Origin of the sequence: Acidisoma sp. L85, assembly GCF_009765865.1 — a bacterium.
Taxonomy (GTDB): domain Bacteria; phylum Pseudomonadota; class Alphaproteobacteria; order Acetobacterales; family Acetobacteraceae; genus Acidisoma.
In genome coordinates this window covers 396,942-443,973 of the sequence record NZ_LMUQ01000026.1, presented here as the reverse complement: position 1 = coordinate 443,973, position 47,032 = coordinate 396,942, and the positions used below count along the sequence as shown (strand labels likewise).

The 47,032-nt window shown below is 64.0% G+C and carries 37 protein-coding genes, 2 tRNA genes and 1 pseudogene; 24 read left to right on the top strand and 16 right to left on the bottom strand.

Translation table 11 applies throughout. The features are described from left to right. From GSQ83_RS31610 to GSQ83_RS07940, 6 genes and pseudogenes are all read left to right on the top strand, one after another. Positions 1-82: pseudogene (locus tag GSQ83_RS31610) on the top strand (F0F1 ATP synthase subunit delta); the annotation flags it as partial. Beyond that, a complete protein-coding gene (atpA, locus tag GSQ83_RS07960) occupies positions 83-1,618 on the top strand; it encodes a F0F1 ATP synthase subunit alpha (protein ID WP_158802328.1) in 1,536 nt (511 codons plus the stop codon). Positions 1,619-1,644: 26 nt separating this feature from the next. Beyond that, a complete protein-coding gene (locus GSQ83_RS07955) occupies positions 1,645-2,526 on the top strand; it encodes a F0F1 ATP synthase subunit gamma (RefSeq protein WP_158802327.1) in 882 nt (293 codons plus the stop codon). Between the two features lie 25 nt (positions 2,527-2,551). Further along, entirely contained in the window at positions 2,552-3,973 is a 1,422-nt protein-coding gene (gene atpD, locus GSQ83_RS07950; protein WP_158802326.1) for a F0F1 ATP synthase subunit beta, read from the top strand. Between the two features lie 14 nt (positions 3,974-3,987). After that, positions 3,988-4,398, top strand: coding sequence for an ATP synthase F1 subunit epsilon (gene atpC / locus GSQ83_RS07945; protein ID WP_158802325.1), 411 nt, complete (start codon positions 3,988-3,990; stop codon positions 4,396-4,398). 268 nt (positions 4,399-4,666) lie between these two features. Then, positions 4,667-8,938, top strand: a complete 4,272-nt coding sequence (locus tag GSQ83_RS07940; protein ID WP_158802324.1) for a glycosyltransferase — start codon at positions 4,667-4,669, stop codon at positions 8,936-8,938. Here GSQ83_RS07940 and GSQ83_RS07935 read toward each other — a convergent pair. Further along, complete coding sequence (locus GSQ83_RS07935) at positions 8,881-9,624, bottom strand: FadR/GntR family transcriptional regulator (protein WP_158802323.1); 744 nt, start codon at positions 9,622-9,624, stop codon at positions 8,881-8,883. The two genes, GSQ83_RS07940 and GSQ83_RS07935, sit on opposite strands and share 58 nt — an antisense overlap. Before the next feature lie 207 nt (positions 9,625-9,831). Between GSQ83_RS07935 and GSQ83_RS07930 the strand changes: the two genes are divergently transcribed. The 4 genes from GSQ83_RS07930 (at position 9,832) to GSQ83_RS07915 (ending at position 14,372) form a co-directional block, all read left to right on the top strand. Beyond that, a complete protein-coding gene (locus tag GSQ83_RS07930) occupies positions 9,832-10,608 on the top strand; it encodes an SDR family oxidoreductase (RefSeq protein WP_158802322.1) in 777 nt (258 codons plus the stop codon). Positions 10,609-10,728: 120 nt separating this feature from the next. Continuing rightward, a complete protein-coding gene (locus GSQ83_RS07925; RefSeq protein WP_158802321.1) occupies positions 10,729-11,724 on the top strand; it encodes a substrate-binding domain-containing protein in 996 nt (331 codons plus the stop codon). A gap of 141 nt (positions 11,725-11,865) precedes the next feature. Next, positions 11,866-13,365, top strand: a complete 1,500-nt coding sequence (locus tag GSQ83_RS07920) for a sugar ABC transporter ATP-binding protein (protein ID WP_158802320.1) — start codon at positions 11,866-11,868, stop codon at positions 13,363-13,365. Next, on the top strand, positions 13,362-14,372 hold the full coding sequence (locus tag GSQ83_RS07915) for an ABC transporter permease (protein WP_158802319.1): 1,011 nt from the start codon (positions 13,362-13,364) through the stop codon (positions 14,370-14,372). Before GSQ83_RS07920 ends, GSQ83_RS07915 begins: the two co-directional genes overlap by 4 nt. 11 nt (positions 14,373-14,383) lie before the next feature. Here GSQ83_RS07915 and GSQ83_RS07910 read toward each other — a convergent pair whose 3' ends face one another. The 3 genes from GSQ83_RS07910 to GSQ83_RS07900 are packed head-to-tail and all read right to left on the bottom strand — an operon-like array spanning position 14,384 to position 17,590. Further along, entirely contained in the window at positions 14,384-15,481 is a 1,098-nt protein-coding gene (locus GSQ83_RS07910) for a glycosyltransferase (protein WP_158802318.1), read from the bottom strand. Beyond that, the gene (locus GSQ83_RS07905; RefSeq protein WP_254065557.1) at positions 15,478-16,854 is read right to left on the bottom strand and encodes an ATP-binding protein; all 1,377 of its coding nucleotides are present in this window, start codon (positions 16,852-16,854) and stop codon (positions 15,478-15,480) included. The genes GSQ83_RS07910 and GSQ83_RS07905 overlap by 4 nt, the downstream gene beginning before the upstream one ends. Positions 16,855-16,864: 10 nt before the next feature. Further along, complete coding sequence (locus GSQ83_RS07900; RefSeq protein WP_158802316.1) at positions 16,865-17,590, bottom strand: response regulator; 726 nt, start codon at positions 17,588-17,590, stop codon at positions 16,865-16,867. Between the two features lie 135 nt (positions 17,591-17,725). Here GSQ83_RS07900 and GSQ83_RS07895 point away from each other — a divergent pair, with 135 nt between their 5' ends. Both GSQ83_RS07895 and GSQ83_RS07890 read left to right on the top strand, forming a co-directional pair. Continuing rightward, the gene (locus GSQ83_RS07895; protein WP_158802315.1) at positions 17,726-18,295 is read left to right on the top strand and encodes a hypothetical protein; all 570 of its coding nucleotides are present in this window, start codon (positions 17,726-17,728) and stop codon (positions 18,293-18,295) included. A 286-nt stretch (positions 18,296-18,581) separates the two neighbouring features. Continuing rightward, a complete protein-coding gene (locus GSQ83_RS07890; RefSeq protein ID WP_158802314.1) occupies positions 18,582-21,551 on the top strand; it encodes a glycosyltransferase family 2 protein in 2,970 nt (989 codons plus the stop codon). Between the two features lie 136 nt (positions 21,552-21,687). Here GSQ83_RS07890 and GSQ83_RS07885 read toward each other — a convergent pair whose 3' ends face one another. After that, positions 21,688-22,677 (bottom strand): YihY/virulence factor BrkB family protein, encoded by a 990-nt coding sequence (locus GSQ83_RS07885; RefSeq protein ID WP_158802313.1) that lies wholly within the window; start codon positions 22,675-22,677, stop codon positions 21,688-21,690. A 245-nt stretch (positions 22,678-22,922) separates the two neighbouring features. On the opposite strand from GSQ83_RS07885, the gene GSQ83_RS07880 reads away from it, so the two are divergent. The 3 genes from GSQ83_RS07880 (at position 22,923) to GSQ83_RS07870 (ending at position 26,217) form a co-directional block, all read left to right on the top strand. Continuing rightward, a complete protein-coding gene (locus GSQ83_RS07880; RefSeq protein ID WP_158802425.1) occupies positions 22,923-24,056 on the top strand; it encodes a type III PLP-dependent enzyme in 1,134 nt (377 codons plus the stop codon). 300 nt (positions 24,057-24,356) lie between these two features. After that, on the top strand, positions 24,357-25,529 hold the full coding sequence (locus GSQ83_RS07875; RefSeq protein ID WP_158802312.1) for a tetratricopeptide repeat protein: 1,173 nt from the start codon (positions 24,357-24,359) through the stop codon (positions 25,527-25,529). A 55-nt stretch (positions 25,530-25,584) separates the two neighbouring features. Beyond that, positions 25,585-26,217: a class I SAM-dependent methyltransferase gene (locus GSQ83_RS07870; protein ID WP_216849970.1), complete on the top strand. Its 633-nt coding sequence runs from the start codon at positions 25,585-25,587 to the stop codon at positions 26,215-26,217. A gap of 217 nt (positions 26,218-26,434) precedes the next feature. On the opposite strand, the gene GSQ83_RS07865 is transcribed toward GSQ83_RS07870, so the two are convergent. After that, entirely contained in the window at positions 26,435-27,565 is a 1,131-nt protein-coding gene (locus tag GSQ83_RS07865) for a hypothetical protein (RefSeq protein WP_158802311.1), read from the bottom strand. Positions 27,566-27,663: 98 nt separating this feature from the next. Here GSQ83_RS07865 and GSQ83_RS07860 point away from each other — a divergent pair, with 98 nt between their 5' ends. Beyond that, positions 27,664-28,254 (top strand): hypothetical protein, encoded by a 591-nt coding sequence (locus GSQ83_RS07860; protein ID WP_158802310.1) that lies wholly within the window; start codon positions 27,664-27,666, stop codon positions 28,252-28,254. A gap of 39 nt (positions 28,255-28,293) precedes the next feature. Here GSQ83_RS07860 and GSQ83_RS07855 read toward each other — a convergent pair. Next, positions 28,294-28,368: transfer RNA gene (locus GSQ83_RS07855), tRNA-Thr, on the bottom strand. Positions 28,369-28,504: 136 nt separating this feature from the next. Then, positions 28,505-29,452, bottom strand: coding sequence for an alpha/beta fold hydrolase (locus GSQ83_RS07850; protein WP_158802309.1), 948 nt, complete (start codon positions 29,450-29,452; stop codon positions 28,505-28,507). Between the two features lie 222 nt (positions 29,453-29,674). On the opposite strand from GSQ83_RS07850, the gene GSQ83_RS07845 reads away from it, so the two are divergent. After that, positions 29,675-30,100, top strand: coding sequence for a cupin domain-containing protein (locus tag GSQ83_RS07845; protein ID WP_158802308.1), 426 nt, complete (start codon positions 29,675-29,677; stop codon positions 30,098-30,100). A 640-nt stretch (positions 30,101-30,740) separates the two neighbouring features. On the opposite strand, the gene glnA is transcribed toward GSQ83_RS07845, so the two are convergent. Together glnA and GSQ83_RS07835 are read right to left on the bottom strand one after the other, a co-directional pair. Then, entirely contained in the window at positions 30,741-32,165 is a 1,425-nt protein-coding gene (glnA, locus tag GSQ83_RS07840) for a type I glutamate--ammonia ligase (RefSeq protein ID WP_158802307.1), read from the bottom strand. 85 nt (positions 32,166-32,250) lie between these two features. Further along, positions 32,251-32,589 carry a P-II family nitrogen regulator gene (locus GSQ83_RS07835; protein ID WP_158802423.1) on the bottom strand — a complete coding sequence of 113 codons (339 nt, stop codon included), beginning with the start codon at positions 32,587-32,589 and terminating at the stop codon, positions 32,251-32,253. Positions 32,590-32,867: 278 nt separating this feature from the next. On the opposite strand from GSQ83_RS07835, the gene GSQ83_RS07830 reads away from it, so the two are divergent. Both GSQ83_RS07830 and GSQ83_RS07825 read left to right on the top strand, forming a co-directional pair. Continuing rightward, positions 32,868-34,082 (top strand): aminotransferase, encoded by a 1,215-nt coding sequence (locus GSQ83_RS07830; RefSeq protein WP_158802306.1) that lies wholly within the window; start codon positions 32,868-32,870, stop codon positions 34,080-34,082. 37 nt (positions 34,083-34,119) lie between these two features. Beyond that, positions 34,120-34,195, top strand: a tRNA-His gene (locus GSQ83_RS07825). Positions 34,196-34,259: 64 nt separating this feature from the next. Here GSQ83_RS07825 and GSQ83_RS07820 read toward each other — a convergent pair. After that, positions 34,260-34,847, bottom strand: a complete 588-nt coding sequence (locus GSQ83_RS07820) for a biotin transporter BioY (RefSeq protein WP_216849969.1) — start codon at positions 34,845-34,847, stop codon at positions 34,260-34,262. Positions 34,848-35,011: 164 nt separating this feature from the next. On the opposite strand from GSQ83_RS07820, the gene GSQ83_RS07815 reads away from it, so the two are divergent. From GSQ83_RS07815 to GSQ83_RS07805, 3 genes are all read left to right on the top strand, one after another. Then, positions 35,012-35,890, top strand: a complete 879-nt coding sequence (locus GSQ83_RS07815) for a cytochrome c oxidase assembly protein (protein WP_158802305.1) — start codon at positions 35,012-35,014, stop codon at positions 35,888-35,890. Next, positions 35,890-37,128, top strand: a complete 1,239-nt coding sequence (gene hemA / locus GSQ83_RS07810; protein WP_371417979.1) for a 5-aminolevulinate synthase — start codon at positions 35,890-35,892, stop codon at positions 37,126-37,128. The genes GSQ83_RS07815 and hemA overlap by 1 nt, the downstream gene beginning before the upstream one ends. Before the next feature lie 92 nt (positions 37,129-37,220). After that, entirely contained in the window at positions 37,221-37,670 is a 450-nt protein-coding gene (locus tag GSQ83_RS07805; RefSeq protein WP_158802304.1) for a CHRD domain-containing protein, read from the top strand. On the opposite strand, the gene GSQ83_RS07800 is transcribed toward GSQ83_RS07805, so the two are convergent. Genes GSQ83_RS07800 through GSQ83_RS07785 form a run of 4 tightly spaced genes read right to left on the bottom strand, consistent with a single transcriptional unit; the run spans position 37,654 to position 44,777 of the window. Then, a complete protein-coding gene (locus GSQ83_RS07800; RefSeq protein WP_158802303.1) occupies positions 37,654-41,535 on the bottom strand; it encodes a glycoside hydrolase family 99-like domain-containing protein in 3,882 nt (1,293 codons plus the stop codon). The two genes, GSQ83_RS07805 and GSQ83_RS07800, sit on opposite strands and share 17 nt — an antisense overlap. 48 nt (positions 41,536-41,583) lie before the next feature. Continuing rightward, a complete protein-coding gene (locus GSQ83_RS07795; RefSeq protein ID WP_158802302.1) occupies positions 41,584-43,131 on the bottom strand; it encodes a DHA2 family efflux MFS transporter permease subunit in 1,548 nt (515 codons plus the stop codon). A gap of 5 nt (positions 43,132-43,136) precedes the next feature. Then, complete coding sequence (locus GSQ83_RS07790) at positions 43,137-44,270, bottom strand: HlyD family secretion protein (protein ID WP_158802301.1); 1,134 nt, start codon at positions 44,268-44,270, stop codon at positions 43,137-43,139. Then, entirely contained in the window at positions 44,271-44,777 is a 507-nt protein-coding gene (locus GSQ83_RS07785; protein WP_158802300.1) for a MarR family winged helix-turn-helix transcriptional regulator, read from the bottom strand. A 137-nt stretch (positions 44,778-44,914) separates the two neighbouring features. Between GSQ83_RS07785 and GSQ83_RS07780 the strand changes: the two genes are divergently transcribed. Next, a complete protein-coding gene (locus tag GSQ83_RS07780) occupies positions 44,915-45,577 on the top strand; it encodes a glutathione S-transferase family protein (protein WP_158802299.1) in 663 nt (220 codons plus the stop codon). Positions 45,578-45,765: 188 nt separating this feature from the next. Here the strand turns inward: GSQ83_RS07780 and GSQ83_RS07775 are convergent, their stop codons facing one another. Next, a complete protein-coding gene (locus tag GSQ83_RS07775) occupies positions 45,766-46,626 on the bottom strand; it encodes a DMT family transporter (protein WP_158802298.1) in 861 nt (286 codons plus the stop codon). 130 nt (positions 46,627-46,756) lie between these two features. On the opposite strand from GSQ83_RS07775, the gene GSQ83_RS07770 reads away from it, so the two are divergent. Then, the coding region (locus tag GSQ83_RS07770) for an MFS transporter (RefSeq protein ID WP_371417978.1) at positions 46,757-47,032 on the top strand (276 nt) is incomplete at its 3' end.

Here is a 47,032-nt window from a genome sequence, read left to right as displayed (position 1 = left end):
CAAGCCCGGCGCCCGCCTCTACGACACCAGCCTCAAGTCGCGCCTACAGCGACTGCAATACGCGATGAAGGGAGCCGCCTAAATGGAGATCCGCCCGGCAGAGATCTCGGAGATCCTGAAGAAGCAGATCGCCAGCTTTGATACCGAGGCCAATGTCGCTGAGACAGGCCAGGTGCTGAGCGTGGGCGACGGCATCGCCCAGGTCTTCGGATTGCAGAACGTAATGGCCGGAGAGCTGGTGGAATTCCCCGGCGCCGGTCTCAAGGGCATGGCCCTCAACCTCGGCACCGACAGCGTCGGCACCGTGATTTTCGGCGATGACAGCCGCATCCGCGAAGGCGATACCGTCGTTCGCACCGGCGACATCGTCGATGTGCCCGTCGGCAAGGCCCTGCTTGGCCGCGTGGTCGATGGCCTCGGCAATCCGATCGACGGGCGTGGCCCCATCGAGACCACCGAGCGCCGCCGTGCCGAGGTCAAGGCGCCAGGCATCATCCCGCGCAAATCCGTGCATGAGCCGATGCAGACCGGCATCAAGTCGATCGATGCGCTGATCCCCATCGGTCGCGGCCAGCGCGAGCTGATCATCGGTGATCGCCAGACCGGCAAAACAGCGGTCATCATCGATACCTTCATCAACCAGAAATCTGTCAACGCGACGGATGACGAGAGCCGCAGGCTCTATTGCATCTATGTCGCGATCGGTCAGAAGCGCTCGACGGTCGCGCAGCTTGTCCGCACGCTCGAAGAGAATGGCGCGATGGAATATTCCATCGTCGTCGCCGCCACCGCTTCGGAACCTGCGCCGCTACAGTTCCTGGCGCCCTACACCGCCTGCGCCATGGGCGAATATTTCCGTGACAACGGCATGCATGCGCTGATTGCCTATGATGATCTGTCCAAGCAGGCCGTCGCCTATCGCCAGATGTCCCTGTTGCTGCGCCGCCCGCCGGGTCGCGAGGCTTATCCGGGCGACGTCTTCTACCTGCATTCCCGCCTGCTGGAACGCGCCGCCAAAATGTCGGACGCCGAAGGCGCCGGCAGCCTGACCGCACTGCCGGTCATCGAGACGCAGGCCGGTGACGTCTCCGCCTATATCCCGACGAACGTGATCTCGATCACCGACGGGCAGATCTTCCTTGAGACGGAGCTGTTCTTCCGTGGCATCCGCCCCGCCGTGAATGTCGGCGTCAGCGTCTCCCGCGTGGGTTCCGCGGCGCAGATCAAGGCGATGAAGCAGGTTTCCGGCCGCATCAAGCTGGATCTCGCGCAGTATCGCGAGATGCAGGCCTTCAGCCAGTTCGCGTCCGATCTCGATCCGGCGACGCAGAAACTGCTGGCCCGTGGCGCACGTCTGACCGAATTGCTCAAGCAGCCGCAATACCATCCGCTGCCCGTCGAGGAAGAAGCCGTCGTGCTGTTCGCCGGCGTGCGCGGCCTGGTCGATCGCATCGCGGTCGGCCGGATCGTGGAATTCGAGCGTCACTACGTCTCGGAACTCAAGGCGCGCGAGCCGGGTATTCTGGAATCGATCCGCAACGATCGTGAGATCAAGCCGGATGTTGATAAGAAGCTGACGGATTTCATCACCAAGCTTGTTGACGGCTTCATCGCTTGATGGCGGAGCGGGGCGAGATCTGACCGATGCCGAGCCTGAAACCCCTCCGCAACCGGATCAACAGCGTCAAATCGACGCAGAAGATCACGAGCGCGATGAAGATGGTCGCAGCCTCTAAGCTGCGCCGCGCCCAGGCGCATGCCGAGGCGGCGCAGCCTTACGCGGACCGGATGAGCCGGATGCTGCGCGCACTCGCGGCCAGCATGGCGGCGCAGAGCGGCAACGAGGCGCCTTTGCTGATGGCCGGCAATCCGCGCAACCGCACGCATCTCGTCGTGGTGATCACCGCCGATCGCGGCCTGGCGGGCGGCTTCAACAGCAACGCCTCCCGCACCGCTCGCGCCCTCGTTCGCAGGCTGGAAGGCGAGGGCAAGACGGTCAAACTACTGACGGTGGGCCGCAAGGGCCGCGATTACTTCCGCCGCGAATATGCCGACCGCATGGTCGATACGCCTGAGGCCGGAGTCCGCAAGCGTCCTGAATTCGCGGATGCCGAAGCGGTGTCGCAGCGCATCCAACAACTGCTTGCCAGCGGCGAAGTGGATGCCGTGACGCTGGTCTATAATCACTTCGCGGGCGTGATGAGCCAGGTGCCGACCGAGTTGCAACTGGTGCCGCTGGCAATGGAAGACGCGAAAGTCGATCCGAACGAGGCGCCCTATGAGTTCGAGCCGGACGAGGACGAGATCCTCGCCCGTCTGTTGCCGCGTGCGCTCGGCGTGCAGATCTATCGCGCCATGCTGGATAGCGAGGCCGGTTTCTACGCGGCGCAGATGACGGCGATGGATGCCGCAACGCGCAATGCCGGCGACATGATCAAACGCCTGACGTTGACCTATAACCGCGCCCGTCAGGCGAATATCACTTCGGAGCTGATCGAGATCATCTCCGGCGCGGAAGCGGTCTAAAGCAGCTTCGGAACGGAATCGGGAAATGGCGAATAACTCTGTCGGCCGCATCACGCAGGTTCTGGGCGCCGTCGTGGACGTGCAGTTCGAAGGCGAGCTGCCCTATATCTTCAACGCGCTCACCACCAAGATCGGCGACCGCGAGCTGGTATTGGAAGTCGCTCAAGAACTCGGCGAGCACACGGTGCGCGCCATCGCGATGGACACGACCGATGGTCTGGTTCGCGGCAGCGAAGTGACGGACACCGGCGCACCGATCTCCATGCCCGTTGGCCCGGGCACGCTCGGCCGCATCCTCAACGTCATCGGCGACCCGATCGACGAACGCGGTCCGGTTGAGGCCGTGAAGCGCATGCCGATCCATCGCGAGGCGCCGTCCTTCGAGGATCAGGCCGCGACGGCTGAGATTCTTCCGACTGGCATCAAGGTGGTCGATCTGCTGGCGCCTTACCTGAAGGGCGGCAAGATCGGCCTGTTCGGCGGTGCAGGTGTAGGCAAGACCGTGCTCATCCAGGAGCTGATCAACAACATCGCCAAGGAGCATGGCGGCGTCTCGGTCTTCGCCGGCGTCGGCGAGCGGACGCGTGAAGGCAATGACCTCTATTACGAAATGATGGACGCCGGCGTCATCAAGATCGATGGTGAGGGCTCCAAGGTGGCGCTGGTCTATGGCCAGATGAATGAGCCGCCAGGCGCCCGCGCGCGCGTCGCGCTATCGGGCCTGACGCTCGCCGAATATTTCCGCGATGACGAAGGCCAGGACGTGTTGTTCTTCGTCGATAACATCTTCCGCTTCACCCAGGCGGGCGCGGAGGTCTCGGCGCTGCTCGGCCGTATTCCTTCCGCGGTGGGCTACCAGCCGACGCTGTCCACCGACATGGGCGGGCTGCAAGAGCGCATCACCTCCACCAAGAAGGGCTCCATCACCTCGGTTCAGGCCATCTACGTTCCTGCCGATGATTTGACCGATCCCGCGCCCGCGACATCCTTCGCGCATCTTGATGCGACGACCGTGCTGTCCCGCTCCATCGCCGAGCAGGGCATCTACCCGGCTGTGGATCCGCTGGATTCCACCTCGCGCTCGCTCGATCCGCGCATCGTCGGTGAGGAGCATTACAACATCGCCCGCGAGGTGCAGCGTATCCTGCAGACCTACAAGTCGCTGCAGGACATCATCGCCATTCTCGGCATGGACGAGCTTTCGGAAGACGACAAGCTGGTGGTGGCGCGCGCCCGCAAGATCCAGCGCTTTCTCAGCCAACCCTTCCACGTCGCCGAGGTCTTCACCGGCAGCCCCGGCGTCTTCGTGCAGGTCGCAGACACCATCAAGGCCTTCAAAGGCATCTGCGCCGGCGAATATGACCATCTGCCCGAGAGCGCCTTCTACATGGTCGGCACCATCGAGGAGGCCGTGAAGAAGGCCGAATCGCTGCGCCAGACCGCCTGAGCCGAGGATCGCCGGTGCCCGTCGCCCTTGAGATCGTAAGCCCCGAGAAGCTGCTTGTGGCGCGGGATGTCGATATGGTCGTCATCCCCGCCTCGGAAGGCGATATCGGCGTCTTGCCCGAGCACAGTCCGATGATCGTGCTGCTGCGCGGCGGCGAGGTCATCCTCTACGAAGGCGAGCAGATCGCCGCGCGCTACTTCGTGACCGGCGGTTTCGCCGAAATCACCGGCGAGCGCTGCACTGTTCTCGCCGACATCGCGGAACCCAGCAGCAGCCTCAACCGAGCCGATGGCGAGCGGGACCTTCAGTCCGCCATGGCGGATCTGCGCGAGGCTGAGCGCGCCGGCGACGTAGCCGCCGCATCGGCCGCGACGGATCGCGTGCAGGTGGCTCAGGCGATTGTGGACATCGCCGGGCAAGGCTGAGGCTCCGTCGCCCGCCAGGTGAGGCCAGAGCCAAAGGCGATCCGCTGAAGCTTGATGAGCACACAGAGCGTGATGATCTAATATTCGACCGCGACCCAAGGGTCCGTCATGGCATGCGAAGGCATGCCATCCACGCTTGCCTTCGTGGAGCAAAGGCGTGGATGCCCGGCCTTCGCCGGGTATGACGTGGTGGGAGGAGCATCGCTCAACCCACGACATACTGCTCTAGCGTTTCCAAGCCAGCGCTAAGTTCGTATGAACTTCGGCCATGCATGCGCTTCCAGACGAAGAACGGAATCTTTCGGCCGACAGGAAGATCCTGAGCTTCCCGCGATCCTATAGCGAGCGCGCCGGGCTCTTCACCCCGATCAACGGGCGACCTGAGCGTCAAAGCCACAACGACGACGGTGCCCTGGACAACCGCATCGCTGGCATCGTCAACGGGCTGACCGATCGGAGCAGCCTCTCGCCCGAACGGCGCGCGGCGATCACGGACTGGCCCACGCAGTACCACCTCTCCTCCAAGCGAGCGAACCTGCTGCGGCCCTTCGCCGAGGATCTGCGCGGCAAGCGGGTGCTGGAAGTCGGCGCCGGTTGCGGCGCCATCACGCGTTATCTCGGCGAAACGGCGCGCGAAGTCGTTGCAGTCGAAAGCAACCCGCGTCGGGCTGAGATAATCCGCGCGCGCACCCGAGACCTCGCGAATGTCACCGTCATCAACGACAACCTCTTCGGTTTTACGCTTGAGGAACCAGCCGACGTCATCTTGCTCATCGGCATGCTGGAATATGCCGGGGTCTTTTTCGCCGGCCAGGAAGAGCCCGAGCGAGCGCTGCTCATCCATCTCGCGGGCCTGTTAAAGCCAGACGGATTATTGCTGGTCGCGGCGGAGAACCGGCTCGGCCTGAAACATCTCGCCGGCGCCGCGCGCGATCCTGTCGGTGCCCCCGATCTTGGCGATAGCGACAACACGGCAAGCGTCGCGGCTTTCGGAAAGAACGACCTGCAGCGGATGCTGCGAAGCGCGGGATTTGCGCGGCAGGACATCTATCTTCCTTTCCCTGACTACAAATTACCGAGCGTGGTCATCTCGCCGCTTGGCGCCGCGACACACGGCTTTGATCCCGGCGCCCTGGCGGCGGAGACCGTGCATAGCGATCAGCAGTCTCCCTTGGATCCTGCCTTCTCGCTGCAAAGGGCGTGGCCGGTGGTCGCGGGCAACGGCTTGCTTGCGGAATTGTCCAACGCCTTTCTCGTCGCGGCGCGTCCCACATCGCCAACCGCCGGGGAGCCAAGCAACGGCGTCCTGGCTTGGCATTATGCGCTCGACCGGCAGCCCGCCTTCATGAAAGAGACGGTCTTCGCGAAGCACGACGCCGCCATCCGCGTGAGCCGCCGCCCCCTGACGCTGACCGCCGCCGGCGACTCACCGATCATCCACGCCAATCCGGAAGAGGCTTACCTTCCAACGCGATCCTGGTGGTTCCGCCTGGTCGAGCTGTTCGGGCAGCCGGAATGGACCCTGGACCAGGTCACAGACTGGGCGAGAGTTTGGGTCGAGGCGCTGCTCGCCCGCATCGGCCAAGTCCCGCTTTCGGCGGAATCACTGGTCGAGGGCACGCATTTCGACGCGACACCTTTCAACCTTGCTGTGCTTCCCGAAGGTGCGCCGGTCTTCTTCGACCAGGAATGGCAAACTCGCGCGACGCTCCCGCTTGGCTTCGTGCTGGCCCGCAGTCTGCGGGAGTCGGTGCGGCGGGTGGAAGCCATCGCGCCACCTGCCGATCCGACGCTCGACACGGCCGATCGCATTGTGAGCGCGGTACTGACACAGCTCGGCTTTCTCATCACACCGTCTGATCTCGCACGTTATTCCGAGCTCGAATTGATGGTGCAGACCTGGGTCGGCGGGAAACTTCTACCCGAACACAACGCGACAATTGGCCATGTTTTCCAAAGACCTCTCCGATGGCATTTGCCCGCCGGTAGTCCCTGGCGACTTGCTCGCGTCGAGGAACTTGAAACCCAGCTTCGAGCCTCGGCCGCCGCGCTGTCGGAGATGGCCGCGCATTCCGGCGAACTCCGCCGGCTCTCCGAGGATGTCGGACGTCTCGCGGAGGATATCGCCCGGCGCGAGGCAGCCGCCCGCAGTCAGCGCGGGGAGATGCTGTTGCTCGCGGGTAATGTGAACCGCTTGCGTCTGACCGAGCGACGCGCGCAGCGCCAATGGCGCGAGGCCGCCGATCGGCTGGATACCGCCAACGAGCGTCTCGCAGCACAGGACATCCGGATCGCCGCGCTCGCGGGCTACGAGCAGACGGTCAAGACGATCTACGCCAGCACCACCTGGCGCGTGGTCGCTCCGCTCAACCGCATCGCGGAACGTCATCCGAGTTTCTTCCGGCAAGCGCGAGGAGCTGCCAAGATCCTCGTATGGACCGCGCGCGGCCAAGTTTTCTCCCGTCTCCGACAACGCCGCGCCGTAGCGGCGGGGGCCTGCCTGCCGTCACCATCTCCCACGCTGCCCGCGCTAGCACTGGTACCCGATCCCAAGGAGGCGATGGCCGCGCGACTGCAGAGCGGACTGCAGGATTTCCTCGACAGCGGCGAGCGGCTGGTTCTGCCGGCCGTGGAAAAGCCGCGACTCTCAATTCTCATTGTCTTGTTCAACAAGGCCTTCTTCACCTTGGGCTGCCTGCGGGCCTTGGCTCGGGACCTTGAGCCGGGAATGGAAATCATTCTGCAGGACAACGGCTCGACGGATGAGACCGCCGCATTGCTCGATCGCATCGATAATGCTCGTGTCCTGCGCAACGGCGGCAACCTGGGCTTTCTGCGTGGTGCCAACGCGGCGGCGGCGGCGGCGGGCGGCGAGTTCCTCCTATTCCTCAACAACGACGCCTTCGTGCATGCGGGCTCGATCGCGGCGGCGATCTCCATACTGGATCGGGAACCGGCAGCGGGCGCCGTAGTCGGCCGTCTCATCCATCCGGACCGGCGGCTACAGGAGGCAGGTGCCATCGTCTGGCGAGACGGCATCACCGAAGGCTATGCGCGCGGCCGGCCCGCCGACGCGGCCGAGGCGATGTTCCGACGCGTCGTGGACTACGGTTCCGGAGCCTTCCTGATGACCCGGCGCGACGCCTTCACGCGTCTCGGCGGTTTCGATGAACGATACGCTCCCGCCTATTACGAGGATTCTGACTACTGCCTGCGCCTGCGGGAAATCGGCCTCGCGACCGTCTACGAACCCATGGCGAGCGCCGATCACTTCGAGTTTGGCAGCCAGGCGGCCAGCGGCGAGGCGGAAGCGCTCATGCACCGCAACCGCCGCCGTTTCCGTGCCCGCCATGGCGCGGCTCTGGCCGGTCACTTGCCCGCACTTCCTGGCAACCGCCTCGCAGCACGGGTGCCGCCGGGCGCCAGCGGGCGGCGCGTGCTGGTGCTCGAGGAAAAAGTGCCGCATCGCCCGTACGGCGCTGGCTTCCCCAGGCTGCTGAGCGTGCTCAACGGCATGATCGCGCTTGGCTGGTCGGTGACCTTGCTCCCGCTCGACGAGCCGGAGATTGATTGGGAAGGCGCCTATACCGAACTCGACCCGCGCGTGGAGGTCCTGTCAGGCGGACTCGATGTGCTTGCCAGTCTTCGAGAGGAGCGCTGCGGCTTCTACGAAGTCCTCTTCATCAGCCGCCCCAACAACATGCAGCGTTTCCGCGATTTTGCCGAAACCTCGGGCCTCGACCTTTCCGGCATTCGCATCGTTTATGATGCCGAGGCTTTCGCTGCCCTGCGCGAAATGGCGCGACGTAAGCTTCACGGTGAGGCAGCAAGCGTCGAGGAGGCTGCAGCGCTGATCGAAACCGAGGCGGCGCTGGCCGCAGGCGTGGAATCCGTCACCGCAGTGAGCGAGGCGGAGGCAGCGCTGTTCCGCACTCATGCCCAAGCACCCGCCTATGTTCTCGGCGACACCGTCAGCCTCTCAATCGGTGCTCCGGACTTCGCTCAGCGGCGAGGCTTTCTTTTCGTCGGCCGCCTGCTCGAAACGGACTCGCCCAATTACGACAGCCTGCGATGGTTCGTGCAGGAGATATGGCCCGCGGTGCGGGCGATGCTTGGCCATGTCACGCTGACAGTCGCGGGCGCGCTATTCCCCGGAGCACCCGATCTCGCGGCGCCCGGTGTGGAACTGCTCGGCCAGGTCGAAGATCTCGAGCCGCTCTATGCCAGTGCTCGCATCTTCCTCGCGCCTACGCGCTTCGCCGCCGGCCTGCCGCATAAGGTGGTGGAAGCGGCGGCCGCCGGGCTGCCGACCGTCGCGACAAACCTCATCGCCGGCCAGATGGGCTGGCGCCACGGCGAGGAAATCATGAGCGCCGACCGGCCCGAGGATTTCGCCCAATCCTGCGCCAGCCTGTATGAAGACGAAACGCTATGGTGCCGTGTGCGGGATGGCGGCCAGACGCGCATCGCGGCCGAGCACAGTCAGGCGCGCTTCATCGCGACACTCGCCGCCGTATTGGACGGCACCGGCCAGAGCTGAAGATCCGCCGCCGCTACCCGCAACACCTCCCGCATCCCGCGATCCGCGCGCGCCGGATCGCGCAGCCGGATCGCCTCGACAATCTCGCGATGCGCCGAGGACGCGGCCTCCAGAGACAGTGCGGCGCCGCTCGACCGGCGAAAGGCCGCGAGCAGGACTGAGGAGACCGTCCCGGCCCATTGCAACAGGAAAAGATTGCCGCTCGCCCGCAGCACCGCGAGGTGGAAGTCGAGATCGGCCGCGACGCGCTCCTCCAGCGTTGGCGCCGATGCCATCCGGGTGAAGGCTTGATCGATGGCGGCAAGATCGGCGGCGCTCGCGCGGTCCGCGGCCAGCGCCGCCGCGCCTGGCTCGATGAGCCAGCGGCATTCCAGCAGGGCGCCCAGCATATCGGCATCCATGGTAGGACCGCACCAGGCGAGCAGCTCCGGATCCATGAGGTTCCAGCTCTCGCGCGGCAATACACGGGTGCCGGTGCGGGGGCGCACGCCGAGCATGCCCTTCGCCGTCAGCACCTTGATCGCCTCGCGCAAAGCCGATCGGCTGACCCCGAGTTCGGCGCTCAGGTCCTGTGTATTAGGCAGCCCCTCGCCAGGCGCGATGTCGCCCGACAGGATACGGCGCGCGAGCGTATCCACCACACTGCGATGCACACGGGGGCGTGGGCTAAGTCTGACTTGACTCAACGAATGATCCGAATATTGATCCGCTGCGGTAGCATACCGTTCCCGCCGTATAGGGAAAGGGCGGGATGCGGAGGAAGTCGATGAACTCCATCAGCGGGAACGTCCGCGCAGCATGACGGCCATCAAACTCCCCCCGGCAATGCTATTGGGCCCCTGCGTTGGTATCGAGGTCGGCCTAGCGGCGCCCTCAGAGACGGTGGGCTATTGATGGCGGGACGGCTGCAAGACAAGGTCGCCTTGGTGACCGGCGCTGGCCGGGGCATAGGCGCAGCGATCGCCTGGTGCTTCGCGCGCGAAGGCGCCGCCGTCGTTATCGCCGAGAAAGACCCCGAGACCGGCGCCGCTATGGCGGAACGGCTTCAGGAGCAAGGCGCACGCGCGCTCTTCGTCGAGATGGATGTAACCGCCCGGCGTGATGCCGAAACGGCGGTTGCTCAGGCGCTCGGCGCTTTCGGGCGGCTCGACACTCTCGTCAACAATGCCGGCATTAACGTCTTCCACGAGCCGCTCGAAACCAGCGAGGCCGAGTGGCGCCGCTGCTTCGCGGTGGACCTCGATGGCGTCTGGCACATGTGCCGCGCGGCACTGCCCGGAATGCTCGAGCAAGGCAGCGGTTCGATCGTGAACATCGCCTCCAGCCATTCGAGCACGATCATCCCCGGCACCTTTCCCTATCCGGTCGCGAAGCACGGTCTGCTTGGGCTTACCCGCTCGCTCGGCATCGAATATGCGGCGCGGGGCGTGCGGGTGAATGCCATCGCGCCCGGCTATATCGATACCTCAATCGCCCGCGACTATTGGGCGACCTTCCCGGACCCCGCCGCTGAAAGGGCGCGGGCTGAGGCGCTGCATCCGCCGAAGCGCATCGGGCGGCCCGAGGAAGTCGCCATGACCGCTGTTTTTCTCGCCTCCGACGAGGCACCTTTCATCAACGCCGCCTGCATCGCGATCGATGGCGGCCGGTCGGTCGTCTATCATGACTGAGCCAGCTTGGATCGCGTGCGCATTGGCGGCGCGCCATGAGACCCGCCGATCCCCGGCGGGAAGTCTGCGGAGCTGCCGCCCGGGCGCCGCACCGATCAACAAAGGGCGAAGGGACGGACAATGAAATCACGCACGACACTTCTCGCCACCGCCTGCGCCGCCGTCGTTTTTGCCGGCGGCATGACGGCGTTTTCGGCCGCCCGCGCGGCCGATGATGCGCCGCTGACGATCGCTTACATTCAGAAACAGGGCGACCAGCAGTATTTCGTCGATGAGGCCCAGGGCGCCAAAGACGAGGCCAAAGCGCTGGGCAATGTGAAGGTCGATGTCGTCAACGTGCAGATGGATGCCAATGCCGCCATCAGCGCGATGAACGTGATGGTCGGCCAGAAAGTGAACGGCATCGCCATCGTGGTGCCGGATCAGCAGATCGGGCCGCAGGTCATCGACATGGCGACGACCGCCAATATTCCGATTGTCTCGACCGATGATCCGATCAAGAGCGGCACTGGGCAATTCGCGGCTTTCGTCGGCTTCGATGGCTACCAGATGGGCTATAAGGTCGGCGAGGCGGCGGGCGATATCTACAAGCAGCTTGGCTGGACCGCAGACACCACCCGCGTCGCCGCGCCCTATGAGCAGCAGCTTTCCGTCTGCGCGGATCGGGAGAAGGGCGAGGAAGCCGGCTTCCTCGCGGCGGCAGGAACTGTGCCGACGATTATCAAGATCGGCACCGACAATTCGGTGGTGGACGCGCAGAACCGCACGGCGGCCGTCGTCACCGCCAATCCGCAGATCAAGCATTGGGTCGTCTGGGGCTGCAACGATGAGAGCGAGACCGGTGCCGTGACAGCCCTCGCCAATGCCGGCATTCCGGCCGATGGCATCGTCGGTGTTGGCCTGGGCGGCTATCTCACCTGCAAGGATTGGCAGGCGGGTCAGCCGACCGGCAACAAGGCGGCGCTGTTCATTAGCGGCCATGATGTCGGCAGCGCGGCGCTGAAGGTTCTGGTGGATTCGATCCGCAACAAGACGCCGCTGCCCCCGAAGACCATCGCGACGACGACGATCGTGACGCCCGGCAACTGGAAGAGCGTCATGGGTAGCTGCAGCTAGGGCGGGCGAGCGCGGGGTGGGTCGTAAACCCACCCCCCAACCCCTCCCTTGCAGGGAGGGGGGCCACGCGGCCTGACTTCACCCCTCCCTGGAAGGGAGGGGCCGGGGGTGGGTCAGCGGGCCGCGAGAGAAAGGCGTCCCATGACTGATCCGGTCGTCCTCAAAATGGAAAACGTCGCCAAGCGTTTTGGCGCCGTGCAGGCGTTGCGCGGCGTCTCGCTCTCGGCGCGGCGCGGCGAGGTGCTCGCACTGATGGGCGAGAACGGTGCCGGCAAATCGACGCTGCTGCGGTTGATGAGCGGTGTGCATCAGCCCGACGAAGGCAGCATCACCGTCGATGGCCAGACCGTCATTTTCGCAACGCCCCATGCGGCGCGCGAGTCCGGCGTTCGCGTGGTGGTGCAGGAACCCGAGATCATCCCGGATGTTTCCGTCGCCGAAAACGTCTATGCCGGCGCCCTGCCGCGTCGCGGTCGCCTGTTCGATCGCACCGGCCTCTATGCGCAGGTGGCGAAGGATCTCGCCCGGTACGGCTTCACCGGTGTCATCCGCCCCGAACAGCTTGGCCGCACATTGTCGCCAGCCCAGCGCCAGATCGTCGAGATTCTGCGGGCGCTGACGGGCGGTGCCCGCATCATCGCTTTCGACGAGCCGACTTCCTCCTTGTCGGATCACGAGGTGGAGTCACTCTTCCGCCTTATCACCCAGCTCACGGTGGAAGGAATCGCCGTGATCTACGTCTCGCATCGCATGAAGGAGATCTTCCGCGTCGCCACGCGTATCCTCGTGCTGCGCGACGGCGCCTCCGTCGGCGAGCGTATCGCCGCGGAGACCAATGATGGCGAGCTCGTCCGCATGATGGTCGGCCGCGACCTCTCGGCGCTTTTCCCGCGCAGCCCCCGCCAGATCGGCCGCACGGTGCTGCGCCTGCGTGACGTCACCACCGAGGACGTATCCGGCATAAGCTTCGAGGTGAGGGCAGGGGAGGTGGTGGCGCTTGCTGGTCTTGTCGGCGCCGGACGCACGGAACTCGCGCATGCCGTCATAGGCGACACGCCCATCCTATCCGGCAGTGTCGAGGTCGAGGAGAAGCCGCTTCATCTGCGTTCGCCGCGTGACGCGGTGCGCGCCGGCCTGGCCCTCGCGCCCGAGGAACGCAAGCAGCAAGCGCTGCTCATGAAGCGTTCGGTGCGCGACAATATTTGCCTTTCGGTGCTCAGCCGGTTGCAGAAATTCCACATCGTGAGTCGTGCCGAGGAATCCCGTATCGCCCGCCGCTACGTCGCCGAGCTGCGCGTACGCACGCCCACGATCGAGCAGGAGGTTTCAACACTCTCCGGGGGCAATCAGCAGAAGACGGTGCTGGCGCGCTGGCTGGCCCGGCAGGCCAAGCTTTTGATTCTCGACGAACCGACGCGCGGCGTCGATGTTGGCGCCAAGGCTGATATCTACGCCATCATCGACAAGCTGGCCGCCGAGGGCAGCGCCATCCTGGTGATCTCGTCCGAATTGCCGGAGGTGCTGGGCCTCGCCGACCGCATCATCGTGATGCAAGGCGGCCGCATGCGCGGCGAACTCACGCGCGACGAAGCGACCGAAGAGAAAATCCTGAGCCTCGCTATCCTGGAGGATGCTGCATGACCGCGACCGCAGCCGAGACGGCCGTGTCACATCCTTCCACGTTCCGCCGCGCCCTGGCGACGATCGGCGTGCAGAATGTCAGCCTGTTGCTGGCACTCGCGGCTCTTGTCGCCTTTATCGGCGTGCAGAACAGCAACTTCTTCTACGCCAGCAATATCGCGACGATCGGAACCACCGTTGCGATCGTCGGTGTGCTCGCGGTCGTGCAGACCGTGGTGATGCTGCTGGGCGGCCTCGACATTTCCGTGGGATCGCAAGCGGGGCTCACCTCCGTCGTCTCCGCGATGGTCTTCATGTCGACCGGCAGCGCGCTTGCCGGCATCGCGGCGGCGCTGGTGCTGGGTCTTTGCACCGGGCTGCTCAACGGCGTTGTCATCATCTATGGCCGTGTGAATGCGGTGATCGCGACGCTCGCGACCTTCGCCGCCTATCGCGGCGTGGCGAACCTGGTCTCCAATGGCCGGGCGCAGGGCTATACGGGCATGAACCACTTGTTCGTGTTCCTCGCGCGGGGCGACATCCTCGGCATTCCCGCGCTCATCTGGATTCTGCTGCTCGTGGCGCTGCTGGTGCAGCTCATGCTCCACTTCACGGATATTGGCCGCAACATCTACGCTGTCGGCGGCAATGCGACGGCGGCGCGGCTCGCCGGAATTCCGCTCAACCGCTACATCATCGGCATCTACATGCTTGTGGGCGTCGTCGCGGCACTGGCCGGCATTCTGCTGACCGCGCGCACCGGATCGGGGCAACCGACTTCCGGCAGCCAGGGACTTGAACTTCAGTCGATCACCGCGGCGGCGCTGGGCGGCGTCTCATTGCAGGGCGGGCGAGGAACCATCGTCGGCACGATCCTGGCGGTGATCCTGCTCGGGGTGCTTGAGAACGGCTTGATCATCCTGAACGTGAATTCCTTCTGGCAGGATATCGCGCAGGGCGCCTTGCTCGTGATCGCCGTCGTCATCCAGCAGCGCCGCGCGGGCGGCCGTGGCGTCGGCTTGCCGTAGGCTCTCGCCGCTCACGCGAGCGAAAGCAACGTCTCCTCTAAGGCCGCCGACTGCCGCCGCGCATCCAGATGTTGCACGACAAACCGCCGCGCCGCCGTGCCGAGCACCGCGAGGGTGTGCGGTTCGGCCAATAGGTGTGCGATTGCCTCCGCCAGCGCCGCCGGATCACGCGCCGGAACGATCTCGCCCGTCTCACCCGGCCGCACGACGCCCTCAACACCAGCCTCGTCGCTCGCGAGAACCGGCAGACCCAGCGCCATCGCCTCCACTGCGACGCTCGGTAAACCCTCAGCGTCGCCGCCGCTCGCGCGTAGGCTTGGCGCAACCAGAACCCTCGCCCGGCGCATCAAACGCGCGACCTCCTCGGAGGGCTGCCAGCCAACGAAGCTCAAGCGCGCCAACCCCTCGGCCTCGCGGCGTCGCACCGCCGCTTCCGGTCCGTCACCAACAATGACCGCCGCCGGCTCCTGCCCCTTCGCCCGCAGGAGGTGAAGTGCCGCGATCAAGGTCCCGAGCCCCTTTTTCTCCACGAACCGGCCAACGAACAGCACGCCGTCGCGCGGCTCCTCCGGTTGAGGCTCAGGGATCTCTGTGCCGACCGGCAGGAGTACCAGCTTCTCACGCGGGAAGCCTCGCTCGATCAGCCGGACTCGCACGCTTTCCGACACACAAACGAACAACCGCGTCTGCGCGATCAACCGCGGCAGCCGGCGAGCGAAAACTCCCGGCGGGAAGCGGCGGTAATGGGTGTTCTTATGTGCGTCCCCACCATGGAAAGTGACGACAAGTGGGATCCCAAGCGCCTGCACGATCGGCAAAGCCAGGGCGCCCCCGCGCCCAAACTGTGCATGCAGTGCCATCGGCTTCAACGCTTCGAGGGCCGCCAGGTCCGGCACTAACCCGGCCTCCTTGAAGGCAAGCCGCCGCAAGCCACCGAGCGGGCCTTCACCCCCCAGCCGCCGCGCATCCAAGCCGCTCGAAAATTCGGTCAGGCGGCGGCCGATCCAAATGGGATGGAGCCTCGTAAAGCCGCAATACTGGCGGCGCATGAAACCGGTTTCGGAGGCTGGCAGGATGACGTCGCGATAGACCAGAACCGAGCGGCTCATGCCGGCAGGGTGACTGTAACCCGTGCGCCGCCCTCCGCCCGGTTGGCCAGCACAAGGTCGCCACCATGGGCGCGGCTGATGTCTCTTGCGATCGTCAGCCCGAGGCCGACGCCGCCAGTCTCGCGATTGCGGCTCGTTTCCAGCCTTTGGAAAGGCTGCATCACCCGCTCCATGTCATCGAGCGGGATCCCAGGGCCCGTATCCAGAACCTCGACGCGCAGCATATCGCTGCCTTCCTTCGGCAGGAGCAGCCGGACCTTCGCGCTGTCGCCGTATTTCAGAGCATTGGAGACGAGATTGGTGAGGACCCGCTTGAAAGAACGCCCGCGCAACTGGGCGGTCAGATGGTCCGGCCCTTCGTAACTCAGCCGGTCGATCGTTTCGGGCGCCGCGTCACCCGCCTCGTCGAGCACGGTGCGGATAAGTTCGGGAAGATCGACCGGCGAGAGCGGTTCGGCGGAACTCGCATTGCGCCCGAAGGTGAGGGTGGCGGAGACCATGGCCTCCATCTCGTCCAGGTCATTCAGCATCTTCGCGCGCTGCTCGTCGTCTTCCATGAACTCGGCGCGCAACCGCATGCGGGTGATCGGTGTCCGCAGGTCGTGACCGATGGCCGTCAGCAGCAACGTCCGGTCCTCGATGAAGCGGCGGATGCGGCTCGCCATCGTGTTGAAGGCGGCAGCGGCGGCCGCGACCTCGAGCGGTCCATCCTCGGGCAAAGGCGGGGCATTGACATCGCGCCCCAGGCGCTCGGCGGCTTCGGCGAGGGTACGAACCGGAGCGGTCAGGCGGCGAACGGCCCAGATTGTCAACAGCGCCGCGAGCACGGTCATCACGAGGAAGGCGGCGAGGAAGGCCGGCCCTTGCAGCGCATCAGGGCGCGGCAATGGGCTCGAGACGATCAGCCAGTCTGTGCCATGCGGCATTTGCAGCGCGGTGATCTGCAACCGATGGTCCGGATCCGCCATGAGCTGGATCCGCCGTGGCCGGAACTCGGGGGGCAACGGGAAGCCGGCGATATTGACCAGCACGCTGCGGCGGAGCGACGGGGGCGCCGGGAAGGCACTCTTGGACTTCGTGTCCGGAGTGGGCGCCACGAGGGCTGCGAAGTTGCGCGGCAGCACCAGCTTCGCCAGCCGGGTCTGGCGGGCCTCAGCGGGCACATCCACCAGGTCCCGATAGATCGTCATGATCCGCAGGGTCTGGCCGCGCAGCTCGGCGGCACGGACGAACTCGTTCCGGTCGAGCGTATGGATGCCGAGGCCCAGGCACTGCACGACGACAAGGCCGAGGATCACGACAAGCGCTGTCCGCGCCGCGAGGCTGCGGGGCCAGAGACGTAGGGAGCGGCGGGCGTTGGTCTGCGCGGTCACCAGCAGATGGTTACAGCCGGTCCACCGTCGTCGCCAAGACATAGCCGCCCCCACGCACCGTCTTGATGATCTGCCCGCCACGTCCTTGGTCGTCGAGCTTGCGGCGCAACCGGCTGATGGCGACGTCGATGGCGCGATCGAAGGGCCCCGCCTGCCGCCCACGCAGCAGGTCGAGCAGCATGTCGCGGGTGAGCACGCGGTTGGCGCGATCCAGCATTGCGATGAGGAGATCGTATTCGCCGCCGGTCAGCGGCACCTCGACGCCATCCGGGTTCAGCAGCCGACGCCGCGATGGCTCCAAAGTCCATCCCGCGAATGTCACGGGGCGCGCGACGCGCTCCCCTGGCGCCGGCGATTCGCCGCTGTCGTGCGCGCGGCGCATCACGGCGCGGATCCGGGCCATGAGTTCGCGCGGGTTGAATGGCTTGGCGATATAGTCGTCAGCCCCCAGCTCCAGGCCGATGATGCGGTCGGTCTCCTCGCCCATCGCGCTGAGGACGACGATCGGCACGTCCTCCTGGTCACGCAGCCAGCGGGCCAGATCGAGGCCGTTCTCGCCGGGGAGCATGAGGTCGAGCACGACAAGGTGAAAGGCGCCGCGGGTCCAGGCCCGCCGGGCCTCCCGCGAGTCTCTGACCGCAGTGATCCTAAAGCCGCTCTTCTCAAGAAAGCGTGTCAACAGATCGCGAATTTCGCGATCGTCGTCCACGACTAATAGATGCGGGCGAGTCTCCATGACTTGCAGGTATAGGTCGGCGGCTTAAGGATTGGCAGTAGCTGGCGTGCACTGTTGCAATTTGTCGCGTTCAGGACCGAAAGCCGACACCGAGCGGCGCCAGCTTTGCCTGGTCGATAGACAAAGGAGCCCTTCATGGGACGTTTCGGGACTGCGCTCATTATTACCCTCGCGCTGGGCGGCGCGACACTGGAAGGCTACTCCGCTCGCGCTCAGTCGTCCGAGCCAGCCGCGCCGGCGGCAGCCGCCGCACCCACCGTGCCACAAGCGCGGCTGGGCTCGCCCTCCGGCACACCGGTCGGCATGCTTCTTGCCGATGCCGGCGCGCCTGGCCAAGATGCACCGCCGCCCCCGCCTGCTCCGGGTGGTCCCGCGAGCTGGGTCGGTCCCGGCGGTCCCGGCGGTCCCGGCATGGGGCCGGGGGGCATGCGGCCGCCGATGCGCGGCCTCATCCAACGTATCCATCATGAGATCGTGACCTGGGGTCTGATCTACCCGCAACGCGACAAGCACCTCAGCGTCGCTGACGTACAGATCCTTGCTCAGGCGATCCTGCTCTCCAAAGGCAATCACGACTGGAAGGTGACGGATGTCGCCGGCCAGGCCGACGGCACCATCGCCTTCGCCTATGCCACGAGCGATGGCGGGGTCATCGCGCGTTTCGCCATCGATCCCCATAGCGGCCGCATCAACCGCATCGGCTGACGCTGCACGCTGCCACCGACGCTCTTCTCAACCCGTTCGGGCAGGGAAGAGCGTCACCTGGCCCCCGAGTCGCGGCTTGCCCAGCTTCCGGTGGTGCGCCTTGCCTAGCGCCGAGCCGGTCTTTGATCCCAGGCCCTTATCCGCCTCATCCATTTCTCTGGCAAAATTATCTTCCTAGTCCAGCAGCTTGGCTAAGCCGCCAGGCGTGCGCCGTCGCGGCGGCGAAGGGAGAGGTTGCGCAATCGCCTGCGGGCGAGGGATAGACGGGTTCCGACGGAGGTCGCGCTTGCCGCCAACACCGCTTTCCCCGGGCCTCGCCACGCGCGAAAAGCCCATCGACGCGCCAGTCGTGCAAAGCGCGGCCGAGTGCCTGACGCTGACATGGCCTCCCGAGACGAGGCTGCCCCCACGCATGCTGGCTCTGCTGGATGGGCAGCCCGTCGCAACTCTGTCCCCGCAGCGCGCGGGCGCGGAGATGCGCATCCCGGTCGCCGGAGAGAAGCTGCCCGGTTTCCTCAACTTTCGCGATGCCGCTACGGGTGCGCCCTTGCTCGCGGAGCCCCTGCGGCTCGCATCGATCATCGCCCCTCGGGTCGAGCGGGCCGTCGTTGTCGCCGGTGGCAATCTGTCGCTGGAGGTCTCTCTGGCAAGCCGCCTGCTGTCCCGGCTCCAAATTCGCGGCATGACGGACGACAATGTTCTAGCCGTGGACGGCATCGCTCGGTCCGAAGCCGCGCCGGGCGATCAAGGCAGGGCGCTTTACCGCGTCGTGCTCCCGCTGCGGAGTTTTGCGTCGGTTCCCGGCGGTGCCGCGGTAACTCTGGAAATCGGCGGCTGGCGGATCGATCCCGCCATCACCATCGGCAAACAGCACGTCAACCTCGTCGGCTATGTCGAGCATGCCTCGCAGGAAGCGCTCACCGGTTGGGCCGCCGATCTCAATGACCCCGACCGACGATTGCAAATCGCGGCTCAGGTGGGTGATCGCGTCCTCGCGACGGTCACGGCGGACCACCCGCGCCCAGACCTCGCGAGCATCGGCGTCGCGGCAACGCATTGTGGCTTCCATTTCCCGACGGGCGCCTTCGGCAGCGTCACCGACGGGGAAGAAATCTCAATCGTTCTGGCGGACACAGGAATCAACCTGGTCAATAGTCCGCTCAGGATTAGCGTCTCGGCCACGATCCGCGGCCTCTTCGACACGATCGATGGCGATAGTGCCTGCGGCTGGGTGACGGACCTCTCGCAACCCGACGTGCCCTGCATGGTCGAGGCGCTTTGTGAGAACCGCGTCGTCGGTCGCGCGACCGCCAATGGCCTGCGGCGCGATGTGTTGGAAGCGGGCTGGCCAACCGAGCGCTGCGGCTTCCGAATCATCTTCAGCGAGCCCCTGCACAGTCTCCTCGGCAAGGACATCCGCGTTCGCGTCGAGGGCACGCCGACATTCCTGAACGGCGGCCCGCTGCAACCCCGTCTCAACCCGAACGAGGCAACCTATCTCGCACCGGATCGCGGCATCGCGCCTGCCGCGCTCGCCCGGCTGCGCAAGCTCGTCGCGCGCCGCACCGAGGGCGGTGGCGTCAGCCTCGTCATGCCCATCCACAACACTAAGCGCGAGTGGCTCATCGAGGCACTGCGTAGTGTCTGCACACAATGGTGCGAGCGCTGGGAATTGATCTGCGTCGATGACGCCTCGACCGAGCCGCAAGTTGCCTTCGTGCTCAACTGGTTCGCGCTAACCGAGCCCCGCATCCGCGTCATCAGCTCGCCACGCAACCTTGGCGTCGCTGGCGCCACCAACCTCGGCATCGCGGCTGCCACGCTGCCGTTCGTCGCGCTGATGGACCACGACGACGTGCTGGAACCTGACGCGGTCTATCAACTCGTCATGACGGCGAAGCAGACCGACGCAGACCTGATCTACAGCGACGAGGCGATCACCGGCGAGGACTCCGCGAGAGTTTTGGCCGTGCGTGCCCGGCCCGCCTTTAGCCACGACTACTATCTGTCGCATCCCTATTTCGTGCATCTCGTCGCGGTGCGGCGCGAAGTGGCGCAGCGCGTCGGTTTCGACGACTCGCTGCGGATCTCGGCCGATGTCGATTTCGTCCTGCGAGTGATCGAGGAATCCAGCGCCGTCGCCCATGTGCCGCGCGTGCTGTATCGCTGGCGCACCCATGGCGGCAGCACCGGGCATGGTAAGCGCGACGAGGTGATGGCAGCTACCACCGCGGCGATCCAGCGCCATCTCGACCGCATTCAACCGACCGCGATCGCCAGCGCCGCGCCCGAATTCAACCAGTTCGAGGTCGCCTGGCTGGATCCTGGCGGGCTGGTGCTCATCGTGATCCCGACCAAGGACGGCGTCGATGTGCTGCGCCAATGCGTCGAATCGATCGAGCGCACGGTTCCGGTAGAGGCTTACCGGCTCGTGGTGATCGACCACCAGTCCAAGGAGCCGCGCGCCAAGCGCTACCTGGCACAGCTCGCCGAGCGGCACATCGTCATGCCCTACAAAGGCGCCTTCAACTACGCCGCCATGAACAACCTCGCGGTGCGGACGCACGGCAAAGGCGCGGCCTTCGTGCTGCTTCTGAACAACGACGTGGAGGCGATCGACTCGGGTTGGCTGCAACGGCTGCGGTCGATCGCCGCACGACCGGAGGTCGGCGCCGTTGGCGCCCTTCTCATGTATCCGGACAAGCGCGTCCAGCATGCAGGGGTTGTGGTCGGCATCAATGGCCTCGCCGACCACGCCCTGCGCTTCGATGACGTCTGGGAAGGGGAGGGGCAGCGCGCCCTTGGCTACAACGCCTCGCTGACCGCGCTGCGCGATTTCTCAGCCGTTACCGCTGCCTGCATGATGATGCGGACGAGCGTATTCGCCGAGGTTGCCGGCTTCGACGAGACCTTCGCCGTCGGTTTCAACGACACCGACCTCTGCCTGCGCATCGGCCGCGCGGGCTACAAGATTCTCTATGATGGCCGCACCATCCTCTACCACCATGAATCCGTGACGCGCATCGCGCGCTCGGCGCTGAAGCACCCGAAGGACGACCAGCGGTTGCGGGACGAGTGGAACACACTGCTGCGCGAGGGGGATCCGTACTACAATCCGGCGCTGGAACTCGTCGGCCGGGACCACCGCCTCCGCGAAGGCCGCTGCGGTCCAATAATGCCGCGCGTGGTGCGGCTGAAATCGCAGGCCGCTGCGGAGCCGCCAAAGGCCAAGCCACGGCGGAAGATCAAGGCGTAAAAGGCCAACTGGCGGTGACTCTGGCCCATTACCGTCATGCTCGGCCTTCGCCGAGGATGACGGTTGGGGAGTCGCTCCCAACACCTGGAGGTAAACCCGCCGGTTTCCGGGGGCCTCCCTCTCGTCCGACGCGCCGCTACTCCCTGCGCTCCAGCGCCTTCTTCGCTTTGCCTGGCGCCAGCCGCGCCATCGCCGCCTCGATGCGCGCATCCGTCTCCGCGCTTCTCTCCGCCGCACGTCTCTGGCGACGCTTTTCCGGCGCGCGGACCTGGGCGATCTGCGCGTTGAGTTCCGCGCCGAATAGCACCGCATAAGCGCTCACATAGAACCACATCATGACGCCGACCGCCGCGCCGAGCGGTCCATAGGTCGCGCTATAGCTCGCGATGTTGCTGACGTAGAAGGAGAACAGCACCGACACGAGCAGCCACAGCACCGCCGCCGTGAAGGCGCCCGGCAAAACCGGCCCGACCCCATCGGGATGCGGCGCCGGCCCGATGCGGTAGAACAGCACCAGGATCAGCAGCACGAACACGAATAGCCCCGCGATGCCGCAAAGATGCGCGAGCTGGGCGGTATATTTGGATAGGCCCAGAGCCGAGAACGCGGTGGGTAAGCCCACCAGCACGCCAATCCCCGCCACCGCCGCCAGAACCGCGCCGAAGGTCATCACCAGCGCGAGCGCCTGGAAGTGCAGCATGCCGCGCGTCTCCTTGCGGCGATAGGCGAAATTCAGCGCCCAGATCAGTGATTTAGTGCCCGAGGCCGCCGACCAGAAGGCGATCAGGAAACTGATCACAAGGCTCGCGCTCAGCGTGCCGCTGCGGTTGCTCACAAGCTCGTGCACGCGGTCCGATAATAGCTGGTAGGCCGCCCCCGGCATGATCTGCTTGAGATAGGCAAGCTGCGGTTCCACCGTCACCGGGTCGAAGGCCATGCCGTAGATCGAGATCAGCATGGTCACCGCAGGGAATAGCGCGAGCGTCGCATAGAAGGCGCAGCCGGCGGCGTTGAGGGACATGTAGTCCGAGATCATCGCGACCGCCGTCCGCCGGATCACCCGGCCGCGCGGAGTCTTCAGCTGTCCCTCGATCTCGCGCCGCAGCGCGCCATTCACGATCGGCATCCACTATCCCCGCCCGGCGCCGAGCCATCGCATGCCCTTCGCGCGACTGGTGTGAAGATTCGAGCCTTGCGACGCAAGATCAAGCCGTCTATCTCCCCGACCACGCAGCCACGCACGTGCCTCTGGCCCCTCAGGTCACGCAACGACGTCAAGCGTTCTGGCAAAGCGACGCTAGTTCGTTCGACCGTTTCGCAACCTCGCCCGCCGCCTTTACCCGGCGGGCGCAAAGCACAGGGGCCTTGGCGATGACGCCCAAGATCGTCCGTTTTATCCGTTCCGAGCAGCCGGCAACCCCTTGCCTGGTGCTGGACGTCGATCGGGTCGAGCATAACTACCGCGCGATTCGCGCCGCCGTTCCCCCTGCGGGCGTCTACTACGCCATGAAGGCCAATCCGGCACGCCCGATCCTCGAGCGGCTGGCCGCCCTCGGCTGCGGCTTCGACGCCGCGGGGATTGAGGAGATCGAGGCCTGCCTCGCCGCCGGCGCGCTCCCCGGCGTCATCAGCTTCGGCCATACCGTGAAGAAGACGTCGAGCATCCTCCGGGCGCATCGCCTGGGCATCTCCCTCTTTGCCTTCGACTCGGAGGAGGAACTGCGCAAGATCGCCCGCGCCGCGCCCGGCAGCCGGGTCTATTGCCGCCTGATGGTTGCCAATGACGGCGCCGACTGGCCGCTCTCACGCAAATTCGGCACCTCGGCGGAGGAGGCGATCCGCCTGCTGCCGCTGGCCGCGACCCTTGGGCTGGTGCCCTATGGCGTGTCCTTCCACGTCGGCAGCCAGCAGACCGAGCCGCGCGCCTATGCCGACGCCATCGCCGAGGCGGCGTTGGTCTTCGAGACGCTCGCGGCCCAGGGCCTGATCCTCGGCTTCCTCAACCTCGGCGGCGGCCTGCCCGTACGTTACCGTGAGGAGGTGCCCGGCCTCGACCGCTTTGGCGAGACGATCATGCAGGCGCTCGCCCGCCACTTCGGCCATGCGATGCCGGAGATTGGCATCGAGCCGGGGCGCGCGATCGTCGGCGATGCGGGACTGGTCTCAAGCGAGGTGGTGCTGGTGAGCCGGCGCGACCCCGATCCGGGCGCGCCACGCTGGGTCTATCTCGATATCGGCCGTTTCGGCGGCCTGGCCGAGACGGAGGGCGAGGCTATCCGCTACCGCCTGACCACAGAGCACGACGGCAGCGAAACCGGCCGCGCGGTCCTGGCGGGCCCGACCTGTGACGGCGCCGACATCCTGTATGAGAAGGCCGGCTATCATCTGCCGTTGTCGCTCAAGGCCGGCGACCGCCTCCAGATCGAGACGGCGGGCGCCTATGTCTCGACCTACGCCGCCCAATCCTTCAACGGCTTCACCCCGCTGGCGGAATATTATTTGTAAGACGCGCCGGACGCTGCGTCAGAATCCGCGAGCGGTCGGACATCCGCATTGCGTTTGGGGGGCTCGCGTTGGACGACTGCGGACTCTAGCGGCCGTCGCGGGTGGATCTTCGTTGCATTTTCAGCAAAGCAATCTGTCGCATGCGATAGAAAGATGCTGAGTTGAAATGAATACGATAAAGAAATAAGAAGGGCATCTGCCTTATCGGCGGGGCGGCGTCGGCAATCGCTCGCTACAGGAGCGGTCACCAGAGGCCACCTCGTCAGCGGGACGATAGGCGATGTGGGAGTGCGAACTGCGTTGGGTGCGTCTACGGAATCGGATTACCAACCTATCCTGATAGAGCGTTGCCCTGGCGCATCGAATCTGATTGTTGTTTTTGCATCTTACGAGGGGAGGTGGGATTTCAGGAGCGCACTCGCTGACAAACACGCCCACAAAGTCTTTCTAAAGGATACGACGCGCCGCTGGTATCAGCTAGGAGCCGATGGCTTCGATGGAATAGACCAAGTTGTCGAGTTTCTCCGCGTGACGATCCAAGAACTCGGGGTTCAAAAGGTGTGTACCCTCGGGAGTTCTCTTGGGGGATACGGCTCCCTTATGTTTGGAGATCTTATCGAGGCTGATCACTCGATTGCCTTCGCACCGCAATCTTTTCTTACCGCCGAATTGAGGGCGATGGAACGCGATGACAGATGGAGGCAGGATTTTCTTCGATTTGAACCTGGTAAGTTCGGTGATCTAGGAAAAATACCGAATGTGAGGGCTGGAGAGCGAACAATCATTGTTTCGCAAGGCGTTCCAATTGACATGGTTCACGCCCTTCACCTGTCTGGTTCCCAGAATACTCGAATCCTCGCAATGGAAGCAGGGAGTCACAATCCGGCTCTCTTAATGAAATACAGAGGAACGCTTGACAAGATTCTGAGCGATTTGGTGTTTGAAGAGGAGCCGTCGGACTCTTCCTTTGCCGATTTTGTGGTGCCGGAGATCTCCCTACGACAAGAGATCGACAACTCTCTAGTTGAAATTGTTTCTGACATTATGTCGCAGCTACATAGATCGAAAAGTTTCGAGATTTGGAAAGTTCTGCAAGCGCTGTGTCTGAGGAATGACTGGGCATATGGTCACAACTTGATGGGAAAGTATTATCGAGATCTATCCGAGTTTAGTAAGGCTTCGTCCCACTTCGACCAAGCGATCGCTCTGCGCCCAGAATTCGACGACGCTCTTTTTGAGCGGTCTATGCTGCATATTCGAGATAGAGAGTTCGACGCAGCAGTGTTACTTTTGCAAATTGCCAGAAGAAATGATCCTTATCGAGCGGCCATAAGAGCTCGTTTGGGGCAGGCATTCCTGGGACTAAAGAAACCGGCTGAAGCAATAAGCCAGCTAGAGAGGGCGGTAGCACTTGCTGAGAATTGGGACTTGCCGAGAAAACTTCTCTCTGAAGCCTACCTTCTCCTAAATTAGATCAAAAGCCATCCAGTACGCCCTACCTAAACAAACGAAACTTAGAGGCGTTAGAATGTTGGAAAAAAACGACACAGACTCGGCACGGCGCGACGATTACAGAAAATCAATCATCGGCAAAGCACTGGAGCTGATTCATACCCAAGATTGTCGCGTGCTTCCGAGTCGCTTGCATCTTCTCGATACGTGGAAGCAGAATGCGATAATTGCCGAAATTGGCGTTGCATCAGGCGCTTTTAGTGAGCAAATTTTCGCGAGATGTCAGCCGGCTAAACTACACCTGATTGATCTTTGGGAGGGCGAGCGTTACGAGCGTGGTCTAGTTCGCGTGAGGCAACGACTTTCAAGTGAAATCAAGGGTGGCAGAGTAGTAATAAATCAAGGCTACTCTACGAAAAAACTTGCCGAATACCCCGACCAGTTTTTTGACGTGATCTATGTTGACACAGATCACTCGTATAAGCTCACTTTAGCGGAGCTTCGGCTAAGCAAGCAAAAAATTAAAAGTGGCGGAACAATTGCGGGGCACGATTTCTGCGTGGGCAATGTCGTCGCTCCCTACGTATATGGCGTCATACAGGCAGCGTGCGAATTCGCACGCTCCGAAGGATGGACATTCACATACGTCACGCTAGAGCCACACGGCTTTTGGAGCTTCGCCATGCAGGAGATCGAGAGTCGCCGTTAATCGCACTTATACCAATCGGCTAGGACATTGACCGATCCGACGGGCGCTCTTCATGCTCGGCGAAGGGCGCCCCACCAGGGGCCGAGCATACAGGTCTTGCCTTCGCGCCGTGAGTAAGACGTGGATCCTCGGCCTTCGCGGAGGATGACGTTGGTGGGCCGTGCCAACCCCGGTCTGCTTTGCAAAGGTAGTGGCACAAAAACCGATCGCAACGAGTTCACTTCCCCAACTGCGACGGCGCACCCAAGGCCGACACCTTCCGCTCCAGTCTTGGGTCGAAGTGATCGCGGAAACCCTTGCTCCGCCGCACTCTCAGCGCGAGCGCATCGTAGCCGTGATCACCCGAGACGTAAGCGTAGCTGCCGAAGGCCTCCACCAACACACCGTAGAACACCTGTTTGATGCGCCCGCTTCGATCATGCTCTATGCCGATTCGAGTGCTGCCGGTTCCATCGACATCGCCATTCGCCTCGACGCGGGAGGCGAGCCATCCGATCCCCTTCCTCAGCATGCGCAGGATCCCGGCACGGCCCGCCAAGCTATCCGCCACAACCAAGTAGCGCGCGGCGAAGACGAGTCCGGCGGCCTGATAACCCACATCGAACCCACCTTTCTCCGGATCGACCCCATTCGCGCGCTGAGCGAGCACTCCGCGCCGAGCGAATTGCCCCGAGATAGCGAGAAGCCGCGCATCCCCGGTAAGCTTGCCCGCATCGCCGAGCGCCGCGGCATAAAGCCAGAACCGATGAGCGAATTGCCGATCGAAGACCAACTCCCAATCGCTGTCCAAATTATGCGCGCCAATCCACCACGCCGCTTTCGCGACCCCCGGCACGAACTCCCGCTCATGCGATGTGTCGCCGAATTCTCTCGCGAGCAGAAGCGACCGTCCCAAGGCTTCGATGAACAGGGCGGTGCCGAATTCTGGCTGCTTGCCCTCGGGAAAGCTGCCATCCGGCAATTGGTGGCTCATGCCCCAGCGAAAGATCCGCCAGCCTACGGAACACCAATCGGGCCGGTTGTGAACCAGGCCATACTGGATCCAGTCACCGCCATTGGCTTGCATCTCGATCAACAGGTCGGGCCGTTTGCCGGCCTCGAAATCCCCATTGAGTCCGACAGCGCCGCTCGCAATCGGCTTCCCCATGGGGCCGCGCGGATCCATGCTATCGACTAGCGGACTGGCAACCAGCCCCCGCAAGCTAAGAGGAATCAAGGCCTCGGCTATCGCCGGACACAAGCCCGCGCCCTGGGCGAATAGAATGCCGCCGGTCGCGGTCGTCATCTTCAGGAAAAGACGCCGAGCCTCTTGTCGTTTACTATCCGCTGGATATCGGTCGCGGATCATGGGAAGCTCCAGAGGTGGCGAGTTCATCGTAACCTGCGCCATGTCCGAGATGCCACTAACGATAGGCTAACGGCTCCAGTGACACGCGCAGGCCGCAGGTGAACGCCACCCCGGACACCATCGAAATCTTCCAGCATGTTCGCATTGTCTTGGGCATTGTGCTGGGCCTCAGCATCACGCGGCTGCTCACCGGCGTCGCCCGCCTCCTGCAGCATCCCGGCCAATACAAAGCCTATCCAGTACATCTCGGCTGGGTGCTGATGCTGCTGCTGACGCTCGTACATTTCTGGTGGTGGCAGTTCCGGCTGATCGATCTCCAGCACTGGACCTTCGAGATCTACCTCTTCCTCATCGGCTATGCGATTCTGCTTTTTCTACTGTGCACGCTGCTCTTCCCGGACTCGATCAGCGAATATTCCGGCTACGAGGATTTCTTCATCTCGCGCCGAAAATGGTTCTTCGGCATTTTCGCGCTCACGATCCTCTTCGATGTGGTGGACAGCCGAATCAAGGGCTCGGGTCATTTCGCTGTTTTCGCCACGGAATATCTATTCCGTGTTCCGATCTATCTGGCGCTCTGCGCGATCGCGATCTGGACGCCGAACCGGCGCTTCCACCAAATCTTCGTGGCGGGAAGTCTGGTCTACGAAATCTCCTGGATCGCCCGCCTTTTCAACACTTTGAGTTAGGAGGGGAGGGGGAAGGCGCCTCGGCGCTTGCGGAGCCGCTGGTGCCGGGTGCAGGATTTGAACCCGCGACCTTCGGTTTACAAAACCGCTGCACTACCACTGTGCTAACCCGGCCAAAAGCCAGTCGTTTCAGTCGCCTGTCAGACAGCCGTCCTTTGGCGCCGCAGGCTCTGTGAAGCGCCGGGCGGGGGGCGATGAATACTTTGCGGCGCATCCTCCCGCAAGCCCGGTACGGCGTAGCCGCTCATCGTCATTCGGCCAGGCTCGTCTTCCCGGCACGGACCGCGTTGACGACATCGATGACGGCATCCGTTACCAGGCCGGGCTGCTCCTTCTGGATCTCATGGCCGCTCTTCGTGCGCGTGATGTGCCTGGCCCCCGGCACCAGCGCGGCCAGACGATCCTGTGCCTTTTTCTGTGCTGCATCCGTGATGTAGCCGAAATTGGGGGGGATATCCGCCGGCAACGTGCCATTGGCGATCAGCGCCGGGACTTGCGGACCCCAGGGCCGGTCCGCGGACAGCACAATGAGCGGTAGGAGGCTAAGCGGCGGCGCCGCCCGGACCTGATCGAAGCTGAGGTCCGGGTCGATCCTTTCCAGCGCCGGATAGAGCGCCAGGCCCGCCGCTATGTCGCCTTCCATTAGCTTGCGTTGCGTCGCCCATTGCCGCGGTGTCTCCGCCTCCTGAAGCCCTTCGCTGAGCGCATCGACGAGCACAAGGCCGGCGGCATCCCGCGGATAAGTCTGCGCATAGAGCTTGGCGACCAGCCCGCCATAGGAATGCCCTACAAGCACATAGGGCGCCGGTTCGTGCGCCGAGCCAAGCAGGGCATGCAAGTCGCGCACGGCGTCCCCCGCCGTCGTCGGCTGCCGCACCGGGTCGCTGCGGCTCGGCTGCTCTCCGACAGGTGTTCCTGGGCGGTCATAGGCGCAAACCCGTGTGACATCGGCGACTGCGGAGAAGACCGTCGGCGCCTTGTCCCGGGTGATGTTCCAATCGCCGGCGGAAGCCTTGAGGCCGCCCACCAGCACAACCGTCGGCGAACCGGTCCCGCGGCATTCCAAATACATCTTGCGACCGCCGCCGACATCGATGAGGCCGGCGAAGTTTCCGGCCGCCTGGGACTGGGCAGCGGCTGCCGCCGTTCCGACAATGGATAGGCCGATGGCGAGCGGGACGAGGAGCGCGTTCGGCATCTGCTGGGTCTCCGCACCTTGTGAGGAATCCAAACCCGATAGGCTATCGTTCTTCCCAACCGGTCAATTGCCTGCGCCGCCCGGCGCCCAGCGACCAATGCCCGCCGTGCCGGGTGATGGCTGAACAGGAGAGACCCTTTGCGCTCGGTGTTTTACTCGCCTGAAATCAGGCATTCTGCGCTCAAGGCAAGACCCAACCGAGCCGCGGGCAAAGAGAAAGAGATGTCAGAGATAATTCGCATTGGCGGGCTAGATGTGCGGTTTCTTCAGAGTAAGGAAGACACCGGGGGAAGTCTCGACGTGTTCGAAATGACGGTGCATCCAAATGCTCGCATGCCGGTGCCCCACTATCACGAAAGCTGGGACGAGGTCGCCTGCGGGTTTACGGGCGCGATAACCTTTCGCGTGGCTGATCAGGATGTCGTACTGAATCCGGGCCAATCCATCTTCGTCAAGCGTGGGGTCGTGCACAGCTTCCGAAACGACACGCAGGAGGCCGCGAGTTGCCTCTGCATCCTCACGCCAGGTGTTCTCGGCCCAGCCTATTTTCGCGAAATGGCGACCCTTCTGGCAGGCGGCTCTCCCGACGTTGCGAAGATGAAGGAGACGATGTTGCGCCACGGGCTGATAGCGGTTCCGCCCACATAGTCTCGCGGAATACGTGAGAGGCGCGGTGGCCGGCGCCAACGGATACACCCGCTTGCTATACGTCTCGTCGCCTTCCGGATCGCAGGGAGAGGCGGACAGCCAGTGAGCGACATCTAGTCCTGCCTGCAACCCGCTCGATCGAATCCGTCTATGGCTTCGCGATGTTTGCTGGTGACGGTTTTGTCTTCGGTTTCACATACGATGTCTGGCACTCCTTCGACGGGGCCACGACTTTGCTCGGCGGTTTTTCCTTCTGGAGCATCGTGTTCGGTATAAGACTAAGCAAATAGAAAACGTTTCCATCTTTATGGGTAGATTTGTCCTGCTCTCCCACGCGATGTCCTAGCGGTCGGCAGCCTCCTCCTTTAATCACTTCCAACGAGGTTCCTCCGCTCCGACCATGGGTTGATGCCTGATGGTCTACGGGAAGGAACTTAATTTCGGATTACGAGAGCCCAGGTTGTCGTCTCGATCTCCCGAGGCACACGGATTTGTTACTGCTCATTGCTGCATCGTTTTCAATTCATGCGGCGTTTTCGTAATAACAAGGAAGTATCAGACCGCCCAACCGAAAACGACGCCAAACGCAAAACGAGGGGCCGAAGCCCCTCATTTGTCGCGACCTAGGCGAAATGTCTCGTCAGGCGGAGTAGTACATCTCGAACTCGACTGGATGCGGCGTATGCTCGAAGCGGTACACTTCTTTCCACTTCAGCTCGATATAGCTCTCGATCATATCCTTGCCGAAGACATCGCCCTGCAGCAGGAACTCGTGGTCGGCGGCAAGGGATTGCAGCGCCTCGCGCAGGCTGCCGCAGACCGTCGGGATATCCTTCAGCTCCTCGGGCGGCAGGTCGTAGAGATCCTTGTCCATGGCGTCGCCCGGATGGATCTTGTTCTTGATCCCGTCGAGGCCGGCCATCGCGATTGCCGAGAAGGCGAGGTACGGGTTCGCGGTCGGATCAGGGAAACGCACTTCGACGCGCTTGGCCTTGGGGCTGGTCGTATAGGGGATGCGGCAGGAGGCGGAGCGGTTGCGGGCGGAGTAGGCCAGCAACACGGGTGCCTCGAAACCGGGGATCAGGCGCTTGTAGCTATTAGTCGAGGGGTTGGTGAAAGCATTCACCGCCTTGGCATGCTTGATGATGCCGCCGATGAAATACAGGCACATCTCGGACAGGTCGGCATAGCCGTTGCCGGCGAATAGCGGCTTGCCGTCCTTCCAGATCGACTGGTGGGTATGCATGCCCGAGCCGTTATCGCCATAGATCGGCTTCGGCATGAAGGTCGCCGTCTTGCCATAGCTATGGGCGACGTTGTGGACGCAATATTTGTAGATCTGCATCTGGTCGGCCATGGCCGTCAGCGTGGTGAAGCGTGTGCCCAGTTCGTGCTGGCTCTGCGCCACCTCGTGATGGTGCTTTTCGATGATCAGCCCCATCTCGCCCATGGTCGAGAGCATCTCAGCGCGCAGATCGACGTCGCCATCGACCGGGGCGACTGGGAAGTAGCCGCCCTTGACGGCCGGCCGGTGACCCATATTGCCTTCGGGGTAATCCTTCATCGAGGAGCCGGGGCCTTCGATGCTCTCGACCTGGTAGGTGCCGAAATTGCCGCCGGTGCCGAACTTCACGCTGTCGAAGATGAAGAACTCGGCCTCGGCGCCGACCACGATGGTGTCGCCGATACCCTGCGCCTTCACATAGGCCTCGACCTTCTTGGCGGTCGAGCGCGGGTCGCGGCTATAGCCCTGGCCGGTCGAGGGCTCGATGATGTCGCAGAACAGGATCAGCTGCGGCTTGGCGGTGAAGGGATCCATCACCGCGGTTTCCGGATCCGGCATCAGGATCATGTCGCTCTCGTTGATCGCTTTCCAACCGGCGATCGAGGAGCCGTCGAACATTAGGCCGTCGGCGAAAGCATCCTCGTCGATGGTCGAGACATGCTGGGCGGTGTGCTGCCATTTGCCGCGCATGTCGGTGAAGCGGAGATCAACATACTCGACCGAGTGCTCGTTGATCATGTCCATTACTTTTTGGACGGCCGCCTTGGTGTCGCTCGCCATTCTTGGATCCTTGATGCTGGAGAGAGAGTGCTAACAGGGTGCCTCGACTGCCGGTGCAGGCGACACTCCGAAGGGTTGTGCCGGTTCAGACAGCGTCCGCGCCACGCTCCCCGGTGCGGATGCGGATGACCTCTTCGACCGAACTCACGAATATCTTGCCGTCGCCGATGCGGCCGGTCCGCGCGGCGCTCATGATCGCCTCCACCGCGCGCTCGGCCAGGGCATCCTCGCAGACCACCTCGATCTTCACCTTAGGAAGGAAATCCACCACGTATTCGGCGCCGCGATAGAGTTCCGTATGGCCTTTCTGGCGGCCGAAGCCCTTGGCCTCGACCACGGTGATGCCCTGCAGCCCCACTTCGTGCAGCGCTTCCTTCACTTCGTCGAGCTTGAAGGGCTTAATAACCGCTTCGATCTTTTTCATCGTATCCTCGCCGGGGAGCGGCCGGACGCCGCCCCACCTTGTCATTGCGGTCATGCGATGTCTCCGAGGAGACGGCAGACGCCTCGGGTCTTCGCATGCTGCGATGCGGCCTGCAATGCGGCCCCCCGGTTGCGAACGAAGGAATCTTGGCGTCGGAAACCGCCAGCGCCACCTATTTGGGCAGACCTGCAAAACCTTGCCTTGTCCTTGGGCAAGCGGTGGGGATTGTTCTCCGCGAGAGCCCCCATCACTATGGCGGCTTGCGGCTGGAGGGTTAGGTGAAGCCAGGGAACACATTGCTCGGTCAGGGCGGGACGACGATCTTCACGGTGATGTCGGCGCTCGCGCTGACGCATCAGGCGATCAATCTCGGCCAGGGCTTCCCTGACACCGATGGTCCGGCGGATCTCATCGATGCCGCCGCCGCGGCCCTCCGGGACGGCCGCAACCAGTATCCGCCGCTCACGGGCGTCCCGGAGCTGCGCCGCCAGGTCGCCGCCGCGAACCAGCGCTTCTATGGCCTGGACTTCGACCCGGACCGCGAGGTGGTCGTAACCTCAGGCGCCACCGAGGCGATCACCGCCTGCCTGATGGCGCTGCTCGACCCCGGCGACGAGGTCGTGCTCATCGAGCCGCTGTACGATACTTATCTTCCAGTCGTCCGCCTGCTGGGCGCCGTGCCGCGCCTGGTGCGCTTGGAACCGCCGCATTGGTCGCTGCCGCGCGAGGCCCTAGCCGCCGCCTTCGGTCCGCGCACCAAGGCGATCCTGCTGAACTCCCCGATGAATCCGACCGGCAAGGTCTTCGACGAGGAGGAACTCGGCTTCATCGCTGACCTTCTGCAGCGCCACGACGCCTATGCGGTTTGCGACGAGGTCTATGAGCACCTGGTCTTCGACGGCCGCCGCCACCAGCCTTTGATGACGCTGCCGGGGATGCGGGAGCGTTGCCTTCGTATCGGCAGCGCCGGCAAGACCTTCAGCCTAACCGGCTGGAAGGTGGGCTACGTGAGTGGCCCAGCGGCGCTGACCGGGCTCGTCGCCCGCGCCCACCAGAACCTCACCTTCACCACGCCGCCGAACCTGCAGCGGGCTGTCGCGGTGGGACTAGCCAAGGACGACGCCTATTTCGCGGGTCTCGCCACTGACCTCGCGGCACAACGCGACCTGCTTGTGGACGGGCTGGAGTCCCTGGGCTTCCGCACCCTCCCAAGCGGCGGCAGCTACTTCGTGCTCGCCGACTATTCGGCGCTCGATCCGGTTCGCGACGATGCGGCCTTCTGCCGCCACCTCACCGAGGTCGCTGGCGTGGCGGCGATACCGCTTTCCGCTTTCTATGTGGATCGCGCGCCGGCCCATCATATCCGCTTCGCCTTCTGCAAGCGTCCGGCGGTGCTGGACGAGGCGATCAGCCGCCTCCGCCGTCACTTCTCCGAATTCGCCGAGGCCGGTGCGCCGGAGCCGGCGTTGACGGGCTCGGCGCGATCGTTTTAAAGGAGCCGCCCCGCCAAGATGCGGGGAAGATGCGATGGCGGACGTAGCTCAGTTGGTAGAGCGCCAGGTTGTGGTCTTGGATGTCGTGGGTTCGAAACCCATCGTTCGCCCCATTCGCAGCGGTTCATTATTCTAAATCACCACCCCGATCGACGCGCGGGCGTTGAATCCGCGTCTTCACGCGAATGCCGGCCGAACCATCGCGCCTGCCCGGTATAGCAGCACCGCCATCACCAGCTTCGTCGCCTCTGAGGGCAGGAACGGCAGCAGCCCGGCCGCGATCGCTTTCTGCGGGCCGATGAGCAAGCTCAGCCAGCCGATACCGCAGCCGAAAATAATGGCGGCCCCGACCGCGAACGCCAGCACCGTGCCAAACCACCCGCGCATCACTCCCTGCGCGCTGCACTGGCCCATGAAGCTCGCGGCGGCCAGGAAGCCAATGAGGTAACCAACCGTTGGTCCCGCCATATAGGCCAGCCCGGCCCCAGTGGCCAAAACCGGCAGACCGACGGCTCCCGCGACCAAATAGGCGCCGACCGTCGCCTCGGCCAAACCGGAACCATAGGCGGCGCCAAGCAGCAGCACGACGCCGCTCTGCATCGTCATCGGAACCGGCCAGAAGGGCAGGGCGATATGGGCGGAGGCGGCCAACAGCGCCACGCCGATCACCACAAGGACAATGCGCAATGGCCAGATCGCGACAGGATTGTCCCGAATGCTCATAGGACCCCAGCGGCGGTGGGCAGTTTTCACTCGCACGGGCATGGCCTAGTCTCCGGCACAGTTGCGGCGGGTCGCGACCGGGTTCGTTCGCGAGTCTGGAAGGCGGCTTTTGTTGAGGCAGTCATGCTGGCCGCGATGCACCGCCCGGACAAGACGTCAGGCGGGGCGGCAGGTCTGACGGGTAGACGGATCAGGAGCCGGACGGCATGCGGCGTCGCCTCGCAACACTACTCGGGCTCTGCGGCGTGATCGCCATCATGATCACGCTGGTCGGCTTCTCGGTGCCCCTCTACCGGCTGTTCTGCGAGGCCACCGGCTATAATGGCACCACGCAGCGCGTCACCAGCAACAACTCGAAGATCTCCGACAAGACCGTCACGGTCTTTTTCACAACCACCACCTCCAGCAGTCTGCCCTGGCGCTTCGAGCCGGTTCAGGACCACGTGAAGCTCAAGCTCGGGCAGGAGGCGCTCGTTTTCTTCCGCGCCACTAATCTATCCAAGGAGGACATCGTCGGCCGTGCGCTGTTCAACGTGACGCCGGACAAGGCGGGGCTCTATTTCAAGAAGGTTCAGTGCTTCTGCTTTACCCAGGAATTGCTGAAGGCCGGGCAGACGGTGGAGATGCCGGTCGATTTCTTCGTCGATCCGCGCATCGCGACCGCCGACGACACCTCGGATGTCGATCAGATCACACTGTCCTACACATTCTTCCGTGCGACCCACGCCAACGACATCAAGGATCTCACGCGCTTCGTCGGCGCGCCGCCGGACCCCGCAGCCGGCGAGAAACTCTTCATGCAGAACTGCGCCGAATGCCACCAGACAGGCCGCAACGCCGCCGGACCGCCGCTCGACACCATCTACGGCCACGTCGCCGGGAAGATGCCGGGTTACCCCTACAGCACCGTGCTGGCCGCCTCCTCCGTGGTGTGGAACACGCAGACTCTGGATCGCTGGATCGCCGGGCCTCAGGCGATGATGCCGGGCGCTCTGATGCCGGTCCATCTGGATGATGCGGTGGCGCGGCGCGACATCATCGCCTATCTGAAGCAGTTCGACAGCAAGCCGGAGGTGGGCGGCTGATGACCCAGCTTTCCGCCGGAGCGCCGATGAACGCCTTTCTCGCGCATTGTCGATCGCATCTCGCCGATGTTCGGGCGCAAGGCCGCTATCGGCAGTTCACTCCGCTCCAACGGGACGCCGCGCGCTTCCCGGTCTACGCGATGGAACGCGATGGCCAGCGGCGGGATGTTATCGTCTGGTCATCCAACGACTATCTCGCCATGGGCGTCGATCCGATCGTCACGGAAGCCGCCTGTGCTGCGGTCAGGGCATCCGGCGCCGGGGCAGGGGGCACCCGCAACATTGGCGGCACCTCCAGCCTGCACACCGCGCTGGAAACTGAACTCGCCTCGCTGCATGGCAAGGAGGCAGCTCTCCTCTTCAGCTCTGGCTTCGTCTCGAATCAGGCGAGCCTGAGCGGCATTCTTCGCGGCCTGCCGGACTGGCACGTATTTTCCGACGCGAAGAACCACGCCTCGATGATCGCCGGCATCAAGATGAGTTCCGCGATTTGCCATATCTTTCGCCACAACGATCTTGCCCATCTTGCCGAGTTGCTCGCGGCGGCCCCCACTGCGGCGCCTAAACTCATCGCCTTCGAATCCGTCTATTCGATGGATGCCGATATCGCGCCCGTCGCTGCGATCTGCGATCTAGCGGATCGCTACGGCGCGCTGACCTATCTCGACGAGGTTCATGCCGTCGGCATGTACGGCCCGCAGGGCGGCGGTGTCGCGGAACGCGATGGTGTCGCGCATCGCCTGACTGTCGTCGAGGGCACGCTCGCCAAAGCCTTCGGCTGTCATGGCGGCTATATCGCGGCGGATGCCGTCGTGGTCGATTCCCTCCGCTCGACGGCGCCCGCCTTTATCTTCACCACCTCGCTACCGCCGGCCGTTGTCGGCGGTGCACTCGCCAGCATCCGTCACCTGCGGCAGGACGCCCCACGCCGCGCGGCTTTGTTCGAGCGTGCCGAGACCATGAAGTCCAAGCTCGCCGCGGCACGCTTGCCGGTGCTGCCGTCTCCAAGCCACATTGTGCCGGTGGCGATTGGGGAGGCCGTGCGGTGCCGAGAGATCAGTCGCCTCCTACTCGAGCATCACGGGCATTACGCGACGCCCATAAACTACCCGACCGTATCGCGCGGCCAGGAACGTCTGCGGCTGACGCCCACCCCCCGTCATACCGACGCGATGATGGACGATCTCGTCGCCAGCCTGGGCCTCGCCATCCGGGAGGTAGACCGGCTAGCCGCCTGACTCTAAAGCGTCACGATCCCGTGATCGCCCCCTCAACATCACCGAGCAGGGAGCGAGATATTTTTATGAGTGCCACAGCAAGGATATTCGCGATGAAGCAATTTCTCGGCCGGCGCAGCCTCATGACCCTCGCGGCTGTGACGCTCCTCGGCGTCGGCGGTCTACTCGCCTCGGGCTCGGCTCAGGCTGCCGTTGTTACCCTCACCGCCAAGCTCATTCCAGTGACTGGCGCGCCTCCGACGGGGCTTGGCTACGTCACGGCGCAGTATGACGCGGCGACGCTTACGCTACAGTGGCACATCACCTATTCGGGCCTCTCCGGCCCGGTGATGGCGGCGCATTTCCATGGCCCCGCGACACCCGGCATAGACGCGCCGCCGGTGGTCCCGATCCCACCGCCGCTGACCAGCCCGATCGACGGCGCCGCCAAGCTGACGCTCGACGAGGTGTCGCAGCTTCTAGGCGGCCTCTACTACGTGAACCTCCATACGCAAGCCTTCCCGAACGGTGAGATCCGCGGTCAGGTCAACGTCCAGCCTTAGAAGACCGGGCGCGAGCCGCCCGTTTCGTTGGGTCGCGGAGGCGCGGGGGCATGCCTCCCGCGCCAAGCTGCTTCGAAACCTCCTCAAGATATTGCTTTTGACGAGCAATCCGCGCCGACTGCAGCGGTAGAAATCTAGCCACCGCCGCCTGCGCCGCCGCGATTTCCGCGACATGGCGATCCGCGTCCAGCAACCGCGTTACGCTCGCGCGATGCCGCCGGTGCCGATTGAGCGGCAACGCCACATAGGCAATCCGCGCGCCTGGGACCGACAAGACCTCCGCATACAGTCGCCAATCTCCCGCGACCATGAAAGTGTCGAGCGCCGCTTCGCATCGCTCAAATGCCGCCAGCAACGCCGAGCGCCGCCACACGACGGAACTTACATTGAGTATAAGATTTCGCTCGCTGAGGCACCGCTCCAGGAAGAGCCCGCCGGGAAACACGCCGTCGATCGTGAGGAAGCCGGGGGCAGAAATATTGTAGTAGTGCTGATAACTCGCCTCGATCGTTTCGCCCGCCTCGTCAATCGAGGCGCTGTCGGTAAACGCCATTACCGCCGCAGGCTCGGCATCTAGCGCGGCCACTGCCTTTTCGAGAAATCGCGGATCGCTGTCGTCATCCGCCTCCGCGATCCAGAGGTAGCGCCCGCTCACCGCTTCGGCGGCCTTGCGCCATTGCCGCAGCACCGCCCCGGAATTGCGCTCGTTTGGCAAAATGCGTAGATCGCGCCGCCAAGTTTCCGCCGTCTCTCGCGCTACGGATAGGCTGTCATCCGTGGAAGCGTCGTCGAGCAGCAACACCTCCCGAACGGGCAGCGTCTGGCCGAAGATCGCACCCAGCCGCTCGGGCAAGTATTGTGCATAATTATAATTGGGCACCGCGACCGAGACCTCCAGCAGAGTAGGATCGACATGATCCACGATGTCGCGCGCATAGCGGCCAAAATCGAAATACTCTTCGGCGATAGCTGCAAGCCGCTCGCGCCGATCGGCAATCTCCACGTCCGCGAGATCGCCTAGCTGCCGCGCCGCCAGCGCCATCGCCGCCACATTGCCCATCGGCATCGCTTCCCCGGCGACAAACTCGGCCAGCATCTCAGGCACACCGCCGGAACCGAGGAAAGCGACACTCGGCAGTCCGGCCGCAAGAGCCTCCAGCACCGTCGAGGGAAAGGGATCCTCCCGCGAGGTCAGCACAAAGACATCGGCGGCCGAAAGCAACGCCGCCACGTCTCGACGGAACCCGGCCAGGTGGAAGCTGCCGGCCTCCATCGCCGCGGAGATCTCGGGCTGAAGATAGCCGGTGAGTGTCGTGTCCAGCTTGCCCGCCCAAAGGCAATGCACCGGCTCGTTTCCGCCTTGACTGGCGCGCCAAAGCTGCAGGAACAGATCGAACCCCTTGCGCAGATCGCCATAACCCAAGCCAAGCAAGAGCCGCGCCCCCGCGGGCACGCCAAATTCCGCTCGAACGCGCAATCGAGCCGCAAGATCGAAGACGACCGGCTGGTAAACACCCTGCGGAAGAATGACCTCACCAACCAAATCCACCCCGGCAGGCGTGAGCCCGACGAAGGCGTTGCGCACAAAAGTCGAGGGGAAGACAGCGTGTTTCGCCGCTTCCACCGCCGACACCGCAATCCCCGTAAGAGACTTCTCGCGAATCAAACTCGGCAATTCGTGAACCAGCAGCACCGGCGCCACGCCGCGCTCCGCCAGCGCCACACAGGCGCGCCCCGAGGCAACGCTATTGACTATCGCGCTGGTAAAACCGCGCGCCAGCAACCCGTTGATCTCCCGCTCCAGATCCTTCGTGCCGCTCAGTACCGCCGTCGGCGCTTCGGCAGCATACTGGGCGAGCATTGGACCGCCGTCGAGCAGCAGGAATTCCACGGCCAGACCATGCGCCGCACGAAGTTTGCGACCAAGTTCGAGCAGCAGCGTCTGCGCCCCATGGCGATGCGCGTCATGGCCTACCAGCAGAAATTTCGCGCGATGATGCGGCGGCGCGGCGGCGCTGATCGCGCGGCTCGCCGCATTGAGGAAGGCGGCACCGAAATGGGTGTCGGGCTCCAGATAGGCGCCCTCGGCCCACTCGTTCCAGGCATTGATGCAGACGATCGCCTTGCCGAAGAAAGGCGCCGTGCGCGCGCGATCGACCAGCTCACTGACCCAGTGTTCGAAGGCGGCGGGCGTCGCGCCATGCACCACCATGCCTTTGCCTTCCCGCCGGGCATCATTGTCCCAGCCTGGGCAAGCGGTCTTGATAAGCGGGAAGGGCGGTGTCGGCTCGTCCAGCGATTGCCGCACGGCATCTTCGAAACGCACAATCTTGCCCTGAGCGTCCGGATCGAACCACATCAGGCTATCGGCGATCGACGGCAAATCGGCACAAAGCTTGTGCGGGGGAAACTCGACGGCACCATCCAGCCCGAACTCGCGCGGATCCGCGGCACCAAACCCCTGAGCCATGACCATCAGCGGATCCTCGCCGGTGATCCGCTGGAACATCTCGCGCCACCGTGCGATGGTTCCGGTCGCATCGGGAATGATGTTCGGGCGATAGATCATCAGCACGGGCCGGCCTTGCAGCCGGATATAGCGCGGATCGGCGAAATGGCGCGCGAAGCAGCGGATCAGCGACTCATCGTCGGACGGCCGATAGTCCTGCGAGATGAGTATTTCGGTTTCCAGACCGTCCCACCGGCGCGTCCAATTCTCATTCGCCCACATAAGGCAGAAAGGCATGTCGAGCGTGGGATCGGCGAGAAACCGCTCGATCGGGCTGTCCAGCAGACGTTCGCCGTCGAACCAGTAGAAGTAGAAGATGAAACCACCCAGACCGGCGGCCTTCGCCATCGCGATTTGCCGGCGCATGGTGGCTGGGTCGTTGAGATCGTAGAAGCCTAAGTCGCGCGGCGTGCGCGGCTGGTAATGGCCACCGAAGCGCGGCAGGCCCCGCGCCAGATTGGTCCATTCGGTGAAGCCCTTGCCCCACCACGCGTCATTCTCGCGCGTCGCATGAAACTGCGGCAGGTAATAAGCCAGCACCATCGCCCGTCGCGGCGCACCCGGTGGGAGTGGCTGGAATTCCTCGAAAAACTCGCCTGGCCGGGTGAAGCGGCGCATCTCCGCCGGGATTGTCTCCTCGTGCAAAGGGCGGCGCACGAAGACAAGATCGCGCTCACGCCTTTCCCGGTAGTCGAGCAGCGGATTGGCATCGGGCTGATTGCGCAGATACCGGCTCCGATAAAACGCCGTGTCGAAACTGGGAGAGGGGTCACGGTTCTCCCGAAACCCCTGCTCCATGAAATGGCTGAAGGGATCAACGCCTGCTTCAGCGACATCGGAATTCTCCGAGAGGTAGAAATTCGCGTCAAAGCCGGGCAGCGGATTGACCGTTCCGGTTCCGCGCAACCGCAGATAATGCGCGAGACACAACTCGCCCGATGGCGGGTTGTATGTCTGGCGATACCAGGCAGGGTCGAAAAGCGGTGAGGGTTTACGGCCTTCGGCCTCCCCATTGTCGATGTAGTGGACAAGGGGGTTGATGCCGTGGGCCTCGACGTCCCGGTACTGCGCGAGATACCAATCGGGCTGAAAGCAAAGATTGGGCTGAAATCCACTCTTGCAGCCCCGCTCGAACCAGTCGGCAAGCGCATCGACCTTGGGTCGAATCTCGTAGCGGAGCCGATACCAGGCTTCGTCGAACAATCCGCTTCGGCTAATCCCGTCAAGGGCTGGGTCAACGGGAGGCTTCCGCGCGCGCGCCACGCGGCGCGCCTGACGCCGAGCTTTATCGCCGTCTTTTGTCAGCCGATCATGCGCGCCATTTGTCATCGCCGCATTTATGGGAGAAAGTTGCATAACTGCAACTAACCATTAACGTCTCTGTGTTAGGCGGCGGCCGCGCCCTCAATCCATCGCCGCGTGAGCCGGCCCGTCCCCCGCGGGAGCCGGGGTCTTCGGCTTGCGCATGAGCAGGAGCAGTGCGGCGCAGGGGATAGAGGTCAGCATCAGCAGTTTGAACGCATCGATGTAGCCGATGATATTCGCCTGCCGCGTGATCATGCCGTCCAGCCGAACCGCCCCCGCGGCGGTCCGCGGGTCGATCGGCATGCCCGTCTGCAACGCATGCGCGAAGGGCGTGATGAAATAGCTCAGCACCGCATGCTCATATTGCCCCATCTGAGCCACCACCGCTGAACTCACCGAAGTGCCGATCGCCATGCCGATGTTGCGCGTAAGGCTCATTGCGGCAGCGCCGTCGCCGCGCAGTGTCGGGCTAAGCGTCGCGAAGGCAATCAGCTGCAGCGGCATGAAGACGAAGCCCAGGCCCGCGCCCTGCACGATGATCGCGAACAAGATGGATGAGCTCGCCACATCCGGCGTCCATTGCGTCATCCAGTACAGTGACAACACCAGCAGGATGACGCCGACCAGCATCTGCAACCGCGCATCGATCTTGGTCCCGACCCGCCCGGAGATCAGCATCGCGGCCATGGTCCCGAACCCGCGCGGCGCCATCTCCAGCCCCGCCTCGCGCACTGAATACCCCGACAGGCGCTGAAGGTAAGGGGCAAGCAGCGCCGAACTCGACAACAGCACCATGCCGACGAGGAACATCATTAGGATGGCGCTCAGCATATTGCGGTCAGTGAACAGCGCCTTGGGCAGCAGCGGCCGGTTCGAGGTCAGCATATGCACGGTGAAGAGGTAAATGCCGAGCCCCGCCACTACCGCCTCGACGATGATTTCCTTCGAGGTAAACCAATCCTGCGTCTCGCCGCGATCGAGCGCGAGCTGTAGCCCAGCCAGCGCGAAGCCGAGGATCACAAAGCCTGTCCAGTCGAAGCCGGGAACCTTCCGCTCACCCTCCTCGCGCATGAACAGCACGATCCCGAGAATGGCCGCGATGCCGAAGGGCAGGTTGACAAAAAACACCCAGCGCCAGTTGTAGAGGTCCGTCAGATAGCCGCCGAGTGTGGGGCCGAGGATCGGCCCGAGCATCACGCCCATGCCCCAGATCGACATCGCCGGTCCGCGCTGCGCCGGCGAATAGATATTCAGTAGCGTCGACTGCGACAGCGGCACCAGGGCGGCACCGAAGACGCCCTGGAGAAAGCGGAAGATCACCATCTCGCCAATGCCGCCCGCGATGCCACACAGCATTGACGTAGCGGTGAACCCAACGAGGCTCACCAGCAGCACATTCTTGGCGCCGAAGCGCGCCGTCAGCCAACCCACCGGCGCCGTCATGATGGCGGCGGCAACGACGTAGGAGGTCAGCACCCAGTTGATCTGGTCGGCATTCGCTGACAGCGTGCCCTGCATATAAGGCAGCGCCACATTCGCGATTGTGCTGTCGAGCGCCTGCATCAGCGTCGCCAGCATCACGCAGATGGTGACAATCGTGCGGGTTGCCGGGGTGATCCGCTCGTAGAGGGGGCGGGTATCGGCCATCGACATCAGGGAATGATGTCGCTCAGCTGGCGCTTATGGCCCGTGTCGATCGAGACCTCGACGCTCATTCCCGCACGCAAGTCCAGGTCCGCGGGCCCGCCAGTCACCTTCACCCGGATCGGAATGCGCTGCACGACCTTCACCCAGTTGCCCGAGGAATTCTCGGCCGGCAGCAGCGAGAATTGCGAGCCCGAGGCAGGTGAGATGCTCTCGACGACGCCGTTCCACTTCGCGCCGGGATAGCTGTCGACCGTGATCGTAACCGGCTGGCCGGGCCGCACATGGGTAAGCTGTGTTTCCTTGGGCTGCGCGGTGACGAAGACGTCATCGGTCGAAACCAGCCCGAAGGCCGCGGCCGAGGCATTGAGATACTGGCCGCGCTGAACAGCTTCGACATTGGTGACGATACCGTTGAACGGCGCCACAACGACGGTGTGGTCGAGCTGACGCTGCGCCTCGGCGACATCCGCCTGGGCGCTCTTATAGTCAGGGAAATTCTCGACCGACGAATCCGCGACGCCGCCCAGCCGCGCCAATTGCGTGCGGGCCTGTTCCTGGAGGGCGCCAAGCCGTGCCTGATCCGCGAGCAGCTTGTAATGCGCCGTATCATACTCGGCTCGCGTCACGCCGCCGCTGTGGATTAGGGAGGAAAACCGGCCGAAATCCGCCTGATCGCCATCGACCTGCGCCTTCGCCGTGTCCACATCGCGCAGCATCCGAAGATAATCCTGCTGCATCGCTGCGTAGTTCAGCGCGATTTGCGCGAGCTTTGCCTTCGCGCCATCGAGCATGATCTGGAAATGATGCTCGCCCAGGTGAAACAGCACCTGGCCCGTCTTCACATGGTCGCCCTCGTGCACCAATACCCGCGACACCAGACCGGAGACATCGGTCGTAACATTGAGTTCCGCGGCCTGGACGTAGGCGTCGTCGGTCGAAACGTAGCGGCCGCCGGTCAGCCACATATAGCCTGAACCGCCGAGCACTATGACGATCCCGCCCAGCATCAGCGGCAGCCTTAGGGAAACGCGGCGGCGGCGGACAGGCGCGGCCGCCGTGGTACGGCGGCTCTCCGGCGTCGGACCGGCCATCGTGTCGGCAGCCGCTTCCGAGCGGTCGCGGGGGGAAACCTGATCCATTTATGCCTCCAAGGCCTCGTCCTGCGGCAAAAGCGGTTCAGTTCGCGGAACTGAGTCGCTCGCCTGGGCGCGCAAGGCCGCCGCCACATTGCTTTTCGATCGGATGAGACCCTGCCGCAGCGTCTCCGCCATGGCGGGCGGAATGCCCCGCCCCACCAGTTCTGCGATTTCGGCGCGATGCAGGCCGATCTCGGCGAGATAGGGCTGCGCCGCCGGCAGCAGATGCACGCGCCAGACCCGGCGATCCTGATCATCCGGCTTGCGCGTCACGAGTCCGCGCGCCTCCAGCTTGTCGATCAGCCGGCCGACCGTGATCGGCTCGACCTCCATGAACTCCGCGAGATCGCGTTGCGAAAGCCCGGGATGGCGGTCTAGCTTAATGAGCAGCACCCATTGCGCCCGGCTCATGCCATGCTGCCGCGCCAGCCGATCGACATGGATGCCGATCATCCGGGCGGTGTCATGGATGAGAAAGAGGAGATCTTCCTCGAGCGGGAGATACGCCATTACAATCGTCATTATAACGGGCGTTACGATCTTCGCTCATCACTTTCCGTCATGGCTGCCATTGCGGCTGGTAACGGGTTGCCCGGGGCGGGTCGGGCATGGGATGGACGCGTATCGGGAGCAAGCGAGTATTCGAAATGTCTGAGGGACGATTGGTTATCGGCAACCGCCGCTATTCCTCCTGGTCAATGCGGGGCTGGCTCGCCGTGGCCTCCGCTGGCCTGGATGTCACCGAGGTGCTGATTCCCCTGGAGGGCGGCAATACGCCAGCCGTGAAACAGGCGAGCCCGAGCGGCCTGGTGCCCTATCTCGAACATGACGGGGCGCGGATCTGGGAGACCATCGCCATCATCGAATACTGTGCGGAGTTCCAGCCCTCGCTCTGGCCCGAGGACCGGCGCGCGCGCGCGATGGCGCGATCCGTCGCCGCCGAGATGCACGCCTCGTATCGCGACCTTCGCCAGTCCATGCCGATGAATCTCGGGCGCAAGGATTACGGCGGGCTGGGCCAGACGGCCGGCGCCTTGGCCGATGTCGGCCGCATCGAATCGCTCTGGGCCTCGGTCCGCGCCGAGTTTGGGGCGAGCGGCCCCTATCTTTTTGGCGCGCCCTTCACTGGCGCCGACATCATGTTCGCCCCGGTCGTCGCGCGCTTCCTGACCTACGAGCCGGTGATCGGCGATGCGAGCGCCGATTATTGCGCGGCGGTGCGCGCCCATCCCCTGGTTGGAGCCTGGTATCGCGGCGCGGCCGAGGAGCCGGAGGCCTGGCACCTGCCGAAGTATGAGGGGCTGGCCTGAGGGGTCGTTAGCGCCCGTTGGCCTTCGCCAAGGACGATGGTGGTCCGGGATCGAATGGACCATCATGGCACGCGAAGGCGTGCGGGGCACCCCGTGCCACCCGCGCTTTTCCATCGGCGCCAAGACGAAGGCGTGGATCCTCGGCCTTCGCCGAGGATGACGGCGGGTAGGGTCGGGCGTAGCTCAACCTACCCCGCGTTCACCAGCCCAACCCCCAGCAAGATCAGCGCGACCCCTGCCCATTGCCGCATGGCCATTCGCTCACGCAGCAGAATGAACCCCAGCACGGCGGTCAGTGCGCTGCACAGAGAACTCAGCACCGCCACGATCGCCACCTGACCCGTCGCGAGACCCAGCGCCAGGCTGATATAGGCGGTCGCCGTCAGCACCCCGTAGCCGAAAGTGAAGCCGAGCAGGCGTAGCGGCGGCCAGGCCAGGCTCTCCCGCCGGGCGCGCAGGAACACCAAAGCAATCGCGACATTGCCGCAGTAAGTAATGGTGAGCGGCGCCGCCGGTCCGAGCTGCGGCATCACGAAGCGCCCCTGGATCCATAGCGCGGTGCCATAACCCGCAGCAGCGGCTAGCGCCCAGCCTATCCCAGCCGTCTCCCGCCGCAGTGCCGCATCGTTCCGAGGCGCCGCTGCCGCCGCCGCAATGCCACCGATGCAAACAGCAATGCCCAGCGCCGGTAGCGCCGCGAGAGTCTCGCCGCTGAGGAGGGCGAGCACGGTCGAGATCGCGCCGTAGCTCGCGATGATCGGCACCACCAGCGAAAGAGCGCCCACCATCAGCGCCCGTGTCATCGCATAGGTCGAGAAGATGGAAAAACTCGCGCCGAGACAGGCCAAGACCCAAATCGAGGGCGGTGCCGCGGCGAGGCGGGGCCAGTGCGCCGTATCGAGCAGAAGCCACGACGAGATCACCAAGGCACCGGGCATCTGCCCGAAGAAGGTGCTGCGCCACGCGCCCAAGCCACGCGCCGAGAAGCGCGACAGGAAGTCGCCCAGACCCCAGCAAAGTGCCGCGATGAGACCAAAGGTGACCGCCATCCACCGCCTGTATGGTCTCGCCTGGCCCTTGTCACCTCCAGCCATTGGCAAGGCTGCTTCGCGGCTTCCCCCTGGTCGCTCCCGTGCGAGGCATGCTCTAGATGAACGCTCGGATGGAGCGCGTGCAGGCATGGCGGTGACCGCCCCAGTGATTGAGCAGGGCGTTCAGAGCCGGTTCGCGCGACACCTGGTGATTGCGACCGTGGTGCTCGCCCTGCTCGGGAGCAGCGCGCCTTCGCCGCTGTATGGCTTCTATCAGGATCGCTGGCACTTCGCCGCGACGGTCCTCACCGAGATCTACACCGCCTATTCGCTCGGCACATTGACTACCCTGCTGGTGATCGGCCGTGTCTCCGACCGGCTGGGTGACCGCCGCAGCCTGTTGCTCTTCGGCCTCGGAGCAGTA

Coding starts and splice junctions, on each gene's coding strand:
- atpA (WP_158802328.1), top strand. CDS start 83: ATGGAGATCCGCCCGGCAGAGATCTCGGAGATCCTGAAGAAGCAGATC.
- GSQ83_RS07955 (WP_158802327.1), top strand. CDS start 1,645: ATGCCGAGCCTGAAACCCCTCCGCAACCGGATCAACAGCGTCAAATCG.
- atpD (WP_158802326.1), top strand. CDS start 2,552: ATGGCGAATAACTCTGTCGGCCGCATCACGCAGGTTCTGGGCGCCGTC.
- GSQ83_RS07940 (WP_158802324.1), top strand. CDS start 4,667: ATGCATGCGCTTCCAGACGAAGAACGGAATCTTTCGGCCGACAGGAAG.
- GSQ83_RS07930 (WP_158802322.1), top strand. CDS start 9,832: ATGGCGGGACGGCTGCAAGACAAGGTCGCCTTGGTGACCGGCGCTGGC.
- GSQ83_RS07925 (WP_158802321.1), top strand. CDS start 10,729: ATGAAATCACGCACGACACTTCTCGCCACCGCCTGCGCCGCCGTCGTT.
- GSQ83_RS07920 (WP_158802320.1), top strand. CDS start 11,866: ATGACTGATCCGGTCGTCCTCAAAATGGAAAACGTCGCCAAGCGTTTT.
- GSQ83_RS07915 (WP_158802319.1), top strand. CDS start 13,362: ATGACCGCGACCGCAGCCGAGACGGCCGTGTCACATCCTTCCACGTTC.
- GSQ83_RS07910 (WP_158802318.1), bottom strand. CDS start 15,481: ATGAGCCGCTCGGTTCTGGTCTATCGCGACGTCATCCTGCCAGCCTCC.
- GSQ83_RS07900 (WP_158802316.1), bottom strand. CDS start 17,590: ATGGAGACTCGCCCGCATCTATTAGTCGTGGACGACGATCGCGAAATT.
- GSQ83_RS07895 (WP_158802315.1), top strand. CDS start 17,726: ATGGGACGTTTCGGGACTGCGCTCATTATTACCCTCGCGCTGGGCGGC.
- GSQ83_RS07885 (WP_158802313.1), bottom strand. CDS start 22,677: ATGCCGATCGTGAATGGCGCGCTGCGGCGCGAGATCGAGGGACAGCTG.
- GSQ83_RS07880 (WP_158802425.1), top strand. CDS start 22,923: ATGACGCCCAAGATCGTCCGTTTTATCCGTTCCGAGCAGCCGGCAACC.
- GSQ83_RS07870 (WP_216849970.1), top strand. CDS start 25,585: ATGTTGGAAAAAAACGACACAGACTCGGCACGGCGCGACGATTACAGA.
- GSQ83_RS07865 (WP_158802311.1), bottom strand. CDS start 27,565: ATGATCCGCGACCGATATCCAGCGGATAGTAAACGACAAGAGGCTCGG.
- GSQ83_RS07850 (WP_158802309.1), bottom strand. CDS start 29,452: ATGCCGAACGCGCTCCTCGTCCCGCTCGCCATCGGCCTATCCATTGTC.
- GSQ83_RS07845 (WP_158802308.1), top strand. CDS start 29,675: ATGTCAGAGATAATTCGCATTGGCGGGCTAGATGTGCGGTTTCTTCAG.
- glnA (WP_158802307.1), bottom strand. CDS start 32,165: ATGGCGAGCGACACCAAGGCGGCCGTCCAAAAAGTAATGGACATGATC.
- GSQ83_RS07835 (WP_158802423.1), bottom strand. CDS start 32,589: ATGAAAAAGATCGAAGCGGTTATTAAGCCCTTCAAGCTCGACGAAGTG.
- GSQ83_RS07820 (WP_216849969.1), bottom strand. CDS start 34,847: ATGCCCGTGCGAGTGAAAACTGCCCACCGCCGCTGGGGTCCTATGAGC.
- GSQ83_RS07815 (WP_158802305.1), top strand. CDS start 35,012: ATGCGGCGTCGCCTCGCAACACTACTCGGGCTCTGCGGCGTGATCGCC.
- hemA (WP_371417979.1), top strand. CDS start 35,890: ATGACCCAGCTTTCCGCCGGAGCGCCGATGAACGCCTTTCTCGCGCAT.
- GSQ83_RS07805 (WP_158802304.1), top strand. CDS start 37,221: ATGAAGCAATTTCTCGGCCGGCGCAGCCTCATGACCCTCGCGGCTGTG.
- GSQ83_RS07800 (WP_158802303.1), bottom strand. CDS start 41,535: ATGCAACTTTCTCCCATAAATGCGGCGATGACAAATGGCGCGCATGAT.
- GSQ83_RS07795 (WP_158802302.1), bottom strand. CDS start 43,131: ATGGCCGATACCCGCCCCCTCTACGAGCGGATCACCCCGGCAACCCGC.
- GSQ83_RS07790 (WP_158802301.1), bottom strand. CDS start 44,270: ATGGATCAGGTTTCCCCCCGCGACCGCTCGGAAGCGGCTGCCGACACG.
- GSQ83_RS07785 (WP_158802300.1), bottom strand. CDS start 44,777: ATGGCGTATCTCCCGCTCGAGGAAGATCTCCTCTTTCTCATCCATGAC.
- GSQ83_RS07780 (WP_158802299.1), top strand. CDS start 44,915: ATGTCTGAGGGACGATTGGTTATCGGCAACCGCCGCTATTCCTCCTGG.
- GSQ83_RS07775 (WP_158802298.1), bottom strand. CDS start 46,626: ATGGCGGTCACCTTTGGTCTCATCGCGGCACTTTGCTGGGGTCTGGGC.